62 protein-coding genes, 1 other RNA gene and 1 pseudogene (2 of these 64 cut by a window edge) are annotated in these 57,197 nt (G+C 41.5%); 21 read left to right on the top strand and 43 right to left on the bottom strand.

Annotated features, from left to right (window positions below; translation table 11 throughout):
• Positions 1–67, bottom strand: partial view of a Ger(x)C family spore germination protein gene (locus QSJ37_RS01550; RefSeq protein ID WP_285753105.1) — the 5' end (the start) only. It extends 1,142 nt beyond the left edge of the window; the window shows 67 of its 1,209 coding nt (coding positions 1–67); the start codon lies at positions 65–67; its stop codon lies beyond the left edge, outside the window.
• Positions 64–1,692: a spore germination protein gene (locus QSJ37_RS01545; protein ID WP_285753103.1), complete on the bottom strand. Its 1,629-nt coding sequence runs from the start codon at positions 1,690–1,692 to the stop codon at positions 64–66. Before QSJ37_RS01545 ends, QSJ37_RS01550 begins: the two co-directional genes overlap by 4 nt.
• Positions 1,693–1,819: 127 nt before the next feature.
• Between QSJ37_RS01545 and QSJ37_RS01540 the strand changes: the two genes are divergently transcribed.
• Positions 1,820–2,044: a YczF family membrane protein gene (locus tag QSJ37_RS01540; RefSeq protein WP_285753101.1), complete on the top strand. Its 225-nt coding sequence runs from the start codon at positions 1,820–1,822 to the stop codon at positions 2,042–2,044.
• Positions 2,045–2,079: 35 nt separating this feature from the next.
• Here QSJ37_RS01540 and QSJ37_RS01535 read toward each other — a convergent pair whose 3' ends face one another.
• The 7 genes from QSJ37_RS01535 to QSJ37_RS01505 all read right to left on the bottom strand — a co-directional run bounded on the left by QSJ37_RS01535 (position 2,080) and on the right by QSJ37_RS01505 (position 10,441).
• Positions 2,080–4,197 (bottom strand): heavy metal translocating P-type ATPase, encoded by a 2,118-nt coding sequence (locus QSJ37_RS01535; protein WP_285753099.1) that lies wholly within the window; start codon positions 4,195–4,197, stop codon positions 2,080–2,082.
• Positions 4,187–4,552, bottom strand: a complete 366-nt coding sequence (locus tag QSJ37_RS01530; protein WP_205423654.1) for an ArsR/SmtB family transcription factor — start codon at positions 4,550–4,552, stop codon at positions 4,187–4,189. The genes QSJ37_RS01535 and QSJ37_RS01530 overlap by 11 nt, the downstream gene beginning before the upstream one ends.
• 128 nt (positions 4,553–4,680) lie before the next feature.
• Positions 4,681–6,393, bottom strand: a complete 1,713-nt coding sequence (locus QSJ37_RS01525; RefSeq protein ID WP_285753094.1) for a DUF6449 domain-containing protein — start codon at positions 6,391–6,393, stop codon at positions 4,681–4,683.
• Complete coding sequence (locus tag QSJ37_RS01520) at positions 6,368–7,267, bottom strand: ABC transporter ATP-binding protein (protein WP_285753092.1); 900 nt, start codon at positions 7,265–7,267, stop codon at positions 6,368–6,370. Before QSJ37_RS01520 ends, QSJ37_RS01525 begins: the two co-directional genes overlap by 26 nt.
• Positions 7,233–7,649 carry a GntR family transcriptional regulator gene (locus tag QSJ37_RS01515; protein WP_285753089.1) on the bottom strand — a complete coding sequence of 139 codons (417 nt, stop codon included), beginning with the start codon at positions 7,647–7,649 and terminating at the stop codon, positions 7,233–7,235. The genes QSJ37_RS01520 and QSJ37_RS01515 overlap by 35 nt, the downstream gene beginning before the upstream one ends.
• Before the next feature lie 218 nt (positions 7,650–7,867).
• Positions 7,868–9,436, bottom strand: a complete 1,569-nt coding sequence (locus QSJ37_RS01510; RefSeq protein WP_285753087.1) for an IS200/IS605 family accessory protein TnpB-related protein — start codon at positions 9,434–9,436, stop codon at positions 7,868–7,870.
• 327 nt (positions 9,437–9,763) lie between these two features.
• Positions 9,764–10,441, bottom strand: a complete 678-nt coding sequence (locus QSJ37_RS01505) for a DUF421 domain-containing protein (RefSeq protein ID WP_285753085.1) — start codon at positions 10,439–10,441, stop codon at positions 9,764–9,766.
• Between the two features lie 197 nt (positions 10,442–10,638).
• Between QSJ37_RS01505 and QSJ37_RS01500 the strand changes: the two genes are divergently transcribed.
• On the top strand, positions 10,639–11,895 hold the full coding sequence (locus QSJ37_RS01500) for a sensor histidine kinase (RefSeq protein WP_285753083.1): 1,257 nt from the start codon (positions 10,639–10,641) through the stop codon (positions 11,893–11,895).
• Between the two features lie 45 nt (positions 11,896–11,940).
• Here QSJ37_RS01500 and QSJ37_RS01495 read toward each other — a convergent pair whose 3' ends face one another.
• Positions 11,941–12,870, bottom strand: coding sequence for a DMT family transporter (locus tag QSJ37_RS01495; protein WP_285753081.1), 930 nt, complete (start codon positions 12,868–12,870; stop codon positions 11,941–11,943).
• Entirely contained in the window at positions 12,851–13,783 is a 933-nt protein-coding gene (locus tag QSJ37_RS01490) for a DMT family transporter (protein ID WP_285753078.1), read from the bottom strand. Before QSJ37_RS01490 ends, QSJ37_RS01495 begins: the two co-directional genes overlap by 20 nt.
• A gap of 310 nt (positions 13,784–14,093) precedes the next feature.
• Here QSJ37_RS01490 and QSJ37_RS01485 point away from each other — a divergent pair, with 310 nt between their 5' ends.
• The 4 genes from QSJ37_RS01485 (at position 14,094) to QSJ37_RS01470 (ending at position 19,204) form a co-directional block, all read left to right on the top strand.
• Positions 14,094–15,179 (top strand): GerAB/ArcD/ProY family transporter, encoded by a 1,086-nt coding sequence (locus QSJ37_RS01485; protein WP_285753076.1) that lies wholly within the window; start codon positions 14,094–14,096, stop codon positions 15,177–15,179.
• A gap of 2 nt (positions 15,180–15,181) precedes the next feature.
• Entirely contained in the window at positions 15,182–16,708 is a 1,527-nt protein-coding gene (locus QSJ37_RS01480) for a spore germination protein (RefSeq protein ID WP_285753074.1), read from the top strand.
• Entirely contained in the window at positions 16,705–17,850 is a 1,146-nt protein-coding gene (locus tag QSJ37_RS01475) for a Ger(x)C family spore germination protein (RefSeq protein WP_285753071.1), read from the top strand. Before QSJ37_RS01480 ends, QSJ37_RS01475 begins: the two co-directional genes overlap by 4 nt.
• 145 nt (positions 17,851–17,995) lie before the next feature.
• Positions 17,996–19,204, top strand: coding sequence for an MFS transporter (locus QSJ37_RS01470; RefSeq protein ID WP_285753069.1), 1,209 nt, complete (start codon positions 17,996–17,998; stop codon positions 19,202–19,204).
• Positions 19,205–19,311: 107 nt separating this feature from the next.
• Here the strand turns inward: QSJ37_RS01470 and QSJ37_RS01465 are convergent, their stop codons facing one another.
• Complete coding sequence (locus QSJ37_RS01465; protein ID WP_062677696.1) at positions 19,312–19,527, bottom strand: DUF6501 family protein; 216 nt, start codon at positions 19,525–19,527, stop codon at positions 19,312–19,314.
• A gap of 144 nt (positions 19,528–19,671) precedes the next feature.
• On the opposite strand from QSJ37_RS01465, the gene QSJ37_RS01460 reads away from it, so the two are divergent.
• Positions 19,672–19,845: a hypothetical protein gene (locus QSJ37_RS01460; RefSeq protein ID WP_162839684.1), complete on the top strand. Its 174-nt coding sequence runs from the start codon at positions 19,672–19,674 to the stop codon at positions 19,843–19,845.
• A gap of 28 nt (positions 19,846–19,873) precedes the next feature.
• Here QSJ37_RS01460 and QSJ37_RS01455 read toward each other — a convergent pair whose 3' ends face one another.
• The 15 genes from QSJ37_RS01455 to QSJ37_RS01385 all read right to left on the bottom strand — a co-directional run bounded on the left by QSJ37_RS01455 (position 19,874) and on the right by QSJ37_RS01385 (position 34,477).
• A complete protein-coding gene (locus tag QSJ37_RS01455) occupies positions 19,874–20,068 on the bottom strand; it encodes an NETI motif-containing protein (protein ID WP_062677698.1) in 195 nt (64 codons plus the stop codon).
• Positions 20,069–20,143: 75 nt separating this feature from the next.
• Complete coding sequence (locus tag QSJ37_RS01450) at positions 20,144–20,293, bottom strand: YflJ family protein (protein ID WP_082798119.1); 150 nt, start codon at positions 20,291–20,293, stop codon at positions 20,144–20,146.
• Between the two features lie 100 nt (positions 20,294–20,393).
• Positions 20,394–22,466, bottom strand: a complete 2,073-nt coding sequence (locus QSJ37_RS01445) for a transglycosylase domain-containing protein (RefSeq protein ID WP_285753061.1) — start codon at positions 22,464–22,466, stop codon at positions 20,394–20,396.
• 204 nt (positions 22,467–22,670) lie between these two features.
• Positions 22,671–24,350 (bottom strand): DHA2 family efflux MFS transporter permease subunit, encoded by a 1,680-nt coding sequence (locus tag QSJ37_RS01440; RefSeq protein WP_285753058.1) that lies wholly within the window; start codon positions 24,348–24,350, stop codon positions 22,671–22,673.
• 10 nt (positions 24,351–24,360) lie between these two features.
• A complete protein-coding gene (locus QSJ37_RS01435) occupies positions 24,361–24,999 on the bottom strand; it encodes an HlyD family secretion protein (protein ID WP_285753056.1) in 639 nt (212 codons plus the stop codon).
• A gap of 4 nt (positions 25,000–25,003) precedes the next feature.
• The gene (locus QSJ37_RS01430) at positions 25,004–25,444 is read right to left on the bottom strand and encodes a MarR family winged helix-turn-helix transcriptional regulator (protein ID WP_015864015.1); all 441 of its coding nucleotides are present in this window, start codon (positions 25,442–25,444) and stop codon (positions 25,004–25,006) included.
• Positions 25,445–25,619: 175 nt separating this feature from the next.
• A non-coding RNA gene (gene ssrS / locus QSJ37_RS01425) (6S RNA) lies at positions 25,620–25,811 on the bottom strand.
• Positions 25,812–25,898: 87 nt separating this feature from the next.
• A complete protein-coding gene (locus QSJ37_RS01420) occupies positions 25,899–27,461 on the bottom strand; it encodes an acyl-CoA carboxylase subunit beta (RefSeq protein ID WP_062677702.1) in 1,563 nt (520 codons plus the stop codon).
• Between the two features lie 11 nt (positions 27,462–27,472).
• Positions 27,473–28,255 carry an enoyl-CoA hydratase gene (locus tag QSJ37_RS01415; RefSeq protein WP_285753020.1) on the bottom strand — a complete coding sequence of 261 codons (783 nt, stop codon included), beginning with the start codon at positions 28,253–28,255 and terminating at the stop codon, positions 27,473–27,475.
• 16 nt (positions 28,256–28,271) lie between these two features.
• Positions 28,272–29,171: a hydroxymethylglutaryl-CoA lyase gene (locus QSJ37_RS01410; RefSeq protein ID WP_285753018.1), complete on the bottom strand. Its 900-nt coding sequence runs from the start codon at positions 29,169–29,171 to the stop codon at positions 28,272–28,274.
• Positions 29,172–29,184: 13 nt separating this feature from the next.
• The gene (locus QSJ37_RS01405) at positions 29,185–29,397 is read right to left on the bottom strand and encodes an acetyl-CoA carboxylase biotin carboxyl carrier protein subunit (protein WP_015864019.1); all 213 of its coding nucleotides are present in this window, start codon (positions 29,395–29,397) and stop codon (positions 29,185–29,187) included.
• Between the two features lie 22 nt (positions 29,398–29,419).
• Entirely contained in the window at positions 29,420–30,772 is a 1,353-nt protein-coding gene (gene accC / locus QSJ37_RS01400) for an acetyl-CoA carboxylase biotin carboxylase subunit (protein ID WP_285753013.1), read from the bottom strand.
• Positions 30,773–30,847: 75 nt separating this feature from the next.
• Positions 30,848–32,482, bottom strand: coding sequence for an AMP-binding protein (locus QSJ37_RS01395; protein ID WP_171699265.1), 1,635 nt, complete (start codon positions 32,480–32,482; stop codon positions 30,848–30,850).
• Positions 32,483–32,543: 61 nt separating this feature from the next.
• The gene (locus QSJ37_RS01390) at positions 32,544–33,686 is read right to left on the bottom strand and encodes an acyl-CoA dehydrogenase (protein WP_285753009.1); all 1,143 of its coding nucleotides are present in this window, start codon (positions 33,684–33,686) and stop codon (positions 32,544–32,546) included.
• 146 nt (positions 33,687–33,832) lie between these two features.
• The gene (locus QSJ37_RS01385) at positions 33,833–34,477 is read right to left on the bottom strand and encodes a TetR/AcrR family transcriptional regulator (RefSeq protein WP_285753007.1); all 645 of its coding nucleotides are present in this window, start codon (positions 34,475–34,477) and stop codon (positions 33,833–33,835) included.
• Positions 34,478–34,643: 166 nt separating this feature from the next.
• Here QSJ37_RS01385 and QSJ37_RS01380 point away from each other — a divergent pair, with 166 nt between their 5' ends.
• From QSJ37_RS01380 to QSJ37_RS01370, 3 genes are all read left to right on the top strand, one after another.
• Positions 34,644–35,180, top strand: a complete 537-nt coding sequence (locus QSJ37_RS01380) for a flavodoxin family protein (protein WP_285754717.1) — start codon at positions 34,644–34,646, stop codon at positions 35,178–35,180.
• A 212-nt stretch (positions 35,181–35,392) separates the two neighbouring features.
• Positions 35,393–35,641, top strand: a complete 249-nt coding sequence (locus tag QSJ37_RS01375; protein ID WP_015864024.1) for a hypothetical protein — start codon at positions 35,393–35,395, stop codon at positions 35,639–35,641.
• A 5-nt stretch (positions 35,642–35,646) separates the two neighbouring features.
• Positions 35,647–35,781, top strand: coding sequence for a hypothetical protein (locus QSJ37_RS01370; protein WP_015864025.1), 135 nt, complete (start codon positions 35,647–35,649; stop codon positions 35,779–35,781).
• Positions 35,782–35,894: 113 nt separating this feature from the next.
• Here the strand turns inward: QSJ37_RS01370 and QSJ37_RS01365 are convergent, their stop codons facing one another.
• Positions 35,895–36,194, bottom strand: coding sequence for a hypothetical protein (locus QSJ37_RS01365; RefSeq protein WP_285753000.1), 300 nt, complete (start codon positions 36,192–36,194; stop codon positions 35,895–35,897).
• A gap of 112 nt (positions 36,195–36,306) precedes the next feature.
• Between QSJ37_RS01365 and QSJ37_RS01360 the strand changes: the two genes are divergently transcribed.
• Positions 36,307–36,558, top strand: a complete 252-nt coding sequence (locus tag QSJ37_RS01360) for a DUF6154 family protein (protein ID WP_285752998.1) — start codon at positions 36,307–36,309, stop codon at positions 36,556–36,558.
• Between the two features lie 40 nt (positions 36,559–36,598).
• Here the strand turns inward: QSJ37_RS01360 and ilvA are convergent, their stop codons facing one another.
• Entirely contained in the window at positions 36,599–37,807 is a 1,209-nt protein-coding gene (gene ilvA / locus QSJ37_RS01355; RefSeq protein WP_015864028.1) for a threonine ammonia-lyase, read from the bottom strand.
• 356 nt (positions 37,808–38,163) lie between these two features.
• On the opposite strand from ilvA, the gene QSJ37_RS01350 reads away from it, so the two are divergent.
• The 5 genes from QSJ37_RS01350 (at position 38,164) to QSJ37_RS01330 (ending at position 44,404) form a co-directional block, all read left to right on the top strand.
• On the top strand, positions 38,164–39,327 hold the full coding sequence (locus QSJ37_RS01350) for an MFS transporter (RefSeq protein ID WP_285752995.1): 1,164 nt from the start codon (positions 38,164–38,166) through the stop codon (positions 39,325–39,327).
• 256 nt (positions 39,328–39,583) lie between these two features.
• The gene (locus tag QSJ37_RS01345; RefSeq protein ID WP_285752993.1) at positions 39,584–40,768 is read left to right on the top strand and encodes an alanyl-tRNA editing protein; all 1,185 of its coding nucleotides are present in this window, start codon (positions 39,584–39,586) and stop codon (positions 40,766–40,768) included.
• Positions 40,761–41,528: a TatD family hydrolase gene (locus QSJ37_RS01340; protein WP_285752990.1), complete on the top strand. Its 768-nt coding sequence runs from the start codon at positions 40,761–40,763 to the stop codon at positions 41,526–41,528. Before QSJ37_RS01345 ends, QSJ37_RS01340 begins: the two co-directional genes overlap by 8 nt.
• A 61-nt stretch (positions 41,529–41,589) precedes the next feature.
• Positions 41,590–42,840: a two-component system sensor histidine kinase NtrB gene (locus QSJ37_RS01335; protein WP_285752988.1), complete on the top strand. Its 1,251-nt coding sequence runs from the start codon at positions 41,590–41,592 to the stop codon at positions 42,838–42,840.
• A 196-nt stretch (positions 42,841–43,036) separates the two neighbouring features.
• Positions 43,037–44,404 carry an MATE family efflux transporter gene (locus QSJ37_RS01330; protein WP_285752986.1) on the top strand — a complete coding sequence of 456 codons (1,368 nt, stop codon included), beginning with the start codon at positions 43,037–43,039 and terminating at the stop codon, positions 44,402–44,404.
• Positions 44,405–44,634: 230 nt separating this feature from the next.
• Here QSJ37_RS01330 and QSJ37_RS01325 read toward each other — a convergent pair whose 3' ends face one another.
• The 7 genes and pseudogenes from QSJ37_RS01325 to QSJ37_RS01295 all read right to left on the bottom strand — a co-directional run bounded on the left by QSJ37_RS01325 (position 44,635) and on the right by QSJ37_RS01295 (position 47,927).
• Complete coding sequence (locus QSJ37_RS01325; RefSeq protein ID WP_015864032.1) at positions 44,635–44,787, bottom strand: YjcZ family sporulation protein; 153 nt, start codon at positions 44,785–44,787, stop codon at positions 44,635–44,637.
• 34 nt (positions 44,788–44,821) lie between these two features.
• Entirely contained in the window at positions 44,822–44,920 is a 99-nt protein-coding gene (locus tag QSJ37_RS01320; RefSeq protein WP_285754716.1) for a YjcZ family sporulation protein, read from the bottom strand.
• A gap of 130 nt (positions 44,921–45,050) precedes the next feature.
• On the bottom strand, positions 45,051–45,983 hold the full coding sequence (gene rarD, locus QSJ37_RS01315; RefSeq protein ID WP_285752981.1) for an EamA family transporter RarD: 933 nt from the start codon (positions 45,981–45,983) through the stop codon (positions 45,051–45,053).
• Positions 45,984–46,085: 102 nt separating this feature from the next.
• Positions 46,086–46,220 (bottom strand): sporulation protein YjcZ, encoded by a 135-nt coding sequence (yjcZ, locus tag QSJ37_RS01310; protein WP_121910054.1) that lies wholly within the window; start codon positions 46,218–46,220, stop codon positions 46,086–46,088.
• A 152-nt stretch (positions 46,221–46,372) separates the two neighbouring features.
• Positions 46,373–47,251 (bottom strand): cation diffusion facilitator family transporter, encoded by an 879-nt coding sequence (locus QSJ37_RS01305; RefSeq protein WP_285752979.1) that lies wholly within the window; start codon positions 47,249–47,251, stop codon positions 46,373–46,375.
• Between the two features lie 219 nt (positions 47,252–47,470).
• Positions 47,471–47,581: pseudogene (locus tag QSJ37_RS01300) on the bottom strand (D-alanyl-D-alanine carboxypeptidase family protein); the annotation flags it as partial.
• A gap of 118 nt (positions 47,582–47,699) precedes the next feature.
• Positions 47,700–47,927 (bottom strand): hypothetical protein, encoded by a 228-nt coding sequence (locus QSJ37_RS01295; protein ID WP_285752977.1) that lies wholly within the window; start codon positions 47,925–47,927, stop codon positions 47,700–47,702.
• Positions 47,928–48,320: 393 nt separating this feature from the next.
• Between QSJ37_RS01295 and QSJ37_RS01290 the strand changes: the two genes are divergently transcribed.
• On the top strand, positions 48,321–48,536 hold the full coding sequence (locus tag QSJ37_RS01290) for a helix-turn-helix domain-containing protein (RefSeq protein ID WP_062898767.1): 216 nt from the start codon (positions 48,321–48,323) through the stop codon (positions 48,534–48,536).
• Positions 48,537–48,875: 339 nt separating this feature from the next.
• Here the strand turns inward: QSJ37_RS01290 and QSJ37_RS01285 are convergent, their stop codons facing one another.
• The 6 genes from QSJ37_RS01285 to QSJ37_RS01260 all read right to left on the bottom strand — a co-directional run bounded on the left by QSJ37_RS01285 (position 48,876) and on the right by QSJ37_RS01260 (position 53,058).
• Positions 48,876–49,391, bottom strand: a complete 516-nt coding sequence (locus QSJ37_RS01285; protein ID WP_285752972.1) for an OsmC family protein — start codon at positions 49,389–49,391, stop codon at positions 48,876–48,878.
• Between the two features lie 250 nt (positions 49,392–49,641).
• A complete protein-coding gene (locus tag QSJ37_RS01280; RefSeq protein WP_285752970.1) occupies positions 49,642–50,340 on the bottom strand; it encodes a replication-relaxation family protein in 699 nt (232 codons plus the stop codon).
• Positions 50,327–51,520, bottom strand: coding sequence for an FtsK/SpoIIIE domain-containing protein (locus QSJ37_RS01275; RefSeq protein ID WP_285752968.1), 1,194 nt, complete (start codon positions 51,518–51,520; stop codon positions 50,327–50,329). Before QSJ37_RS01275 ends, QSJ37_RS01280 begins: the two co-directional genes overlap by 14 nt.
• A 9-nt stretch (positions 51,521–51,529) precedes the next feature.
• Entirely contained in the window at positions 51,530–51,871 is a 342-nt protein-coding gene (locus QSJ37_RS01270; RefSeq protein WP_285752966.1) for a hypothetical protein, read from the bottom strand.
• Positions 51,872–52,019: 148 nt separating this feature from the next.
• Positions 52,020–52,238, bottom strand: coding sequence for a hypothetical protein (locus QSJ37_RS01265; RefSeq protein WP_285752964.1), 219 nt, complete (start codon positions 52,236–52,238; stop codon positions 52,020–52,022).
• On the bottom strand, positions 52,231–53,058 hold the full coding sequence (locus QSJ37_RS01260) for a ParM/StbA family protein (RefSeq protein WP_285752962.1): 828 nt from the start codon (positions 53,056–53,058) through the stop codon (positions 52,231–52,233). Before QSJ37_RS01260 ends, QSJ37_RS01265 begins: the two co-directional genes overlap by 8 nt.
• A 203-nt stretch (positions 53,059–53,261) precedes the next feature.
• Here QSJ37_RS01260 and QSJ37_RS01255 point away from each other — a divergent pair, with 203 nt between their 5' ends.
• The 3 genes from QSJ37_RS01255 to QSJ37_RS01245 all read left to right on the top strand — a co-directional run bounded on the left by QSJ37_RS01255 (position 53,262) and on the right by QSJ37_RS01245 (position 54,712).
• Positions 53,262–53,492: a helix-turn-helix transcriptional regulator gene (locus tag QSJ37_RS01255; RefSeq protein ID WP_285752960.1), complete on the top strand. Its 231-nt coding sequence runs from the start codon at positions 53,262–53,264 to the stop codon at positions 53,490–53,492.
• On the top strand, positions 53,493–53,828 hold the full coding sequence (locus QSJ37_RS01250; RefSeq protein WP_285752958.1) for a hypothetical protein: 336 nt from the start codon (positions 53,493–53,495) through the stop codon (positions 53,826–53,828). It begins immediately after the preceding gene.
• 116 nt (positions 53,829–53,944) lie between these two features.
• Positions 53,945–54,712 carry a thermonuclease family protein gene (locus QSJ37_RS01245; RefSeq protein WP_285752956.1) on the top strand — a complete coding sequence of 256 codons (768 nt, stop codon included), beginning with the start codon at positions 53,945–53,947 and terminating at the stop codon, positions 54,710–54,712.
• Positions 54,713–54,951: 239 nt separating this feature from the next.
• Here the strand turns inward: QSJ37_RS01245 and QSJ37_RS01240 are convergent, their stop codons facing one another.
• On the bottom strand, positions 54,952–55,719 hold the full coding sequence (locus tag QSJ37_RS01240) for a hypothetical protein (RefSeq protein WP_285752953.1): 768 nt from the start codon (positions 55,717–55,719) through the stop codon (positions 54,952–54,954).
• 594 nt (positions 55,720–56,313) lie between these two features.
• Here QSJ37_RS01240 and QSJ37_RS01235 point away from each other — a divergent pair.
• On the top strand, positions 56,314–57,197 hold the 5' portion of the coding sequence (locus QSJ37_RS01235; RefSeq protein ID WP_285752951.1) for a hypothetical protein. It continues 343 nt past the right edge of the window; 884 of the gene's 1,227 nt are visible here — the first part of the coding sequence; its start codon is at positions 56,314–56,316; its stop codon lies off the right edge, out of view.

Here is a 57,197-nt window from a genome sequence, read left to right as displayed (position 1 = left end):
TCCAACATCCGGAAAGAACGGTTGCACATAACAGAAGTAAAAGGGTGATTGCCATTTTTTGTTTCATGATTGCTCTCCCTCATTTTTCTCCTGACGATTGGAAGCAGGCGGCTGAGATCGTTGATGATTTCCCTGGCGAATAATATTTTTCTGATTGATTAAACGTGGCCGTTCTTTAAACGCCCATGTCGGCACACGGAAAAGCGTATCGCCCATGTTGGATGGAATAAACGGAGCAAGCGGTGACATATATGGAACGCCAAAGGAACGAAGACTGCATAAATGAATCGTCATCACCAAAATTCCTATAATAATGCCGTAAAACCCAAACATCGCCGCAAGAAACATGAGCGCAAAACGAATGAGGCGCGCAGAAATTGCAATCGCAAACGAAGGGGTCGCAAAGCTGGCGATTGCCGTAATGGAAACGACAATCACCATCGCCGACGAAACAAACCCTGCCTCTACGGCTGCCTGTCCGATGACAAGCGCTCCGACAATTGAAACAGCCTGACCGACAGCACGCGGCAAGCGCACCCCTGCTTCCCGCAAAATTTCAAAAATTACTTCCATCACCAACGCCTCGACAAACCCCGGAAATGGAACTGACTCCCGTTGAGCAGCGATCGCAATGACAAGCGTAGTTGGGATCATTTCTTGATGAAACGTCGTTGCTGCAATATAAATCGCCGGGGCAACAAGTGAAAGAAAGAAAACAAGAACACGCAAAAATCGAAGTGCTGTTGCAATATCAAAGCGAGCATAATAATCTTCAACCGCTTGAAAAAATTGGATAAACAAAGCGGGTGCAATGAGCACAAATGGAGTTCCTTCAACGAATATGGCCACTCTACCTTCGAGAAGATTGGCTGCTACCACATCCGGCCGCTCTGTATGATACGTTGTCGGAAAAGTAGTAAATGTTTGATCTTCAATTAATTGTTCGATATATCCTGTTTCAAGGACACTATCAATATGTATGCGGCGAAGCCGTTTTTTAACTTCTTCAACGATTTCGTCGTTGGCAACTCCTTTCACATACATAATAGCAACATCCGTTTTTGTCACTTCGCCAATTTTCATTGTTTCGAGCCATAGATTCGGATTTTTAATGCGACGGCGAATGAGGGTGGTGTTCATGCGCAGCGATTCCGTAAATCCATCGCGCGGACCGCGAATAGCTAGCTGTGTTTGCGGCTCTTCAATCGCTCGATATTCTCCCCCACTCGTACTTGCACTTAAAGCAAACGTCACTCCATCAAGAAGAATAATCGTCTCCCCTGACATAAGTGCCAAAAATAAATCAACCCACTGGGAGATGCGCTCGATTTTGCCGACAGCAGCTAGTTTTTTTTCCATAAAGCAAAACGTATCTTTCGGGGATAAGGTAGTCGGAAACGTTGCTGCCATAAGCGGCTCAAGCAAAAATTGATATACATTCTTTTCATCGGCAAGCCCATCGATAAAAATGAGAGCAGCTCGAATCGACTGTTCTTGTCCAATCATAAAACGACGGATGACAATATCGGAACTGTTCCCGGTCGTATGGCGAATGATATCGATATTCACATCCAGCTGCGAATGAATCGGCTCGTGCGGAACATCCTGCGCTTGACCGCTTTGATCATGTTTTTGTTGTGTTGTCGTTTTCTTTTCTTGTTGTTTTTTTCGCAATCCCCACTGAAACAGCATCGTACTCCCCTCGCTCCAACTCATTTACTTGCCATTATAGACAACAAAGGGGGGGAATATACGATCAAAGAATGATTCCATGGTAGAAAACAAAAACTAAAGAAAAAAACAACAGTAGGTGGATTCAATGAAAGTGCTGGGCATTTCGTTGTTTATTGGCAGCATTTTAATCGGTCTCGCCATTGAAATGGATATGTTAATGGGTTTTACATTACGTCAATCGATGCGCAACGTCCTGAACCCTTTTCGTGTCATGGAAACACCGGAAATGTTTATTTTATTTTTCATTTTATTGTTATGGGTGCTCGATGTGTTAGCGGCGCTATTTCTTCAAAAACAAAATAAAATGTAAAAAAGGTTTCTTGCCAAGGCAAGAAACCTTTTTTATCATTTGCTGACCGCGCCTAGACGAAGCAGCCGCATCGAATTGAGCAATACGAGCAGCGTCGCTCCCATATCCGCAAAAATGGCCATCCATAACGTAAGCCAACCTGGAATAATAAGAACAAGTGCCAGCACTTTTAACAAAAAAGCAATCGCAATGTTCTGTTGAATAATGCGCATCGTTTTCCGTCCTAACCGAATGGCATATGGGAGTTTCCCAAGATCATCGCCCATCAAGACAACGTCCGCTGTTTCTAACGCTACATCTGTTCCAATATCCCCCATGGCAATGCCAATGTTTGCCGCAGCGAGCGCGGGAGCATCGTTGACACCGTCGCCGACCATCGCGATACGTCCTGATTGTTGCTGTAGCGTTTGAATCGCCGTCAATTTTTCTTCTGGAAGCAATTCAGCGCGAATATCGGTAAGTGGAAGGGAAGAGGCAATGGCCCGCGCTGTCGTTTCGTGATCGCCGGTTAACATGATTGTTTGAGTGATTCCTAGATTACGTAATGTTTCTAGCACAAAAGCAGCATTTTCACGCAGTTGATCAGAAACGGCAATCATTCCAAGCACCTTTGTTTCATCACCAAGCAGCATGACCGTATTTCCTTGCTTTTGTGCACGTGTGATTTGCGCGCGCACGTCTTCGCATATAGACGCATCGGAAAACAAGGACGGTTTTCCAATATAATACATGGTTCCGTTCACACATGCTGCCGCTCCTTTGCCGGTCATCGCGCGAAACTCGCTTACTTGCAAACTGTCCAATGATATTTGTAATTCCTCTGCTTTGCGTAAAATGGCAGAAGCAAGCGGATGCTCTGACTGTTTTTCGATGGCTGCGGCGATTTTTAGCACTTCCTTTTCATCCAGGCCGCCAAATGGATAAATATCGGTCACTTCTGGGGTTCCAGTCGTTAATGTTCCTGTTTTATCAAACGCAATAGCCGAAAGTTTTCCGATTTCTTCTAAATACGCTCCACCTTTAATAAGCACTCCTTGCCGTGCCGCTTGCCCAATGGCGGTTACAATTGCGACCGGCGTGCTAATGACAAGCGCGCACGGACATCCGACGACAAGCACCGTCAAGCCGCGGTAAATCCACGTCAGCCATTCTCCGCCAAGCCATAGCGGCGGCACTATTGCAAGAAGGAAAGCAATGAGCATAATCGCTGGCGTATAATAGCGCGCAAAGCGGTCGATAAATTGCTGGGCTGGCGCCCGCTGTGCCTGCGCCTCTTCGACAAGATGAATGATTTTCGCAATCGTTGTGTCCTTCACCTGCTTTGTCACTCGTACTTCGAGCGCGCCTTCTGCATTCAACGTTCCGGCATATACTTCATCGCCAATGGTTTTGGCTACCGGCATCGATTCGCCTGTAATCGCCGCTTCGTTTACGGATGATTCACCGCGAAGCACGATGCCATCCATTGCGATTTTTTGCCCTGGTTTCACAATTATCGTATCGCCGACAACGATATCTTCCACATCCACTTCATACTCTTTGCCATCTCGAAGCACGATCGCTTTTTTCGGAGCGATATCCATCAGCCGTTGAATCGAACGGCGCGCCGTATCCATGGAATACCGCTCAAGCGCTTCGCTAACCGCAAATAGGAAGACAACGACCGCTCCTTCTTTCCACTCTCCGATGCACGCTGCCCCAATGACAGCAATCGTCATGAGCGTATTCATATCAAATTGCAGACGAACAAGATTGTTGATTCCGGTTTTTAATAAATGGTAGCCGCCAATGATGATACTTGCTGTAAATAATAAAATGGTTGCGATATGCCGTTCTCCGATCGTATAAGCAGCTGCATAGCCGGCAAGGAGAAACAAAGCCGATACCATCGCAATCACATTTGTTTTCTTTTTCCAAAACGGTTCTGCTTTCTGTTCTTTCCGCTCTGTTTCCGGAATGACGGTAATTCCGTCAAAAGCACCCGCTTTTTCCAGCTCCGCAATCGACGCTTCGCCGATAACTGTTAGTTTCGCCGCGCCAAAATTGACTTCGGCATCTTTGACCGTTGCAATGCTTTTCACATTTTTCTCAAACTTTGCCGCACAGTTGGCGCAGGAAAGGCCTTGAAGGCGGTACACATGTTTATTTTCCATCGTGTTCTTCCCCCTCTTTGGCGTGGACAAGCGCCAGAGCCACAAGCTGCTCGACATGGTCGTCTTTCAGCGAATAAAACACGAGTTTCCCTTCTTTGCGGTGCTTGGTGATTCCCATATCGCGAAGCAAACGCAAATGGTGGGAAGCGGTTGCGACCGTGCAGCCGATAATCGTCGCGACATCACAGACGCACAGCTCTTTTTCGAGCATTAACGCATACGTGATTTTTAAGCGCGTCGCATCGGCAAGCGCTTTAAACAGCTGTTCCACCCCGCTGATTTCATTGATGCGCTGCCGGACGGCATCGACTTTTTCCGCGTTAATGGAAAATACTTCACATACATCGTTCGCCATCTTGTCACCTTCATTCAAATATTCATTTGAATATATTATATTCCTTCATCAATAAAAGCGTCAATTCATTCAAACGATAATTTGAATGTTTTTCATCAAAAAAAGGGAATCACAATGATTCCCTTTTATCATTCCGCATTCCCCCTGGCTTTTTCGAGCAGATGATGATCTTTGAGCCATTTTTCGACATGAGTATACGTTTTTTTCCATTCGAGTTGGATGATATCGCCGTTGCTTTGCAGCAGTTCGATATCCCCCTCCCATACGTTGTCATCCAGCATGGAGCTTGCCGGTTCTTCCATTAAATCAGTTTTTAACGCTTCGATAAATGAATCAATTTGCTGCGGCTCGATGATCGTCAACGTTTTCTCGCCCGTTTCCGGGGTGCGGAAGGCAACTTGGCGAATCGGCGAATATCCTTGATCGCGGAGCAATAAATAATAGTTTTTCTTATACTCTTTCGATTCTAAAATTGGTTGGAAATAGGAAAAATACTGATCGCTAGGCACATGGTACTGACGGATCATCCGCTTGCCGTCCTTTAGCACATAGCCGATGACCACTTGTCTTTGTTCCGTAAACGGCGACGGTTTTGGCTGATCGTTGACTAACTGTTGGTGAAACGCGTAGACGGCGTGAATGTTTTCCTTTTCCTTTAAAAATTGGTTTTCTTGCTCAAACGGCACATGCGAACGTTGGCCATTCTCGACAAAATCATAAACGGAACCGCCGAAATAGACTTGGCGGATATCCTCTAGCGCCGGCAGCCGTTTTTCATATCCGGTTATATCAAGATGAACCAAAATACCAACGGCCACCATCGCCGCGGCAAAATAAACATACCCTTTCCACTTATGGAAAACGCGCCACGTTTTTTCGATAATCATTTCGGCAACAAAAAAGCCGATAAATGAGAAGGTGATATATCCGAACACAATCCAGGAAAACTGGTTTTGTGTAACGCCGAAATAAAAACCGCCAAGAAGCATCGTACAAAAAGCGACGCCGTACTTAAAGATCGGACGGAGCACCGGAAACGCCAGCGCCTGCGTCGCCGCCTCGCTATGCCGTTTTTGGTACAGCCAAATCGCGAAAATAAGGAGCAACATCATCAAAAGCAGATAAACAAGCGATTCCCCTGCTGTCAACGGTGCTGCTTCAAGCCGTAAATAGCGGAAAAACGGAACAATTTCCTCCAGATTTTTCGATAAATAATAATCAGCCGGGAAGCCAACCAATAAAAACGAAGTATTGGTCAATAACAAAACAGTGATGCCTGCCGGGAATAAAAACAAAATGTAAGTAAATACAACTTGCAGCGTCGACATGCCTGTCATTATGCCAACAAAAACAGAAGCGGCAAAAACAAACAGTTCCATAATAGCCGTTTCCCACATCCAGCGGATGATGTCACCGATGGCAAGCGGCACGGAAAGACTTAATCCATAGCGACAAACGATGGTAAGCAACGAAACAAGCGCGATCGGGAGGACAACAAGTCCCACTCCAAACACAGCTTGCTGGCAAAACAACTCTGCTCGCTGCACAGGCAAGCTATGCATAAAATCAGAGGATTGTTTTCCTTGCATGTAACGAAATAACAGTGTGGCTAACAACACCGGCAGCGTAAAAACGATCATCGTTTGAAACTCTGCGGAAATGCTGTATAAGCTTTCCCATTCTGGAAAAATACCGCTATCTTTCTGCTGGGAGTAAGCCATCAATAATTGCAGCGGAATAGCGGCGAACCAAAGCAAAAAATGCACGATGCCAATCCAGCCGACGCTGCGAAGATTTTGCACCAAAAACCCGCGGTTAAACGATAATATTTTCGATGGCATAGCCGACATCCCCCATTTCGTAAATGAAAATTTCTTCGAGCGTAAGCGGCAGGATATCGAAGATGAGCGGCTGAAACGGCTTAATATAAGAAATGATTTCCTGCTTTTCGCCGCGCACAATGAGGAGAAGGACGCTGCCGCGCTGCTCTTTGTAAACGATATCAAGCTGCTCGGCAAATTGCTTTGGAATTCCATTGCGAAAAGCGACTTGAATTTTATGGATATCGGTTTTCATCGCGTCCAGCTCTTTTTCAAACATCATTTCTCCCTCATGTAAAATGCCGATACAATCGCAAAGATCTTCCATCTCCCGCAAGTTATGCGAAGAAATAACGACCGTCATTTCGCGCTCGGCGACCTCTTGGACGATAATGTTTTTCACTTTTTGCCTAACGACCGCATCGAGTCCATCGAGCGGCTCATCCATGACGAGCACGTCCGGCATCACCGAAAAGGCGAGCCAAAACGCGGCTTGACGCTGCATTCCTTTCGAAAACTGGTGAATTTTTTTGCGCGGATCGAGCAAAAATATTTCTTGTAATCTTGTAAACCGCTCCCGATTAAAAGATGGATAGACGCTTTCGTAAAACGCGGCCATTTGTTCGATTGTTGTTTGCGGGAAAAAATATACATGATCCGGCAAAAACATGATTCGCCGCTTCACTTCTGGATTTTCCCATACTTCTTCTCCATCAATGAGCACCGTGCCATGATCAGGACGGATAATCCCAGCCATCATCTTTAGCAATGTCGTTTTCCCCGCGCCATTGGAGCCGAGCAGGCCGTAAATTCTTCCCTTTTGCACTGTCATGTTCACTTTGCGAATCGCTTGAAAGCGGTCAAATGTTTTCGTTACGTTCGTCAAGTGAATCATCGGTTTCTCCCCCTCTCTCCCCTTGTTCCGCTTGTTCAATCCATTGTAGCACTTCCTCTTTGGTCACCCCTAAAAAAAGCGCCTCGGCAGCCAGGCGGATAATATCGTGCCGAATGGCTTCGATTTTTTCTTGACTTGCTGCTTTTGGCTGCGGAGAAACAAAGTTGCCTTTTCCTGGAATTGAATAAATAAACCCTTGGTGCTCTAATTCCCGATACGCTTTTTGAATCGTGTTTGGATTAATCGTCAATTGTTTCGCCAACATCCGTACGGATGGCAGCTGCTCATGCGGCTTCCATATTTCGCGGATGATCATTTCTTTCATTTTTTCGACAAGCTGTTCATAAATCGGTTGACGGCTGCGGATATCTAGCTCAAACATACCCCCTGGTTACTAAAATCTATAAAAATCGACTCATCACGATGGAACCAGGAAACATCGCTTGCCGCTCGGATTCTCACCGAGTTCCATCAGGAAGGTAATCCCCTTGTCATTCACCCGCTGTGAAAGACATCCCGTGGATCGCTGTCAGCGACGGCACCTGCCGTGCACCATTCCTTCCATCGGTCAGTACACGACAACGATTTTAGCAACCAGGTCTACACCTCCCGCAGTTGAATTTGGTACTGGTTCAGCCAGCAGAATTTGTGCAGGATGTTCCATAATGACCATTCATGTTCCTCTTTGAAGTTCTCGATCTTTTTTAACATCATACCTAGATATTGCCGTTGTTTCGTTCCGCTTTTCGATTGCTTATAGGATTCTTCCATCGACCCTAACAAAGCAATCAAATGGCGCTTCACTTTCGTTTTTATGATGTGAATGAGTTCTTTTGGTAATCGTTCACGATACCCCAATCCCCGTCTGCCAATCACCAAAGCGGCACTTTCATGAACGGATAACCCATATTTTTTCCTATACTTGAAACGACCGATGACGCTGGTATACGCCGGATTCACTTTTTTGATGCGAAACCCAAGCCGTAAGCCTCGGCGAATGATGGTATCAGTCAGTTTTTTCTTTTTGAAATGATGTGTCAAGCGATTGAATCGTTTGTCCGTATCGTGCTGCTGTCTTAGTTGAATGTTTTCGATGACCACTGCCCCGACATTCTCTTGAAGCAGCCAGTCATACACATCTCGTACGGTTTCTCCAACGATGTTGTTTCGTTTATTCGCTTTCACATATTCGAGTTCATGACAGTAAAACACTTTCGATTTAATGAAGTTTCCTTGTTTCGAAACGATGCTTACGGCGATGCGGTCAATATTGATATCCATCCCAGCGATTCGTTCCGCTTGAATCGGTTCATCATAGGCAAGTTCCCTGCCATATACCTCTTCTTCATAGGTGAGATGGACATAATATTCCCCGTTTTTGCGTTGGATTTCGACGGTATATGGTTGATATTCGATGATCGGCTTTCCTTTTGTATTCACGTCCACCTGCTCGCCCATGATGACATCGATGATTTCATCCTCATATTTTTCAGGAACAGACACAGGAAATCGTAAACGGGGAGCGTGTTTCCCTTCTTGTTGTCCAAGTGGATTGGCGATTTCTACATAACATTGGTACGTCTTGTCGTCATAGGTAAGGCGAATATTCAAATTTCCTTTTTTGCTTTTATCTCCTCTGGCGTACAACTGATTCGAGCGCACATCTTTCCATTCTTCGTTCGTGATTTTTCCTTTCAAGCGCTTATAAAAATTCTCTTTGCCACCAAAAATCACACGTGGAATGGTCCCTTGTTCCAGATGATGCGTTAGCTCGGCTTCTTTCGCTTTGAGCTTTTCTAACCGTTGGTGCAATCCACCTAGACATGTTGGAAGATCGACTTTTTTCGGTGTTTTTCTTCCATGTTGGTAGTCATCGATTTTCTTTTCGGTTTTTTCGATTTTCGCCCGCACATCCTCCAAGCGCATTGGAAGCAATTCACGTTGGGAAGAAATCAGTGATTGAACAAGCAAGACCGCATCTTCGGCAAACCGTTTGTTGAGCTGAAATTGATGCGGAAGGTGCTTGATGATGTCTTTTGCGTTCCTTCCCTCCAGCAAGCGGTTGAACGCGTATCGCTTCGCGGAACCAAAGACGCGCATCAACTCATCTAATGAGCGAAGTTGTGTTTCATCATCGGAAACGATTTTCATCCCCCGAACCGTTTTCATCCCCTTGCCTTCCCCCTTGTTTGGATCCTTAAGAACATATATTCGCCAAATCTTCTTCATTTCCTTTTTACATTGAGGAAGGGAAAGATGATTTTTTATCATCAGACAGGTGACGATGGAAAAGATGGAGAACATCCAACTCTCCACGTTCAATAACAGTAGATTACATGATTTTATACATTTTTATAGATGTCTAACAAACTGCTTATACCTCCTTTCATTATCTGTACCAACTGTACTATTAATAATAATACACTTATAACAGTTAAATAGCAAGTATTTTCCATAAATAAAAAAACGTAACATAAGGAAATGATATTCCTTACATTACGAATACGTCTGCACAAACAGGCCGTCTCCTTCCAGCCATTCGGCAATGAAGACGTCTTGATACGATGCCACTCCATGAGCACGGAGCTCCCGCTGCAGCCACTCTTCATCTTTGCCAAGTTCGCGCAGTTCATCGATAAGCAGCTCTCCGTCGCGGATGAGCGTAATCGGAACATAAACGGGATGCGGCGGCAATTGAAAATCTTCGCGCGTTGTTTTTTGATATTTCGCTTTTTTCAAGACGCTGATCGAACCGTTTGCTTCTAAATAACAAAAAGCGACTTCCCTCAAGGAAAACGTTTCGCTTTGCCGAAGCAAACTTTGCAGTTGATTGAGCGTCATCCGATTTTTCTTCAACGCTTCATAATCAATGATCCCATTACGGATTAGCGCCGTCGGTTTTCCCTCGCTAAGACGGCGAAACGAGAGCCATTTTTGATTCATGTATTCGACAAGCAATAATAAAGCTCCCCACAACGATATCGAATAGATGATATACCACAGATGGACATGATCATCATATAGAGCGTTTCCTAACAGCTCTCCTAATACAAGCGCTGAAATAAACGTAAATGGGCTTATTTGATGGATCAGTTTTTTGCCAGCTACTTTCACAACGAGAAATAAAAGCACAAATCCTGTCACAAGCTCAACTGTTAAATGCATCCATTTCATCTATTGCCACCATCCTGATCACGGTTCGTTAGTTTCATTATGAACGACAACATGCTAAATTATGTCACGGCAAAATTTTTGCCTACTGAAGCCAAAACACTCTGTGTAAACGCAATTCCTTTATAAAAAAGATATTTTTCCATCCCATTCTTTCCGTATAATAATAGTGTTGAATTTTCGTAGATAGGGGATATTATATGGGGGCATATATAAATCAACATGTATTAAACAATTTGTTTTATATCTTAGTGAGCGTATTTGTTTTTTACTTTATTTATGATCACGGGGAAATATTTAAAAAGCGGCCATTGTACAGAGATGCTCTCCTTGCCGTTTGCATGGGGTTTCCGATCATTTTATGCATGAAATTTCCTATTTACATTGATGAACGTTGCATCCATGATTTACGACAAATTCCTTTTCTTGTCGGTACGCTGTATGGTGGTGGAATCGTCGGCATTATTTTGTTCCTGATTTTGCTAGCTTCCCGCACTCTGATTTACGGGTTTGAGTATCTTACCGCGATTGTGTATATGACCATGTTGGTTATCACAGCTCTCATTTCGCCATCATTTAAGACTTTAAAACGAGCAAACAAACTCTCTATGTCGGTCTGGTTAACCTTGTTTCTGGCGATTCTCACCACGTTTCTTGCCATCATCATCGCACAGTTTTCAGTAACAAAATCATATATTGTTTATTTCATTTTGCTGCCTCCCATTGGAATGCTATTTGTCGTGTATATTATGGAAACATTAAAAGAAGCGACTATGATGCGCTCAAAGCTAGTAAAAATCGAGAAAATGGAAGTGGTTAGTCAACTCGCGGCGAGCATTTCACATGAAATTCGCAATCCATTAACTGTTGTCAAAGGATTTATTCAATTATTAAAAACTCCTTCTCTTTCACAAGACGCAAAAGATCGCTACATTCAAATTGCTTTAGACGAAATTAATCGAGCGGAAGCGATTATTAACGAATATTTAACCTTCGCCAAACCAGCCTCGAACAAAGTGGAACGCCTGATGGTAGATGACCAGCTGCGAAAGGTAATTCAGATGTTGGCGCCAATGGCTCATATGAACTCGATTGAAATTGTTGAAGAGCTACAACCCGGCGCGATTGTTGGAAACATTCAGTACTTTCAGCAGTGCTTTTTGAATTTGATAAAAAACAGCATCGAAGCCATGCCGAACGGAGGGACATTGACGATTTCATCCTTCTTGCATGGAAATCATGTCATCATTACGATTAAAGACACAGGAGTGGGAATGACAACGGAACAAATGAATCGATTTGGTGAGCCATACTTTAGTACAAAAGAAAAGGGAACCGGTCTTGGAACCATGGTCGCGGTAAAGATGATTCAAACGATGCAGGGAACGTTGCATATTCAAAGCGAGGTTAATAAAGGAACCACGTTGACGATTACGTTTCCTAAAGCCGCGAACTGATTCTGTCAGTAAAAGAGGGATGTGGAGCTAATCCACATCCCTTTCTTATGTTATAGATGTCGAGTTGGAAGATTGTCTCTCTTTTTTTGGAGACAATAAAAGAACGGTCACCATAATGCAAGCGGCTCCAATAGCTTGAAACAGGCCGAACGGAACATGTAAAAAAACAATCGAGGCGATTACGGCTGACAGCGGCTCTACACTAGACAGCAAGCTCGATTCCGTTGGCGATAAGTAGCGGATGCTTTCGACAAATAATAAAAATGCAAATAAAGTGCCAAATACAATGACAAACAAGATAAGCAGCCACGTCTCCACATCCCAGCGAATCGCCGGCAAAGGAAACGGAGGAAAAACGAAACACATGCCTCCCCCACCGATGACCATTCCCCAGCCGACAACGATGATGGAGTGCCACTTTTTCAGCATCTGTGCCGAAGCTAACGTATAAAATGCTAAGGCAACACCAGAAAGAATTCCCCAAACGACAGATATCAACGGCACTTTTAATTCTCCGGTTGAACCGTTTGTAATTAATAGAAAAGTTCCTAAAAGAGCCAATACAATTGCAAGCATCACCTCTTTCGATGGACGATGTTTTTGAGCAGCCATGGCGTATAACACGATATAGACAGGAGCTAAATATTGCAATAATGTCGCCGTAGCCGCATTGCCGGTGGCGATCGATGCAAAATATGTATATTGCACACCAAGCATGCCGACAAATCCAAACAAGAGCAAGCTTCCGATGCTTTTGATGCCGGTCCAAATCGAAAATATCGCCATCCGTTTGCATACCGCAAACAATAACAACGCGCTTCCCGCAATCATCATTCGCACCACGACAAGCCATTCTGCGGTTATTTGCTTGTCCTGAAATAACACTTGCGCCGCTGTTCCTGATAATCCCCAAAGCGTTGCACCGGTGATGACCATCATTAGACCTTTTATTCGACTAGAGACTTGTGCGAGCATGATTCTCCCCTTCTTTTGACTGATGTTGATGGATAGGAGACATAACGGCAATAAACACCCCTATGATAATCAGCAACCCGCCTAAATAAAACGAGGCGGTTATCTGTTCATGTAAAAACAAAAAGCCAAACACAGCGCCGACAAGCGGCTGAAAAAAGAAAAACAACGAGCCAATCCCGGCATCCATCATTTCCATTCCTTTATTCCAAAGAAAAAACGCCCCTGCGGTTGAAATAATCCCAAGATAAAGAATTCCAAACACCACTATTATATTAGGAAAAGAAACAGGTTGCTCATGCAGTTCCCAAAGCATAACCGGTGTAGTGAATAATAAGGCAAACCAAATGGCATATGTTGTGATCATTAAGGTCGAAAAACGGGCTGATGCCACTTTCACGTACACAGATAAAAGCGCCCATGTCAGCGCCGCCCCAACTAACATCATATTTCCCCAAAATGATTGTCCTCCGCTATTGTCAAAGCCGATGACGATGACAACCCCGATAGTAGCCATCAAAAGAGCGATAACTTTTCTCAAGGTGACGGATTCGTTTAGGACAAATTTTGCGAACAAGACAATAAACGCCGGAGTTGCCGACGTAATTAATGCGCCTGTATGCGCATCGGATAATTTTGTTCCGATAAATTGCAAAGATATCGAAACAAAATAACCGATAAAACCGATCCACCCTAGCAAAAGCCAATCTTGTTTTCGAATGGATATCCTCGTTTTTGTTTTATATTGATGAAATTTTAATATCCCAAATAAAACAACGAACGCGATTGCATAACGAAGCCACACTAACGTAAACGGCGGAACAAAATCAAGGACGTATTTGCTGACAACGTACATTCCGCCCCAAATGCTTGCTGCCAAAGATAAACAGAAAGCGCCAAAAAATGTATTTTTCATCGTGAAACAAACCTCCGTCTTTATAGGGATTAAAACCTCATCCCTAAGACAAGGCGTGGTTATTGGCTGCTCGCCTCGTCTTAGAAACAAGCAGACGGTTGGTCGTTTTCAAATAAATGGAAATACATTCTCACCGTTCCCACCTTTTTTCTATATCATTCCATTTTGTTTCATTGTATCAAATTATCGTCAAATACACATTACTATTTTTGCATATTATTCCATGTATGTTGCAAAAAAGAATAGGTATTCTGTTTTAGGAAAAAATAGTAACATGATTAGTAATTCATCCAAAAGAAAGGTGTCCGCCGTGAATAATACTCCGTTAAATACCGTTCAACTGGCTTGTGTGTTTATGTTATCTATCGGGCTAATGAATCATGTCATTGTGGTCCCGTTGCTATTAGACGCAGCCGGTCGTGATGCATGGATTTCGGCAATCACAGCGCTTGTTGCATTGCCATTATGGCTTCCGCTGTTGTATTTTGTCATGAAGCAATCCAATCAAATGAATTTATTCTTATGGTTAAAAACAGAATTTAATCGTGCTATTGCATATTTCGTGGCCATTCTTGGAAGCCTATTATTACTTGTTATAGGCTATATTACACTCAACGACACGGTTACGTTTACTACTACTGCCTACTTAACGCGGACACCCGATTGGGCCATTTTATTAATCTTAACAGTGATGTGCTTTTATAACGCATATCATGGCATCCCATCCATCGCAAAGACGGCGGTTATTCTTTTACCATTTGTTTTTATTTTTGGGATTTTAGTTGCGATCGCAACTACGCCGCATAAAGATTATTCATTATTAAAGCCAATCATGGAGAATGGCTTTACTCCTGTTTTCAAAGGAATGATCTATGCCGGTGCCGGATATGTGGAAATTTTTATTATTTTATTCATGCAACATCATCTTCAAACTCGTTTTTCTTTTAAAGCTCTTTTCATCGTTAGTGTTCTCGCCGCAAGCTTAAGCATTGGTCCAACGATTGGCGCGATTATTGAATATGGACCGAAAGAAGCAACGAATTTACGTTACCCGGCCTTTGACCAATGGCGATTGATTAAATTAGGAACGTATATTGAATATCTTGATTTTCTTGCTGTTTATCAGTGGATGTCTGGAGCGTTTATCCGAATTTCCCTGGCTTCCGCGCTTATACCAGAGCTATTTCATGTAACGGATAAAAAAGCACGATTATGGATTCTGGCCGTTATTTATATCACTCTGTTTTTATTATCATTGATTCCCATCAGCGACGATAAATTTTTAGGCTTGCTATATCAATTGGTTCTGCCGCTTTCGCTACTATTCATTCTATCTCTCTCTTTGTTCATTGGAATATTGGCACTTATTTCATATTTAAAAAAGAGGAGAGCATAATCATGCCAATTCCTTTAAGAGCACCACAAATCAAAAAAAATCCAAATGATCATAGCGGACAGGAAACACTCATCATTTCCGAGCAAACGTTGCGCGATATTTTTTCAAATTGTAAAGATGTCGCGATTATAACCTCAACGATTCAGCCGGCAAAAACCGCAAGCGGCACGCTTACCTTAGTGTTTGTCTATTGTGAGGAGCTGTGTGACAACCAGCTGATGAAACAGGCCATTTTTCCAGCATTTCGTGAAATGTGCCGCGAATATCCTTGCCAATCAGTGGAGGAGATTGAAGCGAACAAACTGCTGCCAATAGAGCTGCTTGGAAAAGAAGTGCGTATTGACGATCTGAATTTTCATCTCTTTAGCGGTGATTTATTAGTCTACTTTCAAGAAGCGGACGTTTTATATTCCCTTACGCTTGCTAAACCGCCAAACCGCGACCCGGAAGAGCCGAACACGGAAGTGTCGATCCGCGGTCCGAAAGACGGTTTTATCGAGGAAATTTCGAAAAACGTCGCGCTCATCCGCAAGCGAATTAAATCCCATAAGCTCTGTTATGAACAATTTATCGTCGGCACAAGAAGCCAAACAAAAGTGGGATTAATGTACATAGAGGACATCGCGAATCATGAAATGATTAATGAGGTGAAAAAAAGAATTTTACAGTTAAATATTGATTCCCTGATGAGTACCAATCAGTTGGAAGAGCTGATTGGCGATAAACGGTTCTCGCTGTTTCCGTTATTTGCATACACAGGGCGGCCGGATTTTGCAGCCAATTGTTTATTAAATGGAAGATTTATCATCCTGCTAGACGGTGCTCCTACCGTCATTATTGGTCCGGGAAACTTATTGTTTTTACTGAATACATCGGAAGATAACGTTACAACACCTATCTTTGTCATTTTTCAGAGAATCATTCGCTTCATGGGAATTTCCGCGGCTATTTATTTACCCGGATTTTGGGCCGCCTTACTATCGTTTCATCCAGGAGAAATACCATTCACTCTCTTAGGAACGGTTGTGCTTTCCAGGCAAGGAGTGCCATTGCCTGTTCCGCTAGAAATGTTTATCATGGTGGGGCTGTTCGAAATCGTTAAAGAAGCGGGCATGCGTTTGCCGTTAGCGATCGGGCAAACGTTATCGATTGTCGGCGGATTGATTATTGGGCAATCGGCTGTCAGCGCTGGCTTACTCACACCGGGAAGCCTTGTTGTTGCGGCCATTTCCGTTATCGCCACGTTTACATTAGTGAATCAAAACTTGGCTGGAACCGTGACGTTATTACGTTTTATTGTCTTAGCCGCTTCTTCTGTACTAGGGTTATTTGGGTTTATCGCTTCTTTATTTATACTTTTAACATACACAGCTAATTTAACCATATTTGGAATTCCGTATCTTACCCCGTTCTCTCCTCCAACCAGGGATATTTTCAAAGTCTTAATTCCGAATGGTTGGAAAATATTCAAAAAGAGAGCGGATTTGGTAAAACCGCAGGACGATACACCAAGGGGGGAAGCGAATTGAAAGGTAAAGCCTCCTTTTCCTTTTTGATCTCTATATTTTTGTTAACAGGCTGCTGGGGAGCGCAAAATATTGATCATCTTATTTATGTTGGTACAATCGGAATTGATTATAAGAATGATCGGTTTATCGTTTATGTGGCGTTTACTAGCTTCGCCGGATTAGCGAAAGTCGAGAGCGGAGGCGCCAAAGAAAAATCAGGCATTGCCGTTGGAAAAGTCACAGGCGAAACATTTAATATCGCAACCGATAATCTGTATCCTTCTATTCAACGAATGGTATCATGGGGGCATGTGAAAAGTATCGTGTTTACAAAAAGAGCCTTGAAGAAAGTAGTATTAGAAGACGTCTTGGACATTTTAGACCGATATAACGAAATTAGGCCTACACTATGGGTTTATGCGACAGATGAGCCATTAAAAAAACTTTTTTTTGGGGCAGCACCGCTTTTGCATTCATCCCCATACTATTCTTTATTATCCAATCCTGAAGAGATTTTTCAGCAAAGCTCATTTATTCAGCCGATTCACTTAAATCGCTTTGTCGCTGATGCCAATGAAGCTTCAACAACAGTGCGGCTTCCTTATCTCAACATTACTACGCACAATTGGGCGGAAGATAAAAAAGAAAAACCAATGTTAAATTTAAAAGGGATGTGCTTTGTTGACGATTATGAACTTCAAAAATGTTTTGACCGCTCTAAGTTATGGGGAATCAGATGGATGGAAAAAGGAATAAGCAGAACTCCTATTTATGTCAAAAAAGGGAACAAAGTCATTGCATCGATCATTGTTCTTCAACCAAAGTCAAAAATTTCTTACCAAATCAAAGGAAATACTCCTGTATTTAACATCGAGGTATCCGGCAGTGGAAGCGTGATTGAGTTAAGGGAAAAATTAACAGAAAAACAATTAGTTCGCCTGGCGCAAAAAACGGTGGAAGATGAAATAAGAAGCCTCTACAAATTGGGGCTAAAATACGATATTGATACCCTTAACCTCTCTGAAGCGATGTATCGCAAAAAACCAGAAGATTGGAAGAAGTTTTCCGAAAACGGAAAGATTCCATTAACAGACGAAAATTTAAAAAAGATTAAAGTAAAAATTTCCATTGATACGTCTGGAAAAGAGAAATTTAGACAGTGATGCATCTTCGATCATTTTTGGCTAGAACGTAAACATATGTTATTGCAATCACCTTCAAATGGGTTATAATGGAATAAAGAATAAATGGCTCCCTTCGCTTTAAGCGAAGGGGATTTTTTTTGAAAACGATAAGGGGGATGGAGAAATGCAAGTGAATGTCCAACGTGTCGCGGGGGTGCAAACAACCGTATATCCCATTTTAATCGCGATTAGTTTAGGCCATTTATTGAATGACTCGATGCAAGCGGTCGTTCCGGCGTTGTTTCCGATTTTAGAGGCATCCATGAATTTATCGTATACTCAAATTGGATGGATCGCCTTTACCTTAAATATGACCTCTTCGGTGATGCAACCGGTTGTTGGCTTTTTTACGGACCGAACCCCCTCTCCTTACTTCCTGCCGCTCGGAATGGCAGCGAGCTTGCTTGGCATGGTTGGGCTTGCGTTTGCACCGCATTTTTTCTTTGTTTTATTATCCGTCTTGTTTGTAGGGTTCGGCTCAGCGATTTTTCATCCCGAAGGGTCGCGCGTTGTATATTTTGCCGCAGGAGCAAAAAGAGGATTTGCCCAATCCATTTATCAAGTGGGTGGGAATACGGGAAATGCCCTTGCTCCATTATTTACAGCACTGATTTTTGTTCCGTTTGGGCAAAAAGGCGCAGCTTGGTTCACCGCGATTGCTGCTTTTGGCATCGTTCTTTTGTTTCGCGTGTCGCGCTGGTATTCGCTCCGTCTTAAAGAATACGAAACGGTTCAGAAACAAACCAAGGCAGAAAAAGGCGATGTCAAAAAGCAACGAAATATCATGTTTGCCTTAACGCTATTAATCTTTTTAGTGTTTGCAAGGTCATGGTACTCGGCCGGCATTTCCAATTATTATCAATTTTATTTAATGAAACACTATCATGTGCCGATTCAAGAAGCACAAGTTTATTTGTTTGTTTTTATGATCGCCGGAGCCATCGGGACATTTGTAGGCGGGCCGCTGGCGGATCGATTCGGAAAACGAAATTTAATGTTGTTTTCGACGCTCGGCACGGCGCCGTTTGCCCTCATGCTTCCATATCTTCCACTTGCATGGGTACTGCCTGTCATTTTTCTTGCCGGTTTTATTTTATCATTAAGTTTTTCCACATTTGTCGTGTATGCCCAAGAATTGCTTCCCGGAAATGTCGGCATGGCGTCGGGGCTGATCGTTGGCCTTGCGTTTGGGATGGGAGCGCTTGGGGCTGTTGTTCTTGGAAAAATTGCTGATTTGTATAATTTAAATACTCTAATGATATTATGCAGTTTCCTTCCGCTGTTTGGGGTGCTTACATGGTGGTTGCCGAAAGAGAAATCGTTCGCTTCCTAATAGGCGAAAAGGCAGTCTTCTTTGATAAAAGAAGACTGCCTTTATAGCTTGATAGCATTCATCGAGCAATGATCTCACGATTCATAGAACGCTGAATTTGCCTGCCCTTACTTCGCCTCTTGTACTTCCTCGAAATAGTCTTTATAAAATCCGCCAATTTTTCCGGTATTATCAATAATAAAATAAAACTCTTCAGTTTCGTTTTTCACTTCATATATTTTCCCTGGTGTTAACACATGATTAACGATATATTTTTCCGCGTTTGTATGTACACATTTCACTTTTTTTAACGTTGGGCGTTCTAACCAAGTACGATGAATCATGTTCGACTCTCCTTTTTTGTCATCATTACTATTCCCATTTTAACGATATTTCGATTTGGCTGCAATATCAATTAATTTTCGATGAATGGGAGTGCGGTTGGGCATGCTATGGATGGAAGTTTTGAAAATATGGGAGGAGACACGATGGAAAAACACCCGAGCAAACGTCAATTCCAACAAGATTTAGATCAATACAACATGGATAACGTGATCAACGCGCCAAAAAACTACGTATATCGAGTCGGATACGAAGCATCAAGCGGCAATCCGGCCGGAAATCATAATGAAGCGAAAAAAACGCGCGATTTGCAGCAATAAACGAGAATGCCTATTTTGGTATTCTCGTTTATTCATTTAAGACAGCTTCAAACTCGATGATTCTTCCACATGGTTCAATGACCGTTTCTCCATTTTTCTTCACTTCACGGAAAATCGGCCGTTCCATGCGGCGAATCGGGCGATATCCTTCAGCTTTTATACGCTCCAGACATTGGTCAATCGTCTCATGTTCTTCGACGACAAATCTTTTTTTCATTACCATCAATCAACCTCCTTTCCTTTTTATGATGACCTATTTTGGCGCAAAAAACAAACCGAACGCGATGGCAGCGTTCGGTTAACGGTCTTTCGCCACATATTTTTGATACAGTCCATATAAAATGGCTGTTCTATACGTTTCTAATTTTTTTCTTTCCACAGGATGACGGCGAATTCCCGCCTCTTTCAACTGCTGGACGAGCCAACCTTTCGAACCGAAATAAGCCATAGACCTCCCCCTCCTTTTTCATCACTTTGTCCTAATATATGCGGCGGAAACAAAAAATCAGAACTAAAAAAATCGGATTGGTTATGACGCCAATCCGATTTTAATCACCATGTTTATGGCCTTTTCCTTTTTCTTTATGTTTCTTTTCATGTTTGTCATGCCAGTGGTGCGGTCGTTTTTCCTTCTCTCTTTTTTCTTTCGGGCCGCGTTCATGTTTTTGTTCCTCTTCTTTCTTTCGTTTTTCTTTCTCTTTCTTTTGTGTATGCCATTGTTGCCATTGTTTCTTTTCTTTCTTTAAAGCCGGATATGCAAATGATTGCGCTGGGGTGCCTTCGAGCGCATTTTCCATGATTTCACGGAAAATAACGGCAACCGTTTGGCTGCTTGCCGTTCGTAAATAATGACGTTCATCGGTATGATCATACCCAAGCCAGACAGCTCCAACAAGCTGGGGAGTATAGCCAACCATCCATTGATCTTTTACCCCATTTACTCCGTTTAACGGAACTTGGGTCGATCCTGTTTTTCCCGCTAACGCCCTCCCAGGAATGCGTGCGAGTTTCCCTGTTCCTTCTTTTACACCCCCTTCGAGCATAAACGTTATTTTTTGGGCCACTTCTTTTGATGTGACACGCACATCATGTTGCTGCCATTTCGCGATTTCGTTGCCGTTTTGGTCGACGATTTTCGTGATAATGTGCGCGTCTGTTCGCACGCCGTCATTCGGAAACACGGAATATGCCTCTGCCATTTGCAATGGAGATACACCGCGCTGCATTCCTCCCAACGCGATTCCCAAATAATGATCGCCTTTTTCGAGTGGAATGCCAAATCGATGTAACGCATCGATTCCTTTCTTGAGTCCAATCTGATCCAAAAGCCATACAGCTGGAACGTTTAGCGAATGAATAACGGCCTCATACATCGTCACCGTACCGCGATAGGAGTGATCATAGTTTTCGGGACGGTAACCATCAAATTCCATCGGCTCATCTTTTAATTCGTCAAATATATGGTAGCCTTGTTCTAACGCTGGCGTATACACGGCAAGCGGCTTCATCGTCGACCCTGGCTGCCGCTTTAATTGCGTCGCCCGGTTAAACCCACGGAATACATGTTCACCGCGCCCGCCAATTAACGCCTTGATCCCGCCTGTTTTCGGATCAAGAAGCACCGCGCCGCTTTGGACAAGCTGATCGTCCGTTCCTTTTGGAAATAGAGCGTCATTTTGATACACCGCCTCTAGCGCATCCTGCATATGAGGGTTCAACTCCGTATAAATATGAAGGCCTCCGGAAAGCACTTCATTTTGCGTTAAATGATACCGTTCGATCGCTTCTTGAATGAGATGATCGACGTAATACGGATATTTTCCTTTGTAAGGATCTGCTTTTTCTTTTTGTATGACAACCTTTTCTTTCTTGGCACGCAAAAACGTTTGTGCATCCATATATCCTTGTTCCTTCATCAGCTGAAGCACAACGTTTCTTCTGGCAATCGCTTTTTCATAATGGCTGACTGGCGATAAAGCGGACGGGGCTTTAATCAGCCCTGCTAACAGCGCGGATTCGCTTACCGTTAATTCGGAAACATCTTTTCCAAAATAGGTCTCCGCCGCTTTTTTAATGCCCCATGCTCCTTCGCCAAAGTAAACACGGTTGACGTACATTTCTAAAATTTCTTTTTTCGAATACGTTCGCTCGATTTTTTTCGCGATAAACCATTCTTCCCATTTGCGACGCAACGTTTTTTCATTCGTTAAAAACACGTTTTTTGCTAACTGCTGTGTAATGGTGCTTCCGCCTTCCGCCCATTCTAAAGCTTTCATATTGTGGACGAGCGCCCGCAAAATACCGAAATAATCAATTCCTTCATGATCATAAAAACGGCGGTCTTCCGTGGCGACGATCGCTTCTAAAAAGTGGTTTGGAATGCGCTCTATCGATACGGCTTCCATCTTGGATGCGGAAATTTTACTCGCCACGCGGCCATTTTGATCATAAATAATGGTTGGAGCAGGCAGCGGATGATCAAGTTTGCTAATATCTCTAGTCGCAATATACGCTTGAACGGCAATGTAGCTGCCAATAAGGAAAAGAGCAACAATGATTCCCGCTCTCTTCCAATATGATTTCCTCTTGTTTTTTCTCGTTTGCCATCGGCTTTGTTCCAACCGAATCCCCCCTTTTCTTTCACTTTTATACGATTCGAAACAGCACGCCATTTTTCGTACATCATGGATAACGATCATAGAAAAAGGGAAAGGGGATGATGATCGATCTAGAGTAAAAAATACAAAATGGAAAAACTTTAATAAAAAAGCTGACGCAAAAAGGACGTATTAAACGACCCTTTTGCGTCAGCATTTTCTTCCGCGTTACGAGGACGGAATATTTTTCTTTTTCCCTTTTAAGAAGAAAGCTAAAATAAGCGCAAGAAACGCGAGTCCTGTTGCGACAAAAAACGCGTCGTTAATGCCTTCTATCGCAGCGCGTTGCTGCACCATACCGTTTAGAATCTGTACAATTGCTTCATCGCTTGGAATGACTTGTTTGAGATGCGTTACAATGTCCATGAAGAACGGATTATTTTCGGTCATTTCATTGCGGTAATTTTCCGCATGAAACTTCGATCGGTTTGACATCACGGTAACGAGGAAAGCTGTTCCCAACGATGCCGCTACTTGACGCAACGTATTCGCCATCGCCGTTCCGTGGCTGTATAAATGGCGGGGCAATGCGTTTAGCCCTTCCGTCATAATCGGCATCCCCAACATCGACATACCGAACATGCGGAAAATATAAAGCGCCAAAATATGGCTATATGGCGTATCCATCGTCAGCTTGCTGAACTCCCATGTTGTCACAACCGTAATGACTAAACCGACAATAGCCAGCATCCGCGCGCCAATGCGGTCAAAAATCCATCCGGAAATCGGCGACATGATGGCCATCACGATCGCGCCAGGCAAGAGCAGTAAACCGGCGTCAAGCGGTGTAAAGCCGCGCAAGTTTTGCAAATAGACCGGAAGCAGCACCATCGCGGCAAACATAGCCATATTGATCACACAGCCGATAATAGTAGATAATGTGAAAACATTATATTTAAACACTCGAAAGTTTAAAATCGGATTTTCTACTATTAGCGAACGCCATGCAAATAAAATAATGAATATAACACCGATGATAATCGACACAATGACGTTTGTTTGCCCCCAGCCATTGCTTCCCGCTTCACTAAATCCGTATAGCACACCGCCGAAACCGATGGTGGAATAAATTGCTCCTCGTAGATCCAATGGCGGATTGCCTGTTCTCGATGTATCTTTCAGCCAAAGAAAAGCTAGCACAATATCAATAATCGCAATGGGCAATACGACGTAGAATAAAAGACGCCATGAATAATGTTCAACAATCCATCCCGATAATGTCGGACCGACAGCAGGCGCAAACATCATTGCGATCCCAACTGTCCCCATTGCTACTCCACGTTTCTCTGGCGGGAAAATATTTAACATAATGACCATCATCAATTGCATAATAATTCCTGCACCTATCGCTTGAATAAGACGACCGATTAGCACGATGGCAAAAGAAGGAGAAACAGAACAAATAAAGGCACCAATCGCAAAAAATAACATTCCCGACAAGAACAACTTCTTCGTCGGAAACTTCGCGATTAAAAATGGGCTAATTGGAATCAAGACACCATTAACGAGCATGTATCCCGTAACAAGCCACTGAATAGTCGATGTTTCTACGTTAAAATCGCTCATCATATGCGGAAGTGCAACGTTAATGAGCGTTTGATTCAAAATGGCCACAAACGCTCCAAGCATGATCGTGGCTATTACTTTCGTCCGACTATCTCCAATATTCGCCAATGCTGCTTGACGCTGTGACGCCGCTGTTTGCACCCTTTCTTCATTACTATTCGCAGTCATTGTGTCCGTTTGTGCCGTCCGTTCCGCATCACGTTTTCGTCTTCTCACCGCCAAATTAATAACAACAAGAATGAGACCTGAAAATATAATATAGCCAGTTAAAAACGCTGACATATCCAATCACCTACTTGTGAATGCGAACGGTGACGTTCATTCCTGGCACTAGCCCCGCCCCATTATAATCGTCAATGGAAATTGTCACTGGAATTACTTGCGTCACCTTCGTATAGTTCCCTGTATTATTGGAACTTGGAAGCAAGCTAAATGTGTTGGCAGTCGCATATCCAAGTTTCTCTACTTTTCCTGTAAATTTGCGATCTGGATAGGCATCCACATAAATATCGACATCTTGGCCTACTTTTACGTCTTCAATATGTGTTTCTTCTATATTTGCCGTTACCCATAAATCATCCAAATCATAACCGCGCGCTAACGTCATCCCAGCTGGGACAAAAGAGTTCTCCACCGCACTTTGTTGAATGATTGTCATATGATGTGGAATGGTTACCGGGATGTTATGTTCACCGTCTGATACTTCGCCAATTTTATCGCCGCTATTAAACGTTTTTCCTACATTTCCGGACCAACTAGTCAATTTTCCGGAAAGCGGCGAAGCAATAGAAATGGCTTGACCGTCAATACGCGCATTGTCCGTTTTAATATAATTTGTTACTTCATTTAGATAATAGTAAGCAGCAAAGCCGCCTCCTACAAGTAAAATAAGAACAATAATATTTAATGTGATTAATCTTTTTACGTTCACTCCCTCATTCCTCCCCTAATAAAATATCTTTCATTTTTTGTTGGATCGAAAGAAATTGTAAAATTTCTTCCGTATCAATCGTTTGCTCTATTTTTCGCAGTCGTTGCAAAAGGACGGATTCGTGATTAAACGCTTCTTTAATCTTTTGCCTGCCTTTATCGGTTAAACTCAATATAACAGCACGGCGATCTTCTTTCGATGTTTCACGCGCTACTAACCCAGCGCTGACAAGTCGTTCTACCGTACCGCTGACATTGCTATTACTTAAATTTAATTTTTCTGCTAAATCGTTTAAACGAATATTTTCTTTTTTTAACAACGTATAAAGAATCATTAATTGTACTTCCGTAATTCCCACCCGGGCAGCATCTTCTCGGACGAGCCGATACAATGCTTTTTGCATTCGGAAAACCGAATACATAATTTCTCGACTGAGTTTTTCCATGAACCCTCCTCCTTATATGTATCTAATAGAAATAATTTCAATACGAATTATTTCTATACGAAATATGATTATAACATGTTTATGTTAAAAATCAATTCTATTGTTTTCATTTTAAAAACATGCATGAGAAAAGCCGATCTCTATGCAAGAGATCGGCTTTTTCATTTTCACATGCATATTGCCGCGTTTGCCGTTGGTTGAATGCAGTTTCTCAACCACACTCCACCAGGTGGGTGTTCGCAGAAACGTTCCTGTCGTCCTCGATCCTACCAAAGTAGGGAGGCATGACATTCCCGTTTCGATATAGAACTCCCTTTCTATTGCCATCGGTTGAAACTTCATTCTTCAACGTGCAACGCAGCAGATGATTTTTGGTGATTATTATAATACAAAATCTTTTTTTGTTTTGCAAGTGGATGATTTATTTATTTTTTCGTCAACTAGCTTTAAAACTTTAAACCGGATATACACCGTGTTTTCGTTCCGAAAACGTCATATACTTGGACATATACGCATCAAAACGGCGAATTAGCTCATCTCGCAAGTTATTCGGAGCGATGATGCCGTCTACGACCATTTCGGATGCGAGGCGGTAAATATCGATATCGCGGCGGTACTCTTCTCTTTTTTGCTCAACAAATGCCGCCCGCTCTTCCTCTGGCAGTTCCGCAATTTTATTTGCATACACGGCGTTTACCGCTGCTTCCGGACCCATCACAGCGATTTGCGCGTTTGGAAACGCTAAGCAACAATCTGGCTCAAACGCCGGCCCTGCCATCGCATAAAGTCCGGCACCGTACGCTTTCCGCACGATAATGGAAATTTTCGGGACAGTCGCTTCCGACATTGCTGAAATCATTTTCGCGCCATGACGAATAATTCCGGCGCGCTCGACTTTTGTCCCGATCATAAACCCAGGAATGTCCGCTAAAAAGAGAAGCGGAATGTTAAACGCATCGCAAAGAGTGATGAATTTTGCCGCTTTGTCAGCGGAATCATGGAACAGGACACCGCCTTTTACGCGCGGCTGATTGGCGATAATCCCGATCGGTTGTCCGTTTAAGCGCGCCAATCCTGTAATTAATTCCGGCGCGAACAGCTTCTTAATTTCACAGAACGATCCTTCGTCGATCACGCGCTCAATGAGATCATACATATTAAACGGAGCGTTTTGGTTCTCCGGAATGATCTCTTCAATCGTCTTTTCAAATGCTTTCGGCGGCTTCGCTTCCGCTACTGGCGGTTTTTCGCTGTAGTTTGCTGGAAAATACGATAAATAACGGCGGGCGAAGGCGATTGCCTCTTCTTCCGTTTTTACGAGTACATCCCCGCATCCAGAAACGGTGCAATGCATGCGGGCGCCGCCCATTTCTTCGAGCGTTACTTTTTCCCCAATCACCATTTCCGCCATGCGTGGCGAGCCTAAATACATCGAGGCGTTTCCTTCCACCATAATGACAATATCGCAAAACGCCGGAATATAAGCCCCGCCAGCTGCAGACGGCCCAAACAAGAGGCAGACTTGCGGCACTTTTCCTGATAATTTCACTTGGTTATAGAAAATTCTTCCTGCGCCGCGCCGGCCCGGGAACATTTCGATTTGGTCAGTAATGCGCGCGCCAGCAGAATCCACTAAATATAGAATAGGGCAGCGAAGCTTTTCCGCGGTTTCTTGAATGCGAATAATTTTTTCAACGGTGCGCGCTCCCCATGAACCTGCCTTCACCGTAGAGTCATTCGCCATTACGCATACCGTTTGACCGTTAATTTTTCCGACTCCTGTAACAACGCCATCGGCAGGGAGTCCATCAGCTAGGCAGTTCGCAAAGAGAGCGTCTTCAAATTCCAGTCCGTTGTCCAACAATAATTTTAAGCGGTCACGGACAAACAATTTTCCTTGTGCGGCGTTTTTCTCGTGATATTTTGGAGCTCCTCCTTGTTCGATTTTTTTGATTCGCTCCGTCAATTGCTCTGTAAGTGTTTTGTTTTGCTTGTTCATCACATCGTTTGTTTGCATGTGCCTTCCCCCTATTCCCCTTTGTAGACCGGTTTTCGTTTTTCTTTAAACGCCTGCAGTCCTTCGAGACGGTCTTTTGTTGGAATCGTGATGTCATATGCCATTTGTTCAATGCGCAATCCTGTCGCTAAATCAACATCTAAACCGCGGTTGATCGCAATTTTCGCTTGCATGACGGCGATTGGCGCATTCACTACGATTTGTTCGGCGATTTCCATCGCCTTTTCCATCAGTTGCTCGCGCGGTACAACGTATTCAACAAGGCCGATTTGTTCCGCTTCTTTGGCGGTAATGCGTTTTGCTGTAAAAATTAATTCTTTCGCCTTCCCTTTTCCGATTAGGCGCGGAAGCCGTTGCGTCCCTCCCGCTCCCGGAATGATTCCAAGCGATGTTTCCGTAAGGCCAAGCTGCGCCGTGTCTGCGGCAACGCGAATATCGCACGCAAGCGCAAGCTCAAGCCCTCCGCCAAACGCGGAACCATTTAGCGCGCAAATCACCGGCTGCGGGAGCTGCTCTATTTGATTAATGGTTTCACGAATCAGCGTCACCGTTTTGCGTACTTCCGTTTCGTTCATGCCGGCGCGCTCTTTTAAATCAGCTCCAGCGCAAAATACTTTTTCACCTGCTCCGGTAAAAATGACAACGCGAATGTCCCGCCGGAAAGCGAGGTCGTAAAGAAGATGCGATAATTCATATAACAATGCCGTCGATAGCGCATTTGCCGATTCGGGACGGTTTAACGTAATGATCGCAATCCCGTTTTCCAGTGCCGTGTATTGAACAAGTTCTGACATATATGTCGCCCCCTTTTTACATAGAAATCGTTTGCAAGTAACGGCTTGAAAGCGGGCGACCGATTTTCTCTTGAATAAACAGCGCCGCTTCCGTAAGACGCCCGACGTCAATTCCTGTGGCAATGTCCATGCCGTGAAGCATATATACTAAATCGTCGGTCGCCACATTTCCTGACGCACCCGGTGCATACGGGCATCCTCCTAACCCGCCGAGAGAGCTGTCAAAATTGGTAATCCCCATTTCGAGCGAAATAAGGATATTCGCTAGCGCCGTGCCGCGCGTATCATGAAAATGCATTGCGAGCTTTTCCTTTGGAAACCGCTTTAAGACGATTTCAAGCAGTTCTTGTACTTGCTTTGGCGTGGCGACACCAATGGTATCGCCCAAAGAAAGTTCGTCAATTCCCATGTCAAACAAACGTTCAGAAACGCGAATGACTTGTTCAACCGATACATTTCCTTCATACGGACAGCCAAATACGGTTGATACGTAGCCGCGAACGGTTTTCCCTTCTTGTTTCGCCGCTCGAACCACTTCTTCTAGCACCGGAAACGTTTCTTCAATCGATTTATTAATATTTTTGCGGTTATGCGTTTCGCTCGCTGACATAAAAACCGCGACCTCATCCACTTGTGCTGCCAGCGCTTTTTCCAATCCTTTTTGGTTTGGAACGAGCGCGGCGTACGTCACGCCGGGTGCCCGTTCAATTCTCGTCGCTACTTCGAACGCATCCGAAAGTTGCGGAATCCATTTCGGATGGACAAATGAAGTAATTTCGATATAGGTGAGTCCAGTTTTGGACAATTGATTAATCCAGGCGATTTTATCTTCTGTCGAGATTGCCGCTTTTTCATTTTGCAGGCCATCGCGCGGACCGACTTCCTTAATTCTGACTTGCTTTGGCCATTTGCTCATTGCATTTCACCTCTTACTCTAGTTCGAGAAGCACATCGCCCTCGTTGACGAAGTCCCCTTCTTGCACATGAATTTGTTTAACGACCCCAGAAGATTCAGCGGCGACTGGAATTTCCATTTTCATCGACTCCAAAATGATGACATCTTGCCCTTCTTCTACTTTGTCTCCTACCGATACGACAATTTTCCATACACTTCCTGCCATTGATGCGACTACTTGACTCATAATTTTCTTCCCCCATTTCTTCTTATTTTGTCGTTGTTGTTTGCAAGTGTTTTTCTACGAAGTTGGTTGTTGTGTCTCCCGCTTGAAAAGCAGAATGGGAAAGCACATCTTTTAGCATTGGAATGTTTGTTTTAATTCCTTCAATTTGGTAGTTGTTTAGCGCTTCTACCATGCGTTCGATCGCTTCTTGGCGGTCGTTTCCTTTCGTAATCAGTTTGGCGATCATCGGATCGTAAAACGGCGTGACCGTCATGCCGCTTTGCACCGCTGTTTCATTGCGCACGTATTCACCTTGCGGCAGCACGAAGGCCGTGATTTTCCCCGGAGATGGGAAAAACGTTTTCGGGTCTTCCGCATAGATGCGCACTTCTATCGCATGGCCGTCACGGCGAATGTCTTCCTGTTTATAACGAATCATTTCACCGGCTGCGATGCGTAATTGTTCTTCGACTAAATCAAGGCCAGTAATTTCTTCCGTTACCGGATGTTCAACTTGCAATCTTGTATTCATTTCGAGAAAATAAAAGTTTTTTTGCTCATCGACTAAAAATTCAATCGTTCCCGCGTTTGTATATCCGATATGTTTCGCCGCCTTTACTGCCGTTTCTCCCATTTTCCGCCGCGTTTCTTCATCTAAAAACGGAGATGGTGCTTCTTCGATGACCTTTTGATGACGGCGCTGAATGGAACATTCGCGCTCCCATAAATAAATGCAGTTTCCATGTTTATCAGCGAGGAGCTGAATTTCGATATGGCGAGGATTGGCGATATATTTTTCTAAATACATCGCGCCATCGCCGAAGAACGAAGCAGCGCGCTTTTGATTTCCTTCGAAAGCTTTGCGCAGCTCTTCTTCATTGCGTACGATTTGCATGCCGATGCCGCCGCCGCCTGCTGAAGCTTTTAACATAATTGGATAGCCAATTTCTTCTGCTGTTTTGGCTGCTTCATCGATATCTTTGAGCGGAAATGAAATGCCTGGAACGATCGGAACGCCAGCTTCTGCCATCGTTTTTCGCGCTTCAATTTTACTTCCCATTTTTGCGATCACATCCGCCCTCGGTCCAATGAAGACAATTCCTTCTTCTTCACAACGGCGAGCAAATTCCGGATTTTCCGACAGCAGCCCATACCCTGGATGGATTGCTTCCGCTTTCGTCATTTTCGCGACCTCGATAATTTTCTCGATATTTAGATAGCTTTCACTAACGCGCGGCTTACCGATAAGATACGCTTCATCCGCCCATTGAACATGGAGCGAATCGGCGTCCGCTTCCGAATAAACGGCAACCGTTTGAATCCCCAATTTTTTACACGTACGAATGACACGCGCTGCAATTTCCCCGCGATTGGCAATTAATACTTTCGAAAACATCACATCCACCCTTTACGTCATCGTTTTATTGTCAAGCGGTGCTTCACACAAGAAGCGCCGCTTGACGGCAGCTGTTTAATTGGTTAATCTAAGACGCTGCTTCGCCATTTCCCGCAATTTGAATTTTTGGATTTTTCCAGAAGCTGTCATTGGATACGAATCAGTAAATTCGATATAGCGCGGAATTTTATGACGCGAAATTTTTCCGCGGCAAAACTCGCGAATTTCTTCCGCCGTCGCTGTTTCCCCTTCTTTCAAAATAATCCATGCCATCACTTCTTCACCGTATTTTTCATCTGGTACACCGACGACTTGAACGTCCAAAATTTTTGGATGTTGGTATAAAAACTCTTCGATTTCGCGCGGATAAATGTTTTCTCCACCACGAATAATCATGTCTTTTAGACGGCCGGTGATGCGGCAATATCCGTTTTCATCCATCACCGCTAAATCGCCGGTATGCAGCCATCCGTCTTCATCAATGACTTCTTTCGTTGCTTCTGGATTTTTGTAATAGCCTTTCATTACATGGTAACCGCGCGTGCACAATTCTCCTTGCACACCTGGCGGCACTTCTTTATTTGTCCCAGGCTCGACAATTTTTACTTCCACATTTGGAAGCGCACGTCCGACTGTTTCGACACGAAGGTGAATCGGGTCGTCTGTTCTCGTTTGCGTAATAACCGGCGATGACTCCGTTTGCCCGTATGCGATCGTAATTTCCTTCGCCCCCATTTTCTCAATGACCGCTTTCATTACTTCAATCGGGCAAGGTGAGCCAGCCATAATTCCAGTCCGAAGCGATGATAAATCGTATTTTTCAAAATCAGGGTCGTTTAATTCCGCAATAAACATCGTCGGCACCCCGTGCAGTGCGGTGCATTTTTCGTCTTGGACCGTTTGAAGCACTTGTTTTGGATTGAATTCCTGAATCGGCACCATCGTCGCGCCGACCGAGACGCACGCCAATGTACCGAGCACGCATCCGAAGCAGTGGAAAAATGGCACTGGAATGCAAAGCCGGTCTTCTTTTGTCAGCTTCATACATTGCGCGATGTTATAAGCGTTGTTGACAATATTGTAGTGGGTGAGCATAACTCCTTTTGGGAATCCTGTTGTTCCTGAGGTGTATTGCATGTTGATGACATCGTGCGGATCAAGCGAGTTCATCCGTTCATCGAGTTGTTCTTCCGTCACATCGTGCGCCATTGCGAGAATATCGTTCCACGTATACATACCTGGGTAACGCTTATCACCGATCACGATAACGTTTTTCAATTTTGGAAGCCGTTTTGACTGTAATTGCCCAGGTGCGCATTCACGCAACTCCGGAACAATTTCGTAAAGGATATCGATGTAGGAGGAATCGCGATATTGTTCAATCAAAAGAAGGGTTGTAGAATCAGACTGTTTTAATAAATATTCCAGCTCTGCCGCACGGTAATTCGTATTTACCGTGACAAGCACTGCGCCCATTTTTCCTGTGGCAAACTGACATGCAAGCCATTCCGGCACATTGGTCGCCCAAATCGCAACATGTTCTCCTTTTTCGATTCCCAGCCTCATGAATCCTCGCGCAACAAGACGGCAATAATCATCAAATTGTTTGTACGTCATTCTTAAGCCTCGGTCTGCGTACACCACCGCTTCATGATCTGGATGCAGCTTTGCTTTTTCTTCCAACAACTTCCCCACCGTGACCGTCAACATAAACCGTTTCCTCCCCTTTTTCGTACAAGTTCATTTCTACCTTATGCGCATTTCCCGGTATTTAGCATCCAAGTTGACGGGCAATAACCACTCGTTGAATTTCGGACGTACCTTCTCCGATTTCCATCAGTTTGATGTCACGTAAATGGCGCTCGACTCCGTATTCTTTCATATACCCATAGCCTCCGTGAATTTGAATGGCCTGGTTGCAAACGCGGAATCCCATTTCCGAAGCGAACAGTTTTGCGAATGATGCTTCTTTTGTAAACGTTTTCCCTTGGTCTTTTAACCAAGCTGCCTTATACACCATATTGCGCGCCAGCTCAATTTCCATCGCCATATCGGCAAGCTTGAATTGTATTGCTTGAAATTTTGAAATAGTCTGACCAAATTGAACACGCTCCTTCGCATATTGAAGCGCTTTCTCAAATGCCGCTTGGGCAATGCCAACCGCCAGCGCAGCAATGGAAATGCGTCCGCCATCCAGCGTATATAAAAATTGCTTAAAGCCTTTTTTCGGATCTCCGAGCACATTTTCTTTTGGCACACGTACGTTTTCAAACACTAATTCGCACGTGTTCGAGGCGCGGACGCCCATTTTGTCATAGTTCGAACGGATCGTAAATCCTGGAGTGTCCGTTGGTACGATAATCGCGGAAATGATGTTTTTGCCCCGTTCGTCTTTTCCTGTTACCGCTGTGACAATCACCTGTCTGGAATATTGGGCGTTAGTAATCCAGCACTTTTCGCCGTTAATGACATACTCATCGCCGTCCAATACCGCTGTCGTCCGCGTTCCTCCCGCATCGGACCCAGCGTTTGGCTCAGTCAACCCAAATGCGCCTAACGTTTCTCCTTTTGCCATCGGTACAAGCCATTTTTGTTTTTGTTCTTCCGTGCCGAAGTAATAAATCGGACTTGCTCCTAGGGAAACCGCAGCAGCATAACTTAATCCAGTCCCGCCGCATGCGCGGCCGATTTCTTCTACGGCTATAGCATATGAAATCGTATCTCCACCAGCGCCGCCATATTCTTCCGGAAACGGTATTCCTAAAATTCCTAACTCGCCCATCTTCTTAAAAACTTCAACAGGGAAATACGCTTCTTTATCCCATTTCGCTGCGTTTGGTGCAATTTCCTTCTCCGCAAACTCACGAACCATTTCTTTAACCATTTGTTGTTCTTTTGTTAGTTCAAAATTCATCTTCTCTCCCCCATTTCACAGATTTATGTTTGAACCGACTAGTCGGTTTTAAAAACAGAGATAAAACACTTAACCATTAAGACCGACTAGTTGGTTTGTTTCGCATGCGAAAGAATGTTTACCTTTTTCTCACTTTTTAAAAAATTTCATTTTGAAAACGAACCGGAAAACGGCTTGATGAAAAAGTTCGATATTTGTGGACGCCGCTTTGCTTCTTCCGTCAAAATGGAATGCAAGATAAAATCAGCAAAGTAGTTTGCAATTTGTTCGATGGTCATCGGACCGTCTGGGTTATACCATTTGTATGTCCAGTTCACCATGCCGATAATGGACATTCCTGTAATCTCTACCGATAACTCGGAACGAAACTCCCCAGCCTCTATTCCTTCGCGGATAACGCGGAAAATCACTTCCTTAAACTCATCGCGTTTTCGGTTGATTTTCTCGGAATATTCCGGTTTTAAATACGTGCTTTCTTGGTAAAAAACAGTAATATGCGGCTTATATAAATGAAACACTTTTACAAATGACTGAATAATTGCATATAAGCGTTCTGTCGAAGTGGTGTAGTTTTCGTACGCTTCTTGCGCTTTATTCAACACATACGTAATAAATACGTCATGAATGTGATAAAGAAGCTCATCTTTTGATTTGAAGTTATGATAAAAACCACCTTTAGACGTGTTGCTTTCCGTCACAATCCGATCAACCGTCACACCATGATAGCCGTATTTTTCAAATAGACGAAGAGCAGTATCGATAATTCGATCTCTTAATGTTTTTTCTGCCATGGAAAGTCTCCTTTGCTTTTATATTACCACTATTTTCTGAAAAGTAAAATATTTTTTATTTATTAATTTCATTTAATTATAAAATACGGAATGGTTGCTGGAAATGTCAACTATCGTTTATCATCATCATATGATTGGAGAAGAAAGGATGGATACGATGGCAAAAATTTTAGTGTTAAATGGCAGCTCAAGAGAAAGCGGAAATACCGAACAGCTGACAGATGTTATTTTGGAAGGAGTCTCTTGCACCCGTATCAATATAAGAGACTTTTTGATTCAGCCAATTGTCGACAAACGCCATGATCCAGAAGGATTTACGACAGTTGCCGACGATTATGATCAAATAATTAAACTCGTTCGCCAGCATGACGTGCTTATATTTGCGACGCCAATCTATTGGTATGGAATGAGCGGGCATATGAAGCAATTTATCGATCGCTGGTCACAAAGCTTGCGAGATACGCGTTTTTCTTTTAAAGAGGAAATGAAAAAGAAAAAAGCCTTTGTCATCATTTGCGGCGGTGACAATCCATATATCAAAGGTCTCCCGCTCATTCAGCAGTTTCAATACATTTTTCAATTTATGGGAATTGAATATATCGGCTATGTGATTGGAGAAGGAAACGCCCCTGGCGATGTGCTTCGTGATGAACGAGCAATCGGTCAAGCAAAATATTGGAATACATTTTTTCGTTCGTTATAAAATTCTCCAGCTTTATGCTGGGGAATTTTTCTTTACTTCCCAGAAAGGCATTGCGCTATGTTGCGCTCTCCAATAAAACCCAGCTATTTTATCCACTACTATGCGCGCTATATTTGTATGTGATTCCTCCATGGCATATGGAATATTTTTTCACCATTTCATACATAATCACGGCGTCTTTTCAAGAAAATAAGGGTGGGAGGTGGTTTCATTTGGAACCGATGCTATGTCCAAACTGTAAAACGAATCGAACGCGCTTTCATTTAATCGAGCAGCAGCCCAAAGCGGTAAAACTGAATCCGCAAACCGGTGAAATTGAACAAGAATATACAAACGATGCGTTAGAACCGTTCCATCTTCCTTACCGCGGCCCAAGCTATCGCGTGCAATGCGGCGCATGTGGATTAATTGAGGATGCCGAAATGTTTATTCAACGAGCAAAATCATCACAAATGAGGTGATCAATATGGCAAACAAAAAACAAACTCCATCATCGTTGGTCGACCAAAAACAGCTTGTTAACGACGAGGCAAAGGCGATGAGAGAAAAAGGCGACCAGCATATTCGCCGGGTTACGCCAAACGGAGCGGACGGGCAATAACCATGAAAGGTGGGTCTACTTCTTAGTCAAGTAAACCCGCCTTTTCTAGAGATACATCGTCCATGTACCGATATCGCGAAAACCAATCGTTTGTAAATGCCGCCTTTGGATTATCATAAAAAGCATAATGTCTTTCCTTCCAAAAATGAAAGAAGATTGTTCGTTTGCTGAATCAACACAGCAAACCCTTCGACGTTAAAATCTCCTTGCGCATAAGGAATAAAAGAATTATAATACCGAAGCAGCGCTGCTTTTAGCCTGCCTGTTCCGTCCAATTCTCCCCAAATTTCTTGAAAATCGGCATCATACCCAAACAATTCGATGTCACCGATAATAAACAAATTAAACGACAATTCTTTTTGCAGAAATGAAAAAAGCTGGTCATGGTCATGCTTTGTTAGGCTCTGAATCATCTCTCTCCTTTTTTAGATTTTTTACTATCATAATATACCAAAATTAGGAAATCATCATATACATAAGTTTTATGCAAACTGATGATAAACGAAACAGATGGAGGAAAAATGAATGAAATTTGTTGACGAGCTATATGAATACTATAAAAACCGACTCACAGGCGATGAAGAAGATGCGGAAGTGATGACGATGTCAATTTTGGAAGAGCTCGACCGCAACGATTTGCTGCATCTCATTCAAGAAATGACCGATGAGGAATTAATGGGAATGGTGGGGCTTTACATTCTTGAATGCCTAAAAGCGAAAATGGCACACGATGGAATTGGACAAACAAAACTGCGAGATATGCCAAACGTTCATTAAAAAGCATGATGGGATGGCGTGCCTGCGCCATCCCTTGATGTTATTGGAGAAACTCGACGTCATATCCTTCTTTTAATAATACTTGATGAATTTGCTGGATATGATCTTGATTTTTTGTTTCGAGAGAGAAATGAATTTCTGCTTGACCCGGCAACACTTTTGCTCCGATGCGCTGATGGTGAATCGACATAACGTTTGCTTCCAATTCGGCGATAATTCGCAACAGTTTATTGAGCTGGCCAGGTTTATCGGAGATAACAGTCGTAAATGTCACAAATCGTCCAGATTCGACGAGCCCGCGTTCGATGATTCGTGAAATGAGGGTAACATCGACATTGCCCCCACTTAATATGGTGACAACTTTTTTTCTAGTAAATGGAAATTTTTGGTACAATAGCGCCGCAAGCGGACACGCCGCAGAACCTTCGACCAGCAGCTTGTTACGTTCCAATAAATATAGCATCGTTCGAGAAATTTCCGCTTCCTCGACACAGACGACGCCGTCGACATATTTTTCAATATATTGATACGTGATATTTCCTGGTTTTTTCACAGCGATGCCATCGGCAATCGTATCAGAAGAAGTAATGGTTATTGGCTTTTTATGACGGAGCGCCGCCGTCATTCCAGGACAAGCAGACGATTCGACTCCATATACTTGAATCGATGGTTTCAACTGTTTTAATGTAAATGCCAATCCGGCAAGAAGTCCGCCGCCCCCAACCGGACATAGGACAACATCGACATCCGGGAGCTGTTCGATAATTTCTAAGCCAATCGTTCCCTGGCCTGCCATGACCGCTAAATCATCAAACGGATGAACAAACGTCGCTCCTCGCTGCCGCTGCAATTCGAACGCATACTCAAGCGATTCATCAAATACGTCGCCATGTAAAATAACTTCTGCTCCATAACCTTTCGTTGCTTCCACTTTGCTTAACGGCGCTCCTTTGGGCATGACGATCGTACATGGAATACCGATCATGCCGCTGGAGTAGGCGACCCCTTGAGCATGGTTTCCAGCCGAAGCGGCAATCACCCCGCGCTTTCGTTCCTCTTCGCTTAACGACATAATTTTATTAAATGATCCCCGCACTTTAAACGATCCCGTCTTTTGCAAATTTTCGAGCTTCATGTATACTTCATTGCCAGAAAGATTGGTAAATGTTTGGGAATGCTCAAGCGGAGTTTGATGAACAATCCCTTTCATTTTTTCCCTTGCCTCTAAAACATCGTTCAATGTTAACATCGTTTTCATCACCTAGCTATCATTCATTTCAAAGTTGCCCCTGATAATTATACATAAAACAGTAGTTTGTCTACAAACTACATCCAATATAACTTTTCATCTTTTTTTAAATGTGCTATAAAAAGAAAGGAAATCCTAATCATGACGCAAGCAAGCCGAATATACTGACTCCATCCATCACCCCAATATAGAAATTAAAAATCTGCCTAATGCATTCCTAATCGAGGCAAATTCCATCTCTCCAATAATATGATGCAATATTAGGATGTTTCTCGTGCGTTTCCTCCTAGAATATTTTGCAAATTCCCATAAACTTCATTTATGATAAAGAAGTATGAACGATCGGAGGTAACAATATGAAAAAGTCTAATTTTCTTCCTCTTTTATTTGCCGTTATGTTTTTGGTGATGACTGGTTTTGGCATTATCATCCCGGTTCTTCCCTTTTTAGCAGAAGAAGTGGGTGCCACTCCTACGCAATTAGGACTGCTAATGGCAACGTACTCTTTGATGCAACTATTATTCGCTCCATTTTGGGGCCAAATGTCCGACCGTTACGGACGAAAACCAATTTTATTAATCGGCATCGCCGGATTGTCGCTCTCGTTCTTTTTGTTTGCCGTAGCAAAAACACTTACGATGTTATTTATCGCCCGTATTATCGGCGGGATGCTATCAGCAGCTACAATTCCTACAGCAATGGCTTACGTTGCTGACGTCACGACACCGCAAGAACGTGGAAAAGCAATGGGGGCCATCGGCGCTGCTACCGGTCTTGGATTTATTTTTGGTCCTGCGATTGGCGGCATTTTTTCGAAAATAAATTTGCATATTCCTTTCTTTATCTCAGGAATACTATCCGCTGTTACCGCATGTCTCGTGCTTCTTTTTTTGAAAGAATCATTGACAAAAGAAAAACAACCGGCAACTTTAAAAACAAAAGAACCGATATGGCACATACTAAAAGGGCCGCTTTTATTTCTGTACCTTCTTCAATGGCTTATTACTTTTTCATTGGCTGGGCTAGAAGCAACATTTGCTTACTACGCAGCAAAACGCGCAGAATTATATTCCTCGCAATTAGGCTATATTTTTATGATTATGGGGCTTGCAAGCGCGATTGTCCAAGGAGGGCTCATTGGAAAACTAATTCAAAAATTTGGTGAAGGCCGCGTCATTCAAGGCGGAATCGTTGTATCAGCCGTTGGATTTGCCCTCATTTTATTCGTTCACAACTTCCTGACCGCCGCTGTATTTTTATCGATTTTTGGCATCGGAAACGGCGTCATCCGCCCTTGTGTATCCTCGCTAGTCACTAAACATATATCAAGCGGTCAAGGGCGTGCTACCGGATTGCTTTCTTCGTTTGACTCCCTTGGGCGCATCATCGGGCCTCCAATTGCCGGACAGATGTTTACAGCAATGATCGAACTTCCATACTTAGCAGGTATTGTATTATCCTGTTTCGCGTTGATTCTTTATCATGTTTTTGCAAAACAGTCACAGCAAGTTTCGTCTTAAGAGGGAAGCTCCCTCTTTTTTACATTGATTATTTAGAACATAGTTTAATAACATAAATAATTATTTCTTTAGCTAAATAATCAACAGCCCATCCTTCGTTTGTTCATGAACTTTTATCCTACTATTTCGATTGTGAAATATTTTTTCATCTCTTTCAGGACAACATTTTATGCATGCTAAAAACTATATAAAAGTAGGCAGCCACAATAAAAATTGGTAAGATAAAAGCAGACAATCTTGGAAAGGACGAAGAACGATGACCGTGAAATTATATTACACTTCTCCAGCGACAAGCGAATGGACAACGACAATCACAAGTGCTCGTGAAGATGGAGATACATATATTGTCACATTAGCAGAAACGGCATTTTATCCGGAAGGCGGCGGACAACCTTCCGATTGCGGAACGATTGAAGGAATGCGTGTATTAGAAGTATTTGAAGAAAACGAGGAAGTGTATCATCGCCTCCCTTCCTTGCCTAAAACATCCACCGTTCATTGTCAAATCGATGCGGCTCGCCGTCTCGACCATACCCAACAACATAGCGGGCAACATTTATTATCCGCTGTTTGCATAGATCTTTTTGACGCCCATACGGTCGGTTTTCATATGGGCACTGATGTAGTAACGATTGATTTAAACGTTCCTTCTTTATCCGAGCAAGCGCTCACCGCCATTGAAAATCGCGCCAACGAACTTATTTACGCCAATATTCCTGTAGAAACGTACTATGTGACAAAAGAAGAAGCACGCACAATTCCGTTTCGGAAGCTTCCCGATATCGAAGGGAATATTCGCGTCGTCGAAATCAAAGGAGTCGATGTCTCAGCCTGCTGCGGAACTCATGTGTCACGTACAGGAGAAATCGGGATCATTAAGCTGCTGAAAACAGAACGTCATCGCGGAATGACGCGCCTGTCATTTGTTTGCGGCAAACGCGCTCTTGGCGATTATCGCATTTCCCATCGTATTCTTACTACCGTTTCCCAACAATTTGGAACAAACCGGGATATGTTGTTAGACGTGCTTGCAAAATGGGAGGCCGAAAAGAAAGAACTACAAAAACAGTTGCAGCAATGTAAAGAAGTGATGTACGATATCGAAGCAGAGCAAGCGGCACAGCAAGCAGAAAAGGTGATCATTCGCATCTATGAGAAATATACGTTAAAAGATTTGCAAGCAATTGCCAATAAAATTGCAAATCGCTACCATAAAACAGCCGTTTTAGCGACTTTGTTGGAGCATCGCATCGTCATCGCCAAAGCTCCTTCCCTTTCGCTTCACGCTGGTCAATGGTTGAAGCAAAGGCTAGAAGCAGTGAACGGAAAAGGAGGGGGAAATGATCGTCAAGCACAAGCAACATTTTCTTCGCTCCATGACATGCACACATTTATTCGCTTATTAGAAACGGAAATAACAAAGGTGATTGCTAGTGATTGATGCCCACCTTCATTTAGATCAATATAGCGATATCGAAGAAGAGATAAAAAAATGGCAAGAAGCAGGAATTGCCGCGGTAGTGGCCGTTTCGACCGATCTTCGTTCCAGCTATCGGACGCTCGAACTAAAACAAAAATTTCCTGATTTCATTTATGCGGCGATTGGGTTTCATCCCGAACAGCCTCTTCCATCATCATTAGAATGGGAAGAATGGCTTCGTCTTCTTCAGATCGAACGCCCACATCTTTCTGCTATTGGAGAAGTCGGTCTTCCTTATTATTCTGCTGAAGCTGTTTTACGATTTTCTGATTATCGCGATTTCTTTGAACAAATCGTTCGTACTGCTGCTGCGGCCTCATTACCGCTAGCAATACACGCTGTTTACGACAAAGCTTCAACTGCTTTACATATATTGCAGAAAAATAAGATAAAAAAGGCTCACTTTCACTGGTTGAAAGCGGAGCCGGCGATCATTGAAAGAATTGTAGCATGCGGCTACTTTATTTCAATCACTCCTGAAGTTTGTTATCGCACGCGGGACCAAAAACTTTTGTCTCGTGTGCCAATCAAACAATTGCTTTTAGAGACGGACGGACCATGGCCATTTGACGGGCCATTTGCCGATGTTCCCACATCTCCATTGCTGTTACATCATTCGCTTAAGGCGGTCGCTTCCTTTTATCATCAAGACATCAAAGCGACAGCAAACACAATCGCCGCAAATACAAAGAGGCTATACGGCTCATTACATCACTGCTAGTCAAAACGAACACCTTTTTGTACAATAACTAATGAACGTTTTCTCAAGGGGTACTGGAAGTATGGACTTATCTTATGAAAAGTTAAAACAACGTGTAAAACAATTGGAACAAGAAACGCGGTTTTATCAAAATTTAATAAAACAAATTCCCTTTTCATTCACCTACACGGATTATAAAGAAGGAATGAAATTAGAAAAGAAGCGCGGAAACATTTCACCAACGATTCAGTCCATTCCCGCTTCTTCCAAAAAAGACACTGATCTACAATTGGATATTGATCTAAATCATGACGTTTTATTTGAGAAGGTTGAAAAGTTTTTAACACCGATTTTCGACCTTGTTCCCCATCATATCGTATTTGTTGATGGAAACGGCATCATTACACTTTGTAACTTGCAAACGGCAATTGATACCGGAGTAGATCGTGATTCCATCATCGGAAAGCATATTCGTGAACTATTGCAGCTGCCCGATGAACTAATCGTAACGCTGCAATCCATAAAAAAAAAGGAGCCGATTTATAATCGCGAAGTATTCGACCGTTTTTATGGAATTATTAATACACGTTTCCTTTATAACAATGATGGTTCCATCAAACGAGTGATTAGCACATTTCAATCATTAACCATGATGAAAGAAACGGAAAAACTGGCGGTGGCTGGTCGTATCGCTGCGGGAATTGCCCATGAAATTCGCAATCCGCTTACTACTGTTCGTGGATATTTACAATTTTTAAAAGGCGAACTTCCAGATCAAATTGTTTCTCTTATTGATCGTCTTCTCATTCCTGAACTTGACCGCGCCAACAGCATCATTACCGACTTTTTAAACATCGCCAAACCAGCGAATATTAAAATGGAAAAAATGATTGTTCATCGTTTTATTCAAGAAGATTTAGGAATGTTGCTACAGAGCGAGGCTTTGTTACATAATGTAAATATTCATTTTGATTTAGACGAACGTCTTGACACTCGTGTGATAAAAGGCGATAAAAGCCAGTTATTACAAGTGTTTTTAAATTTATTTCGCAATGCGGTCGAAGCAAAAGTGAAAAAGACAATGAATGTCACTATTTCGACGAAATTATACAACAATATTGTCCAAATTCGATTTTGCGACGACGGACCTGGGATTCCCCCAACGATTATTGACCATATTTTTGATCCATTTTTCTCTACGAAAGAAACTGGAACTGGACTGGGGCTGCCTCTATCGCGCAAAATCATCGAGCTGCATAAAGGAACGATGAAAGTCGAAAGCGGAGATAATGGGACTTGTTTTCTTATCGAACTGCCATTGGAAAACTGCTGAAACTAGAAGCTGTCCTAGCTTATAAGGACAGCTTCTTTCCCGTATATCTTTAATGTGATCCTTTTCCGATTTTGCATTTAGAACAATGTGTGACTAAATAATATAATCGTTATTAAAAACAAAATGATTGTTTCTTTCTGATTTTTTTCGTAATCTATATGGATAGTGCAACTTTATTGGAAAAGAGGCGGTTTTGATGCAGCAAACGATGACACACAAAGAGAAAATCATACAGCTGCTTCATATTTTTTTACCCGTGTTTATTACTCAAGTTGGTCAATATGCGATGAACTTTGCTGACGTTACGATGTCAGGACATGCCAGTTCGGGTGATTTAGCTGGAGTCGCGATTGGATCAAGTTTGTGGGTTCCGATTTTTACAGGAATGAGCGGCATTTTACTCGCTCTGACGCCAATTGTCGCTCAACATTTCGGAGCAAAACGGTACGAGCAAATTCCTCATGCGGTGATCCAAGCGATGTATTTAGCGATTGTGATCGGCCTAGCCATCATCGTTGGCGGTGCCGCCGTCTTAAATCCGATTTTGAATCACATGAATTTAGAAGCAGGAGTACAACAGGTCGCTTATGATTATTTAATCGCCCTTTCATTTGGTATAATCCCGTTATTTCTTTATTACGTACTGCGCTGTTTTATTGATGCGCTTGGCCAGACGAAAATTACGATGTTTATCACATTAACGGCACTTCCTATTAACATTTTGTTTAACTACTTACTCATTTATGGAAAATTTGGCTTTCCGAAGCTCGGCGGTGTCGGCTCTGGTTATGCAACGACGATCACATATTGGTATTCGTTTTTAATAGCGGTCATCATCGTCCGCCGGTTTCAGCGATTTGAGCGCTTTAACCTCTTCAAGCGTTTTTATCGTATTTCTTTTGCTACGTGGAAAGAACTATTAAAAATCGGGCTTCCGATCGGTTTTGCGATTTTTTTTGAAACGAGCATTTTCGCCGCTGTCACATTGTTGATGAGCGAGTTTCATACAACGACGATCGCCGCTCATCAAAGTGCGATGAATTTCGCATCGTTTCTTTATATGATCCCATTAAGCATCTCTACTGCATTGACAATCGCCGTTGGTTTTGAAGTTGGGGCGAATCGTTATCAAGATGCAAAACAATATAGCTTTATCGGCATTGGAATGGCAGTGTCAACAGCGGTTGTTACTTCGCTTTTGCTTTATTTTTTCCGCGGGGATATTGCCAAGATTTATACGAACGAACAAGATGTGCTATTTTTGACAGAGCAATTTTTACTATATGCGATTTTCTTTCAATTTTCGGATGCCGTAGCTGCTCCGATTCAAGGCGCACTTAGAGGATATAAAGACGTTAACGCTACATTTTGGGCCGCTTTCGTTTCGTATTGGTGCATTGGGCTTCCTTTTGGTTATACGCTTGCCAATTTCACTTCTTTCGAAGCGTTTGGATATTGGATTGGGCTGATTGCGGGATTAGCTTCTGGGGCGATATTCCTCTTTTTCCGCCTTCTCTATGTCCAGCGCCGCTACAAGCATGTTCATCATAATGAAAGCGGGTGAAAAAACCTATATTCTCCATCGTTATATTGTGAAAGGCGCATAATAATGGAGGTTGCATTCAGCCTCTTTTTCACTTAATGTTTTTGTTCACGTTCTTCCATGATCATCACAGACGGCGTCATTCTCTACCGCTAAATATTGGTGATCTCGAAGAGTCTTTCGCAAAAATGAATGAGGAAGAAGCCGTTGATCGGCTTCTTCCTGATTGTCGTGCGTTATCTAGCCGGCAATTAGAACCATGCTGATCCGACAATAATAAGCAAGATGAACAACACAACGATTAGCACGAAACTACGGCCATGACCGAAACCGCCATAGCCAAAGCCATGGCCGAAGCCGCAGCCGCAGCCTCCCCAGCCGCCAAAACCATAACCAAATGACATAGTATGCACCTCCTTATGTTAATTTAATGAGTGGTTAGCACCACCAACCACCAATACATGCGCATCCAACAATAATCAACAAGATGAACAATACGACGATTAACGCAAATCCTCCACCGTAACCTGCACCCATCATGAGCACCTCCTTCACTTTTGTACTAGTAGACTATTCATTTCGATGACAAATGGTTAGATATTTTTATAAAAATGGGTGTTCAACACAATGCAAAATAAAAAACGGACCGATATCATCGATCCGTTTTCTATATGCCATATGAGTTTCGATTAATAATTTTATCATGCCATCCTTGCATCCATTTTGTTTTGGAGAAGGAAAAAATGACAAGCGCCGCCCAAATACAGCTAAACGCATATACGTGCGCTTTCGTAAACGCTTCGTGAAACAAAAATACGCCAAACAATAACGTTAACGTCGGAGCGATATATTGTAGAAATCCGAGCATGGTAAGCGAAATCCGTCTTGCCCCTTTTGCGAAATATAAGAGCGGAACCGCAGTTGCCGGGCCAGCGCCAATCAATAATAATGCCTGCCAAATAGTGAGCGTTGATAAAAGTGAAGAATGATCATACAAAATAAACAAATAGATGAAAGAAACCGGCGCGACAACCATCGTTTCCACTGTTAAACCGATCGCAGAATCAACGCTTGCGAGTTTTTTCACCAGCCCATAAATCCCGAAAGAAAATGCAAGTGATAACGCAACCCATGGAAATGCACCGTATTGAAAAGTCATGATACAAACTCCGGCACTCGCAAGAATAAAGGAAATCCATTGCCATAAATTAAGCCGTTCTTTTAGCACCACCATTCCTAATACAACACTGACGAGCGGATTAATATAATAACCTAAGCTTGTTTCCACCACATGCCCATGGGTAACCGCCCATATGTATACAAACCAATTCACGCTGATTAGTATAGCCGCTGCGATTATTCCTCCTGCTAATTTTGGCTTTTTCATCATCATCGAAACCTGTTTTCGCCACGATGCTATTTGCCTCGTTACAATAAGCAGCACAACCATAAAGAAAAACGACCAAATAATGCGGTGTGCTAAAATTTCCATCGCAGGACGAGACTCCAAAAGCTTCCAATAGAGCGGTAAAATTCCCCACAACAAATAAGAAAGCGCCGTATACCATATTCCGATTTTCTCTTCATTTGCTTGACTCAATGCTCTATCCCCTTTTTATTTTATTGCTTTCATTTTACTGATTTATTATAATTCGTTTTCTGTTTTTTTCCAAGAAAAAACGCCTGCTGTAAACAGGCGTCTTTATCTTACTGCCGCTAACACAATAATCAGCAAAATAAATAAGACAACTATTAAAGTAAATGAAAAGCTGTAACCAAAGCGGCCTCCATAACCGTAACCATAGTAATGCGGTGCATATCCATCATAATACCACATCATAATCTCCTCCTTTTTCGCTAAATAACGGCCAAGACAAGCACAAACAACCATCATTTAAGAGTAAACACCGCTTATAGCGGACGCCTTCTTTGACGATTCACCGTCATTATATGCATCCGCCTATCATAACGGCCGGGCAAATGCCCAGATTAAGGAGTTCTTTCCGGTTCGATATGGACGTGCGTCGCTTCAATATTATGGCGTTTTTTCATCAGGCGTTCCACTTCATCGGCAATTTCGTGGCTTTTTACCACCGTTAAATGTGGATCAACATGTATTGTTACATCAAGGACGACATAACTGCCTAACATTCTTGCTTTTATATCGGAAACGTTCTTTACCCCATCAATGGCTTCGATTTCCTGTTTGTATGTCGTCAACATATGTTCGTCAAACCCATCGGTTAACGCATGGGACGTTTCCATAAATACTTCCCAAGCGGTTTTACAAATCATTCCTCCAATCAGTGCAGCCACAAGCGGATCAAGCCACAATAGACGAGCTTGCGCTCCAATAATTCCAACGACCGTCCCAATGCTTACAAGCGCATCGGACAGATGGTCTTTTGCGGCCGCAGCAAGCGCTTGACTATTCGTTCGTTTCGCTAACTGTGCATTAAAATAATATACGGCTATCATCACAAGCGCAGATGCAACAGCGACAAATGCGGCGAAAGGCTCAGGAGCACCTTCTTTTCCCGGTCGAAAAGCGGAAGAAATTCCTTCAATGATCACATCGATGCCGATGGACATCATCATGAACGCGGCAATTAATGATGAGATGTTTTCCGCGCGTGAATGTCCATACGGATGGTTGCGGTCACGCGGCTTTTTCGCAATTTTAATCCCAATTAAAATCGCGACAGAAGCAAGAATATCGCTAAAATTATTCCATCCGTCCGCTTTGACACCGTCAGAATGTGCAATAGAGCCGACGATGAGTTTGCTTATCGCTAATATTATGTAGCTAACGATACTGACCCAAGCCCCTAATTCTGCTTTCTCTTTTGCTTCCACACATTTCACCAACCTAGCTGTGTCCTTTCTGCATTTATAAGTGTACCAATATAAAAACATGTAAGTCTATAGCAACAAAGTTGGCTTTTGGAAGAAGTATAGATGTGGACAAACTTTTTCTTACTTGTGTAACTTTTTTGAGTAAAGGCAAACCATTACTGCGTATGATGCAACAGAACGTAAAAAAACGTAAAAAAAACGGCCTGCCGATGGTTGCAGGCCGTTTTCTCCTTACATTTTCCTTACGATTTTAAAATACTCTTCTAACGTAATTTGTCTTTCAAACATCACTTTTGCTGCTTTTGTGCCGACATACCGAAGATGCCACGGCTCATATTGGTAACATTTAGCGATATAACCACTTAAAATTGTTGATAAATAGCCTTCTTTCATGTCATTTTTTCTTCATTCTATCATCTAAGTTTTGGTTTTATCAAGAATATCTTTTAAAAAACGCACCTTAAATAGGTACGTTTTCATCCACAGCTTCTTCCCACTTGATTTCAAAATTGTCTACTTCCACTTCATGCTCTTCCCCGTCAACTGTTTTAATGTTCATACGATCAACATCGGCAACTAGATTGCCAACCATGCTATCTATCTTCATCATCGCTTCTTGTTCGTTTTCCGCTTCAACTTCCTTAACCATCCATACAGTTGCTTGTCCATAAACTTTGAATTTTTTCATACTATCCTCTCCCCCATTTTTATTTGAATAATTTTCTCAGTAACTTACCTGTCATCATTCCAATTATTCTGCGACCTATGCCATTTGTCATATAAATTCGACAAAAATTTCTATATTTCCTTTTTCTTCTGCTGTTGTTGTACGAAAAAAATTCCTGCAAGCAAGTAAATTTTTTGCCGATCAGACATTTGTAGCCATTCACTTGCTTTGATAATCATGATTCCACCACCTTTTATTTTTAAAATTTAATGTTTAACTTTCTAAAGATATGATACAGTATGGTAAAAGTTGCTGTCAATAACAAATTTTCAATTTCTTAAAGATTTGCTATACTTATCTAAAGAAAATGTTCATATTATGTATTGAGGAAGAAACAAGGAAGGTTGATGATATATGTTTTCATATGCTCCATTGATGGCTACATTGCATAAAAAAGGAATGACAAAAACTGAATTACAAAGACTCATCGGAGCTTCATCTGCTACATTTGCGAAAATCTCGAAAGATGAGTATGTGTCGATGAAGATTTTAGATGATATTTGTACAGTGCTTGATTGCGAAATATCAGATGTGATAACTCATGTGAAAGAAAAAGACCACTCGAAATAAAATTGAGTGGTCTTAATTGTAATCCCTACTGATTCCGATAAAGCACTAAAAGAGCATCTTCAAGACAATCAACACGATTCGATTATCTCTGACCTAAATAAATTAATCGAAAGTTCTGATGCTACTTGTATTGAAAGTGGCTGACAGCTTTAGTAAGGGCACTGAATGTGTCCTTTATTTGTTGGGCTAACAGTAATCAATAATAACACAATAGGTTTGGAAAGCACTGGAGGACTTTAGAATTCTTAAAATACGTGAAAAAGCTAACGTGAAGGCGTAAAAACGTTAAACAAAATATAATCCCCTTCTTCTGTCAGAAGGGGACTACTCGTGTTTTATTTATATTTTTTCAACGGAACCAGTTATACCAACACCGTTCGTAACCGTTTCAATCATTGGTGACAGTTCATGTGCTAGTTGACGTAGTTCTTCTAATTGTTCGATCGATGCATCAGATTTTACTTTTACCTTATAACGAATATTTGTGTAGCCAGGTCTTACTGATCGATCTAAACCAAAGTACCCTCTTAAGTCAAGGTCACCTTCTGTTTCGATTATCAAATCACTAAAATCAATCCCTCTTTTTGCGGCATGGGTAACAAAGCCTATTGAAAAACAAGTAGCGATCGAAGCAAGTAACAACTCGACTGGATCTGCAGCTGAATCCGTTCCGCCTAAGCTTGTAGGCTCATCAGTATGTAGTACAAAATTCCGTGCTGTCGTTTTGGAAACTGCTCCTCCTTGCCATTCAGTCGTCGTTTTGAAGGTCACTTTTGCTTTTTCAGGATCATTTTTTACATCCTCAATAAATTGATCAAATGCACCTATATTCACTTGAAAGCAGCTTTTTGCCACCCTAAATCTCCTCCTATCCCTATAATTCATATTACATTAATTGGTTTTGATTTCAGTATAACACCCTATTCTTATTTGTCAATTAAAAATATTAATAATTTATTGCGATTTATGCGAAATTATCATCAGCAGGAGTTTCTTTCTGCATTTGACAATCAATTAATACTGTTAATGGCAGTATATTTAAAGAAAAAAGACCACATAAAATTTCTGTGGTCTAAAAATCAACATTGAAATGTAACAGAGTCAATTATTTAAAAAAATCATATTGCAAAACCCCATTTGTTGATTCTAACTTAATTTTCTGTGCTTGTTGTGTTTGCTTTTGCGCTGTATTCCCATCATGTTCAACCTGCTTCATGAACTCATCTATACTTTCCACTTGAGCAATCCTAAACGGATATTCCTTAACATCGACTTTCTTATTTACCTTCCCTACAATCAACACATGAGGAAAAATCGGCTTATTCGAATTAACAAATCGACTTCCCTTCCATTCTCCCGATTCATACCATTCAAGATATTTCTTTAGCTTTTGTTCTGTCTGTTTTGCAGTATAAAGCGAATTTTGTGCTTCAATAAACCATCGACTCCCCTTCCACCTTGTAAAAGCATCTGGAATAAAATCGTCTATAGATGGCTCAATTTCATATTGCTTAACTACATCGTATTTCATCATATCGATGTATATTTGAGCAATCAATAAATAATGATCGACTTTCTGCGAATTTTTCTTGACTGTTGAAGGATTGGGAAAGTAAATGTATTGATGAAATGATTTATCTGTATTTGCGGTAATATATCCATCTCTACGAAGTCTTTTGAGGACAAAATTGGCATTAGTGTGAGGTTTCTTGCAATGACTGAAGAAAAGAGTTGCTATTTGGTCACGAGTGAGACATTTAAAACGCTCTAACGCTGCAATAATCTCTTTATCACGCTTCCTCATCTTCGTCCACTCCAAACCACGAAGTTTCTTGAGGTTGTAGGAAATGAGGTTTTGTATTATCAATTTCATTCTTATGGTCATCTTGTTGTTTTTTAACTCCTTTCACTTTTTTAGAAATCATGAATGGCTCAAGTATTTTTTTCGCTTTTTCAATATCTAATAAAGGCGACTGAATTTCCTCCTGCTTTTTAATCCGTAAAATAAATCGTCCTGCTTGTTCTAACTTATCAGCCCCAATTGTATTTATCACTCTTGCATTTGTCGCATCGGCCACTTGGAAACCCATTCTGACAGTGAGATTTGCACGAATAGTCGTATCGAGAACATCGGCCGTAGGTCTTTGCATTGATAAAATAGCGAATACACCTAATGTGCGCCCAATTGCTACGATTTCAATAAGAATGTCCATAATTTTTTGGTCATTTCGTAGCATCACAAATTCATCTATGCAGACAATGATATAAGGTTTTTTATTCTCTTCGGGTAAATCGTCAATATGAGCAACACCAAACATATCCGTTAAATTACTCCGTTCATCTAATTCTTGCTTAATGTGCTGCAACATCTTCCGTATATCCTTTGGACTACTTAAAACGCATTTTACATGCTTAATCTGTTTGAAGATATGAAATTCACTCTTTTTGCAATCGGCTAAGTATAACTCAAGTTCATTCGGTTTTTTGTATTGAATTAGTGTAGTGAGAATAGACCGCAATTGCGTTGATTTCCCTGAACCTGTTTCACCAGCAATCAATATATGGGGATTTTTCGTTAAATCAAATGCTCTCCATTGACCATTCTTATCTTTGCCACAAATAATCGGTAATTTCATTCCTTTAATTGTTGGATAAAAAGCATCGTAATCATATAGCACCTTATCATCAAATGTATTGTGATAAATCGTCAAGGTAAATTTCTTGACACCACCATCAATTTCAATTTGTTTGCCGAATACTTGTTGAAATACATACTCTTTCTTCATGATCTCTTTCGGATTCATACCGTTTCGTAACGTGAAAGTAAATATTGTTTTATTTTTCTTAAACTGAACCGAATGGATTTTCGGATAAATGTAAATCGTCTTATCGCCACTTCTATATATCTGATATATTTCAGCACTCCTGAAGCATTTCCGAAGCACCGATTTCATTTGCTGTTTTTTAAACCATTCCTTTAACATTGTTTCACCTCAAAATGTCGTAAATAATTTGTAAGTGAAATAAATGAATGTGCCGACTGGTAAAAGTAAATTGGTTGTAGTGCTGATTAATTCGGCAATCAATGTGTCACCATTCGCAGCAAAATGACGTTCAAGCATTGTTGCACCAATCAATGCAATTCCAACACCACCGACTAACAAAAGCGCAACATCGTCTGGAGAACCGTTCGGCATGAACGTTTTTGACGAAATATCTATTCCCATGAAGCTGAAAAACGGTGTATTATGTTTTTTAGGAGACAGTTTCGTTTTGTGATGCCCTGCCAAGAACTCACGAACGGAATACGTCTCCTTTTTTGTTTTGAAAATCATCAACTTCACCTTACTCTCTCTTAATGATTTGATAAAACAGCATAAACTCAACGATTGGGACACGAAAACTTTAGTAAGGTATACTTTAGTTATAACTAATGTTTCTGCTAAAGCTAAAAAGCAGAAATTACTTTAGTTGCTGCTAGAGTTAGATAAATCCCTTTGCAATGTCCTCGTTTATCGTTATTTCGTTTTGAACAGGTATACTTGAAATGATTGATTGACCACCTTCCATATCTCTTTGAATGAGCCTTTTTACATACGCTGAAAAATTCGGAAATGACGAAGCATATTCAAACATTTTCTTTTGATATGGATCGGCTAAGTTAAAGGCGACTCCTTTAGTTTTCATAATTTTTTCAGCCATACAACATTTCCCCGATACGATAAAATCCAATAGCATTTGCAAAAGTCGGCTCATGATATTGATTGTTGTGAATAGGAAGAAGAAGATTGCAGTTAGTGAAATATTGCTTCAAATGCGGATACAAAGGTTTAGCTCCACCACCGCAAAGTAATACGTAATCATGTTCATTCCATTTCGCTAGAGCTACATTCGCAATTCTTCTTGCAATTGCTTCTAAATCATTCGTCCGTACTGTTGCAAGTCCGAAACGCTCGGTAAAGGAATCTCGGTCAATATAGCGCATATTGAGGATAGTTGCGAAATTCACTGTTCCACTACCAATGTCAATAATTCGAACGAGATTTTTCTGAGGATGCGAAAGAATGGCTGAACTCCCTTCTGCTGCTACCTCAACATTACGAATGACAATTTTCTTTTCAAGAAACCCATTTCCATAATCAACTTTAAGAAAATGAGTACCTTTCAACATATCTTTAATTTTGATTTTCTCTGGTTCAGAATGAGTTGAAATCGGTTGACCAACAACAATATCATTAACTGTATCATTTGAGTAACGATGAATAGCAAGGAGAATACGAAGTTTCGCTTCTTCATGAGCCTTTGAATCCCCTTTTCTTGTTCCTCCAAACTCGCATTCATACTGTGCTATTGTTCCGGCAAACCATTTTCTTCCCTCGTACTCGAAAATCATGTCATCTTCTCCAAAACGTTGAATTAATTTGCGTTCACGATATTCTCCCATTGAAGATTCAAAAAGAAATACTCCTTTTTCAGTCACCACCTTCGTTTTTTCGTTTCCAGCATCAATTCCGAGAATCAAAACAATCCCTCCTATAGTTTCAAACTGGATAAAAACACCGCCTTGTTTTCCTTGAAGTGTTTTTATCTAGTTTCAAACTTATGAGGGGGTAGTAATTAAATTGCATGTCCAATGGAATTTTTTTTACTTATTATAAACTTGTATTATTTTTGCATGAAGGAAAAGAATGAGACGAGTGGAATTATTTTAAATGGTGATGTGTGATGAAAAAATATAAACTCAAAAGTAACATTGGAGAATTGATTGAAAAAAGTGGATTAAGGAATGATTACATACGGAAGCATGTAGATGTGAAGCAAAAGCAACTGTGGAATTGGAAAAAAGGAGTAAGTTTCCCAACTTTAGAGAAAGCTTTTATTTTGGCAAAAATTTTAGGATGTCAAGTGGATGATCTTGCGGAATTGGTTGAGGTTGAAGAAGAGGAGGAATGTTAATTGATTGTTATTAATGGTGTGCGAATTAAAGAAAAAGTGGAATCCAATGTATTTGAGGAAATGGTGTTTGACATTAGTTATCGAGATCGAGAAATACTGAACAAGAAAGTATATGCGGAATTTCGTATTTGCAATGGGCTTAATGGAATTACAACTTGGACATATATAGTGAAAAATGTTCCGTTGAAAGAATTTACGCTTTATAAACATGAATATGGGGAAGTTTTAAGAAGAGTACATGAAAAGATTTATCAGTATTTGATGCGTGTATATGGGTATAAGCCAGCACCTATTCGCATTACACATATCGATAATATTGCGTTTCCGGTAAATTAAAAAATTCCCTCCCATCAAGTCCTAAAAAAGAAGATAATTATGGAAAAATATTTTCACTGATAGTAAAATATAGTCGCTGTTAAAAAATACAAGAAGAAAAGGGAGGGAAATGAACTATGAGAAAAATTCTAACGATAGCATTATCGTTAGTAATGCTGTTTGGGGTAGTAAACCAAGCTTTTGCGCATCCCGGAGCACTGGATGAACTAGGGGGACATTTCAGAAAATCTGATTGTACTTATTTCCTGCACAAACCTACATCAATAGCACGCAAAGCTAAAAATATGCAAGAACTGATCGCACTTATAAAAAAGTACAACAGTAACTCTACATGTACCCGTGGATTGAACGCAAACAAAGTTGTTTTAGAAGGATTTACATTTAGTAATAGTAAACCATCTTCTAAGACGCCATCAACTCAAACAAAACCATCCGCTAAACCAGCTACTACAAAGAAGGTTGCATTACCTGCAATTAAGATCAACTCAAAACACACAGTAAAAGTCATTCGTGTAATTGATGGGGATACAGTAGAGGTACAATTCAGCAATAAGGCTGTGGCTACAGTTCGAATGATTGGGGTAAATACACCAGAAACAGTTCATCCGAATAAACCTGTCGAGAAGTATGGAAAAGAAGCATCTAACTATACAAAAAAACGCCTGACAAACAAAACAGTCACATTGGAGTTTGATGTACAAATCAAAGACAAGTACGGAAGATTATTAGCTTATGTATGGATTGGAAAAGAATTGTACAACGAAACATTAGTCAAAGAAGGATATGCTAACGTAATGACAATCCAACCAAACGTGAAATATCAGAAAAGATTTTTGGTCGCAGAACAAGCTGCAAGAAAAGCAAAAAAAGGTTTATGGAAATAACGGAGAAAGCCCTTCCTAAATGAGAAGGGCTTTTATTTTCCCAAAGAACTCTAACAAATAAAAAATCCCTGCCCTATTGAGACAGGACAGGGAAACGTAAAAAATCTATGGACATATTTATTTATGTACTGTTTTTTTCACTATACAACAAATACAAGGTATTTCTAACAATTTGTATTCTCTTTGGTAACATGTCTGTTTCTATATCAATAAATTCATTACGAGCCGCTGAACCTAAACTAAAACCAACCATTAAAACTCTTCATGATAGAAAGAAACACATCCCTATTTACATTGTAATAATAAGTTGGGGCTGAAATTCGTACATGGAAAACTGTTCCCGCATATTTATTTCCTGCATACATAGCTATTTCCATTGTGGTTGTTCCTCCACTACTAAACTCACGGAAACGTGCAACTTTCCCGTTGTTCAATTTCAAATTTTTCCCTTTGAATCCCAAATCCGAATCCAGTGAAGTACCGAAGTCCTCCATCCATCTATATGCTGTTATTTCACCCCGAACACCACTAACAGGCGTTATAATTTCAACACCATCGCAGTTTGTTGATAAACATCTTCCCTTCCAACTTTTTGGAATACTAATCTTATACGACTGAAGTTCATTATAGATTGTATAAAATCCCTCATTAATCACAAGTTTCAACTGTTCTAACTTCGCTTTTGAAGGTGTCTCATATTTTATAGAAGATGATTTTTTAACATAAATTCCCCCACCTAGACCATACAAACCACCAAAATCCTTTTTATAGGAGTATACCCCGAACTCTTGTCCTTTTTTAGCTTTACGTACTACGTAAAGTTTATTATTAGTAAGACGATATAAATCGGTATCTTTCAGTATCGTAACTCTGCCAATCATCCCCTGTTTTAGTTCAATTTTTCCCCACATTACTTTTGCCTCTGCCTTGTCAACTAATGGAGATAAAAAACTAAAACCTAATGCCAACACAAAAGCGTAAATGATTGGTTTAATCCTACTAATCATTCAAATTACCTCCTACAAAAGTAACATTTTACAATAAAATAATACAGCAATTGTAACAAAAAGGAAATGATTTTTTTGAAAAATGAAAATATAGAAATGATACTTGATGGAAACAAACGATGTAAAGAGGAGTTGCAGAAGAGGAGAACTAAAAGGTGTGTATTTTGTACGTTTTTGTAAAAAATTAGCCGATTTTAAATGAGTTTTTCAGATAGTAAATACAATCCCTATATCATCCTATCCTCTACTCTTAAATCGGCTAATTTTCCTTAAAACATGCAAGAAAAATTTTTGCTCTGTTATCGTTAATTCTTGATTTTCGCACAAATGAAAAACCACCTGAAAGGTAGTTTCAGACTATTGATATAGGAAGATAATAAGCAATATCACAATCTGTAACATCCATTCTAAGCTGATTGGATACTGCCGTAAAGAAAAAAAGTGAGATAAATTCCATCGATTACCCAGTTTGAAACAATATCCCTTAAACATAGATAGTTATTAATACTTAATATACACAAATGGTAAATTTCGGTGAATTCTGTGTTTTAGTATTTAAAATTAATATTATAATAAGAAAGGAGGTAGATGGATATGTACGGTTATATAAACATTTTTTATGAGTATTCAAGTTTTGATTATTTCAAAAAAATTGAAGAAAAACTTAAAAATGAAATATACGGTGAACCAGAAAAATATATTTTAGAAGTAAATGAAGAAGAATATATTGATCATCTATATCAAAAATATTGCATTTCAAATGTAATAATTGATTTTGATAATGCAGAAGCAAAACCATACGAAAAGGAAGTTATGTTGACTGATGGTTTTGATCCTCATCGAAAATATCCTGCTAAGAGAATGGCATATACTTTTTATATTCCTTATAATTGTGAAGATGAATTATTAGAAATAAGACCAAGCACATATCTACTTTGGAGCATGAAAGTTAAACTTTATAACAATTATATAACTTTTGAACTTGTTGATCTTAATGATAAAATTGATAACATTAATAAAGAGTACGAAAGAATAAAGCAAAATTTAACAACAATGTCTGAAAATCTTAATAAAGATATAAATCAATTTAATTCAAGTTTACTAACAAAAATAAGAAATTTATTCCAAAAAAGAAAATCGGAGCTTAAACATCGTTATGAGCAAATGCAAAAATTAGTTGTTCCTATAAGAAAAAGTGAAAATACACCAGAGGTATTTTCAGTTACCCCTCCTAAGATTAGAAAGAAAATTGTTCCCAAACCAGTAGTAGAAAATGAAAAGTTCAGCAAGCCTGAACCAACTTTAGACGATAAAACTTATAAGGAAATATTGCAAGCAATTTATCAAATTGGTATGCAATTTGAACGAACTCCATCGGTTTATAAAGATAAAGAAGAAGAACATTTACGTGACCATTTTCTATTAATTTTAGAGCCTAATTTTGAAGGTGCTGCTACTGGTGAAACGTTTAATAATAC

Source organism: Parageobacillus sp. G301 (genome assembly GCF_030268025.1).
Lineage (GTDB): Bacteria > Bacillota > Bacilli > Bacillales > Anoxybacillaceae > Parageobacillus_B > Parageobacillus_B toebii.
The sequence above is the reverse complement of the archived record's forward strand: the minus strand, read 5'-3'. Positions and strand labels throughout refer to the sequence as shown.

Excerpts from the sequence above, each read along its gene's own strand:
- QSJ37_RS01545 (WP_285753103.1), bottom strand. The coding sequence starts at position 1,692 with ATGCTGTTTCAGTGGGGATTGCGAAAAAAACAACAAGAAAAGAAAACG.
- QSJ37_RS01540 (WP_285753101.1), top strand. The coding sequence starts at position 1,820 with ATGAAAGTGCTGGGCATTTCGTTGTTTATTGGCAGCATTTTAATCGGT.
- QSJ37_RS01535 (WP_285753099.1), bottom strand. The coding sequence starts at position 4,197 with ATGGAAAATAAACATGTGTACCGCCTTCAAGGCCTTTCCTGCGCCAAC.
- QSJ37_RS01530 (WP_205423654.1), bottom strand. The coding sequence starts at position 4,552 with ATGGCGAACGATGTATGTGAAGTATTTTCCATTAACGCGGAAAAAGTC.
- QSJ37_RS01525 (WP_285753094.1), bottom strand. The coding sequence starts at position 6,393 with ATGCCATCGAAAATATTATCGTTTAACCGCGGGTTTTTGGTGCAAAAT.
- QSJ37_RS01520 (WP_285753092.1), bottom strand. The coding sequence starts at position 7,267 with ATGATTCACTTGACGAACGTAACGAAAACATTTGACCGCTTTCAAGCG.
- QSJ37_RS01515 (WP_285753089.1), bottom strand. The coding sequence starts at position 7,649 with ATGTTTGAGCTAGATATCCGCAGCCGTCAACCGATTTATGAACAGCTT.
- QSJ37_RS01510 (WP_285753087.1), bottom strand. The coding sequence starts at position 9,436 with ATGAAAACGGTTCGGGGGATGAAAATCGTTTCCGATGATGAAACACAA.
- QSJ37_RS01505 (WP_285753085.1), bottom strand. The coding sequence starts at position 10,441 with ATGAAATGGATGCATTTAACAGTTGAGCTTGTGACAGGATTTGTGCTT.
- QSJ37_RS01500 (WP_285753083.1), top strand. The coding sequence starts at position 10,639 with ATGGGGGCATATATAAATCAACATGTATTAAACAATTTGTTTTATATC.
- QSJ37_RS01495 (WP_285753081.1), bottom strand. The coding sequence starts at position 12,870 with ATGCTCGCACAAGTCTCTAGTCGAATAAAAGGTCTAATGATGGTCATC.
- QSJ37_RS01490 (WP_285753078.1), bottom strand. The coding sequence starts at position 13,783 with ATGAAAAATACATTTTTTGGCGCTTTCTGTTTATCTTTGGCAGCAAGC.
- QSJ37_RS01480 (WP_285753074.1), top strand. The coding sequence starts at position 15,182 with ATGCCAATTCCTTTAAGAGCACCACAAATCAAAAAAAATCCAAATGAT.
- QSJ37_RS01470 (WP_285753069.1), top strand. The coding sequence starts at position 17,996 with ATGCAAGTGAATGTCCAACGTGTCGCGGGGGTGCAAACAACCGTATAT.
- QSJ37_RS01465 (WP_062677696.1), bottom strand. The coding sequence starts at position 19,527 with ATGATTCATCGTACTTGGTTAGAACGCCCAACGTTAAAAAAAGTGAAA.
- QSJ37_RS01460 (WP_162839684.1), top strand. The coding sequence starts at position 19,672 with ATGGAAAAACACCCGAGCAAACGTCAATTCCAACAAGATTTAGATCAA.
- QSJ37_RS01455 (WP_062677698.1), bottom strand. The coding sequence starts at position 20,068 with ATGGTAATGAAAAAAAGATTTGTCGTCGAAGAACATGAGACGATTGAC.
- QSJ37_RS01450 (WP_082798119.1), bottom strand. The coding sequence starts at position 20,293 with ATGGCTTATTTCGGTTCGAAAGGTTGGCTCGTCCAGCAGTTGAAAGAG.
- QSJ37_RS01440 (WP_285753058.1), bottom strand. The coding sequence starts at position 24,350 with ATGTCAGCGTTTTTAACTGGCTATATTATATTTTCAGGTCTCATTCTT.
- QSJ37_RS01430 (WP_015864015.1), bottom strand. The coding sequence starts at position 25,444 with ATGGAAAAACTCAGTCGAGAAATTATGTATTCGGTTTTCCGAATGCAA.
- QSJ37_RS01420 (WP_062677702.1), bottom strand. The coding sequence starts at position 27,461 with ATGCAAACAAACGATGTGATGAACAAGCAAAACAAAACACTTACAGAG.
- QSJ37_RS01415 (WP_285753020.1), bottom strand. The coding sequence starts at position 28,255 with ATGTCAGAACTTGTTCAATACACGGCACTGGAAAACGGGATTGCGATC.
- QSJ37_RS01410 (WP_285753018.1), bottom strand. The coding sequence starts at position 29,171 with ATGAGCAAATGGCCAAAGCAAGTCAGAATTAAGGAAGTCGGTCCGCGC.
- QSJ37_RS01405 (WP_015864019.1), bottom strand. The coding sequence starts at position 29,397 with ATGAGTCAAGTAGTCGCATCAATGGCAGGAAGTGTATGGAAAATTGTC.
- accC (WP_285753013.1), bottom strand. The coding sequence starts at position 30,772 with ATGTTTTCGAAAGTATTAATTGCCAATCGCGGGGAAATTGCAGCGCGT.
- QSJ37_RS01395 (WP_171699265.1), bottom strand. The coding sequence starts at position 32,482 with ATGTTGACGGTCACGGTGGGGAAGTTGTTGGAAGAAAAAGCAAAGCTG.
- QSJ37_RS01390 (WP_285753009.1), bottom strand. The coding sequence starts at position 33,686 with ATGAATTTTGAACTAACAAAAGAACAACAAATGGTTAAAGAAATGGTT.
- QSJ37_RS01385 (WP_285753007.1), bottom strand. The coding sequence starts at position 34,477 with ATGGCAGAAAAAACATTAAGAGATCGAATTATCGATACTGCTCTTCGT.
- QSJ37_RS01370 (WP_015864025.1), top strand. The coding sequence starts at position 35,647 with ATGGCAAACAAAAAACAAACTCCATCATCGTTGGTCGACCAAAAACAG.
- QSJ37_RS01365 (WP_285753000.1), bottom strand. The coding sequence starts at position 36,194 with ATGATTCAGAGCCTAACAAAGCATGACCATGACCAGCTTTTTTCATTT.
- QSJ37_RS01360 (WP_285752998.1), top strand. The coding sequence starts at position 36,307 with ATGAAATTTGTTGACGAGCTATATGAATACTATAAAAACCGACTCACA.
- ilvA (WP_015864028.1), bottom strand. The coding sequence starts at position 37,807 with ATGTTAACATTGAACGATGTTTTAGAGGCAAGGGAAAAAATGAAAGGG.
- QSJ37_RS01350 (WP_285752995.1), top strand. The coding sequence starts at position 38,164 with ATGAAAAAGTCTAATTTTCTTCCTCTTTTATTTGCCGTTATGTTTTTG.
- QSJ37_RS01345 (WP_285752993.1), top strand. The coding sequence starts at position 39,584 with ATGACCGTGAAATTATATTACACTTCTCCAGCGACAAGCGAATGGACA.
- QSJ37_RS01335 (WP_285752988.1), top strand. The coding sequence starts at position 41,590 with ATGGACTTATCTTATGAAAAGTTAAAACAACGTGTAAAACAATTGGAA.
- QSJ37_RS01330 (WP_285752986.1), top strand. The coding sequence starts at position 43,037 with ATGCAGCAAACGATGACACACAAAGAGAAAATCATACAGCTGCTTCAT.
- QSJ37_RS01325 (WP_015864032.1), bottom strand. The coding sequence starts at position 44,787 with ATGTCATTTGGTTATGGTTTTGGCGGCTGGGGAGGCTGCGGCTGCGGC.
- QSJ37_RS01320 (WP_285754716.1), bottom strand. The coding sequence starts at position 44,920 with ATGGGTGCAGGTTACGGTGGAGGATTTGCGTTAATCGTCGTATTGTTC.
- yjcZ (WP_121910054.1), bottom strand. The coding sequence starts at position 46,220 with ATGTGGTATTATGATGGATATGCACCGCATTACTATGGTTACGGTTAT.
- QSJ37_RS01295 (WP_285752977.1), bottom strand. The coding sequence starts at position 47,927 with ATGAAAAAATTCAAAGTTTATGGACAAGCAACTGTATGGATGGTTAAG.
- QSJ37_RS01290 (WP_062898767.1), top strand. The coding sequence starts at position 48,321 with ATGTTTTCATATGCTCCATTGATGGCTACATTGCATAAAAAAGGAATG.
- QSJ37_RS01280 (WP_285752970.1), bottom strand. The coding sequence starts at position 50,340 with ATGAGGAAGCGTGATAAAGAGATTATTGCAGCGTTAGAGCGTTTTAAA.
- QSJ37_RS01275 (WP_285752968.1), bottom strand. The coding sequence starts at position 51,520 with ATGTTAAAGGAATGGTTTAAAAAACAGCAAATGAAATCGGTGCTTCGG.
- QSJ37_RS01270 (WP_285752966.1), bottom strand. The coding sequence starts at position 51,871 with ATGATTTTCAAAACAAAAAAGGAGACGTATTCCGTTCGTGAGTTCTTG.
- QSJ37_RS01265 (WP_285752964.1), bottom strand. The coding sequence starts at position 52,238 with ATGGCTGAAAAAATTATGAAAACTAAAGGAGTCGCCTTTAACTTAGCC.
- QSJ37_RS01255 (WP_285752960.1), top strand. The coding sequence starts at position 53,262 with ATGAAAAAATATAAACTCAAAAGTAACATTGGAGAATTGATTGAAAAA.
- QSJ37_RS01245 (WP_285752956.1), top strand. The coding sequence starts at position 53,945 with ATGAGAAAAATTCTAACGATAGCATTATCGTTAGTAATGCTGTTTGGG.
- QSJ37_RS01240 (WP_285752953.1), bottom strand. The coding sequence starts at position 55,719 with ATGATTAGTAGGATTAAACCAATCATTTACGCTTTTGTGTTGGCATTA.